This window comes from Novosphingobium sp. AAP83, assembly GCF_001295795.1.
GTDB lineage: Bacteria > Pseudomonadota > Alphaproteobacteria > Sphingomonadales > Sphingomonadaceae > Novosphingobium.
In genome coordinates, this window is the sequence record NZ_LJHY01000008.1 from 1 (window position 1) to 57671 (window position 57671).

General features: G+C 60.0%; 52 protein-coding genes (1 of these 52 running past the window's edge). 42 read left to right on the forward strand and 10 right to left on the reverse strand.

The window, feature by feature from the left end; translation table 11 throughout:
- Window positions 1–35 precede the first annotated feature (35 nt).
- Window positions 36–2165 carry an FAD-dependent oxidoreductase gene (locus IP81_RS04490; protein WP_054106793.1) on the reverse strand — a complete coding sequence of 710 codons (2130 nt, stop codon included), beginning with the start codon at window positions 2163–2165 and terminating at the stop codon, window positions 36–38.
- Window positions 2166–2312: 147 nt separating this feature from the next.
- Between IP81_RS04490 and IP81_RS04495 the strand changes: the two genes are divergently transcribed.
- The 4 genes from IP81_RS04495 to IP81_RS04510 all read left to right on the forward strand — a co-directional run bounded on the left by IP81_RS04495 (window position 2313) and on the right by IP81_RS04510 (window position 7705).
- Window positions 2313–3167 carry an SDR family oxidoreductase gene (locus tag IP81_RS04495; RefSeq protein WP_054106794.1) on the forward strand — a complete coding sequence of 285 codons (855 nt, stop codon included), beginning with the start codon at window positions 2313–2315 and terminating at the stop codon, window positions 3165–3167.
- A 172-nt stretch (window positions 3168–3339) separates the two neighbouring features.
- The gene (locus IP81_RS04500) at window positions 3340–5025 is read left to right on the forward strand and encodes an FAD-binding protein (protein ID WP_054106795.1); all 1686 of its coding nucleotides are present in this window, start codon (window positions 3340–3342) and stop codon (window positions 5023–5025) included.
- A gap of 20 nt (window positions 5026–5045) precedes the next feature.
- Window positions 5046–6878, forward strand: coding sequence for an acyclic terpene utilization AtuA family protein (locus IP81_RS04505; RefSeq protein ID WP_054106892.1), 1833 nt, complete (start codon window positions 5046–5048; stop codon window positions 6876–6878).
- A 5-nt stretch (window positions 6879–6883) separates the two neighbouring features.
- Complete coding sequence (locus tag IP81_RS04510) at window positions 6884–7705, forward strand: Coq4 family protein (protein ID WP_054106796.1); 822 nt, start codon at window positions 6884–6886, stop codon at window positions 7703–7705.
- A 40-nt stretch (window positions 7706–7745) separates the two neighbouring features.
- On the opposite strand, the gene IP81_RS04515 is transcribed toward IP81_RS04510, so the two are convergent.
- From IP81_RS04515 to IP81_RS04525, 3 genes are all read right to left on the reverse strand, one after another.
- Window positions 7746–10175: a TonB-dependent receptor gene (locus IP81_RS04515; RefSeq protein WP_157573080.1), complete on the reverse strand. Its 2430-nt coding sequence runs from the start codon at window positions 10173–10175 to the stop codon at window positions 7746–7748.
- Window positions 10176–10422: 247 nt separating this feature from the next.
- Complete coding sequence (locus tag IP81_RS04520; protein WP_054106797.1) at window positions 10423–11301, reverse strand: Coq4 family protein; 879 nt, start codon at window positions 11299–11301, stop codon at window positions 10423–10425.
- A 108-nt stretch (window positions 11302–11409) separates the two neighbouring features.
- Window positions 11410–13152, reverse strand: a complete 1743-nt coding sequence (locus tag IP81_RS04525) for a D-aminoacylase (RefSeq protein WP_054106894.1) — start codon at window positions 13150–13152, stop codon at window positions 11410–11412.
- A 227-nt stretch (window positions 13153–13379) separates the two neighbouring features.
- Between IP81_RS04525 and IP81_RS04530 the strand changes: the two genes are divergently transcribed.
- The 4 genes from IP81_RS04530 to IP81_RS04545 all read left to right on the forward strand — a co-directional run bounded on the left by IP81_RS04530 (window position 13380) and on the right by IP81_RS04545 (window position 17118).
- Window positions 13380–14066: a hypothetical protein gene (locus IP81_RS04530; protein ID WP_054106895.1), complete on the forward strand. Its 687-nt coding sequence runs from the start codon at window positions 13380–13382 to the stop codon at window positions 14064–14066.
- A 145-nt stretch (window positions 14067–14211) separates the two neighbouring features.
- On the forward strand, window positions 14212–14982 hold the full coding sequence (locus tag IP81_RS04535) for an SDR family NAD(P)-dependent oxidoreductase (RefSeq protein WP_054106798.1): 771 nt from the start codon (window positions 14212–14214) through the stop codon (window positions 14980–14982).
- A complete protein-coding gene (locus IP81_RS04540) occupies window positions 14975–15529 on the forward strand; it encodes a nuclear transport factor 2 family protein (protein ID WP_231626232.1) in 555 nt (184 codons plus the stop codon). The genes IP81_RS04535 and IP81_RS04540 overlap by 8 nt, the downstream gene beginning before the upstream one ends.
- 113 nt (window positions 15530–15642) lie before the next feature.
- Window positions 15643–17118, forward strand: a complete 1476-nt coding sequence (locus IP81_RS04545) for an NAD(P)/FAD-dependent oxidoreductase (RefSeq protein ID WP_054106800.1) — start codon at window positions 15643–15645, stop codon at window positions 17116–17118.
- 32 nt (window positions 17119–17150) lie between these two features.
- Here the strand turns inward: IP81_RS04545 and IP81_RS04550 are convergent, their stop codons facing one another.
- Both IP81_RS04550 and IP81_RS04555 read right to left on the reverse strand, forming a co-directional pair.
- A complete protein-coding gene (locus IP81_RS04550) occupies window positions 17151–18455 on the reverse strand; it encodes an MFS transporter (protein WP_082355972.1) in 1305 nt (434 codons plus the stop codon).
- A 4-nt stretch (window positions 18456–18459) separates the two neighbouring features.
- Complete coding sequence (locus tag IP81_RS04555; protein WP_082355973.1) at window positions 18460–19218, reverse strand: SDR family NAD(P)-dependent oxidoreductase; 759 nt, start codon at window positions 19216–19218, stop codon at window positions 18460–18462.
- A gap of 364 nt (window positions 19219–19582) precedes the next feature.
- On the opposite strand from IP81_RS04555, the gene IP81_RS04560 reads away from it, so the two are divergent.
- Window positions 19583–22093 carry a TonB-dependent receptor gene (locus IP81_RS04560; RefSeq protein WP_231626233.1) on the forward strand — a complete coding sequence of 837 codons (2511 nt, stop codon included), beginning with the start codon at window positions 19583–19585 and terminating at the stop codon, window positions 22091–22093.
- A gap of 143 nt (window positions 22094–22236) precedes the next feature.
- On the opposite strand, the gene IP81_RS04565 is transcribed toward IP81_RS04560, so the two are convergent.
- On the reverse strand, window positions 22237–23691 hold the full coding sequence (locus IP81_RS04565; protein WP_054106803.1) for an FAD-dependent oxidoreductase: 1455 nt from the start codon (window positions 23689–23691) through the stop codon (window positions 22237–22239).
- A gap of 251 nt (window positions 23692–23942) precedes the next feature.
- Here IP81_RS04565 and IP81_RS04570 point away from each other — a divergent pair, with 251 nt between their 5' ends.
- Genes IP81_RS04570 through IP81_RS04670 form a run of 21 tightly spaced genes read left to right on the forward strand, consistent with a single transcriptional unit; the run spans window position 23943 to window position 43355 of the window.
- Window positions 23943–24710: an SDR family oxidoreductase gene (locus IP81_RS04570; protein WP_082355975.1), complete on the forward strand. Its 768-nt coding sequence runs from the start codon at window positions 23943–23945 to the stop codon at window positions 24708–24710.
- A 5-nt stretch (window positions 24711–24715) separates the two neighbouring features.
- Window positions 24716–25654, forward strand: a complete 939-nt coding sequence (locus tag IP81_RS04575; RefSeq protein ID WP_054106805.1) for a VOC family protein — start codon at window positions 24716–24718, stop codon at window positions 25652–25654.
- The gene (locus IP81_RS04580) at window positions 25651–26541 is read left to right on the forward strand and encodes a CoA transferase subunit A (protein ID WP_369800703.1); all 891 of its coding nucleotides are present in this window, start codon (window positions 25651–25653) and stop codon (window positions 26539–26541) included. The genes IP81_RS04575 and IP81_RS04580 overlap by 4 nt, the downstream gene beginning before the upstream one ends.
- The gene (locus IP81_RS04585) at window positions 26541–27332 is read left to right on the forward strand and encodes a CoA-transferase subunit beta (protein WP_054106807.1); all 792 of its coding nucleotides are present in this window, start codon (window positions 26541–26543) and stop codon (window positions 27330–27332) included. Before IP81_RS04580 ends, IP81_RS04585 begins: the two co-directional genes overlap by 1 nt.
- 12 nt (window positions 27333–27344) lie before the next feature.
- Entirely contained in the window at window positions 27345–28238 is an 894-nt protein-coding gene (locus IP81_RS04590; RefSeq protein WP_054106808.1) for an enoyl-CoA hydratase, read from the forward strand.
- Window positions 28238–29305: a nitronate monooxygenase family protein gene (locus tag IP81_RS04595; protein WP_054106809.1), complete on the forward strand. Its 1068-nt coding sequence runs from the start codon at window positions 28238–28240 to the stop codon at window positions 29303–29305. The genes IP81_RS04590 and IP81_RS04595 overlap by 1 nt, the downstream gene beginning before the upstream one ends.
- A gap of 3 nt (window positions 29306–29308) precedes the next feature.
- The gene (locus IP81_RS04600) at window positions 29309–30064 is read left to right on the forward strand and encodes an enoyl-CoA hydratase family protein (RefSeq protein ID WP_054106810.1); all 756 of its coding nucleotides are present in this window, start codon (window positions 29309–29311) and stop codon (window positions 30062–30064) included.
- The gene (locus IP81_RS04605; RefSeq protein WP_054106811.1) at window positions 30064–31227 is read left to right on the forward strand and encodes an acyl-CoA dehydrogenase family protein; all 1164 of its coding nucleotides are present in this window, start codon (window positions 30064–30066) and stop codon (window positions 31225–31227) included. The genes IP81_RS04600 and IP81_RS04605 overlap by 1 nt, the downstream gene beginning before the upstream one ends.
- Window positions 31228–31241: 14 nt before the next feature.
- Window positions 31242–32174: an acyl-CoA dehydrogenase family protein gene (locus tag IP81_RS04610; protein WP_054106812.1), complete on the forward strand. Its 933-nt coding sequence runs from the start codon at window positions 31242–31244 to the stop codon at window positions 32172–32174.
- A 13-nt stretch (window positions 32175–32187) separates the two neighbouring features.
- Complete coding sequence (locus IP81_RS04615) at window positions 32188–33339, forward strand: acetyl-CoA C-acetyltransferase (RefSeq protein WP_054106897.1); 1152 nt, start codon at window positions 32188–32190, stop codon at window positions 33337–33339.
- 4 nt (window positions 33340–33343) lie between these two features.
- Window positions 33344–33808: a nuclear transport factor 2 family protein gene (locus tag IP81_RS04620; RefSeq protein WP_054106813.1), complete on the forward strand. Its 465-nt coding sequence runs from the start codon at window positions 33344–33346 to the stop codon at window positions 33806–33808.
- A gap of 3 nt (window positions 33809–33811) precedes the next feature.
- Window positions 33812–34717: an SDR family oxidoreductase gene (locus tag IP81_RS04625; protein WP_197274515.1), complete on the forward strand. Its 906-nt coding sequence runs from the start codon at window positions 33812–33814 to the stop codon at window positions 34715–34717.
- Window positions 34718–34745: 28 nt separating this feature from the next.
- Window positions 34746–35801: an acyl-CoA dehydrogenase family protein gene (locus tag IP81_RS04630; protein WP_054106815.1), complete on the forward strand. Its 1056-nt coding sequence runs from the start codon at window positions 34746–34748 to the stop codon at window positions 35799–35801.
- Window positions 35798–36976: an acyl-CoA dehydrogenase family protein gene (locus tag IP81_RS04635; protein WP_054106816.1), complete on the forward strand. Its 1179-nt coding sequence runs from the start codon at window positions 35798–35800 to the stop codon at window positions 36974–36976. Before IP81_RS04630 ends, IP81_RS04635 begins: the two co-directional genes overlap by 4 nt.
- Complete coding sequence (locus IP81_RS04640; protein ID WP_054106817.1) at window positions 36973–37758, forward strand: SDR family oxidoreductase; 786 nt, start codon at window positions 36973–36975, stop codon at window positions 37756–37758. Before IP81_RS04635 ends, IP81_RS04640 begins: the two co-directional genes overlap by 4 nt.
- Window positions 37759–37760: 2 nt before the next feature.
- Complete coding sequence (locus tag IP81_RS04645) at window positions 37761–38231, forward strand: MaoC family dehydratase (protein ID WP_157573081.1); 471 nt, start codon at window positions 37761–37763, stop codon at window positions 38229–38231.
- Window positions 38224–38601 (forward strand): steroid Delta-isomerase, encoded by a 378-nt coding sequence (locus IP81_RS04650; protein ID WP_054106818.1) that lies wholly within the window; start codon window positions 38224–38226, stop codon window positions 38599–38601. The genes IP81_RS04645 and IP81_RS04650 overlap by 8 nt, the downstream gene beginning before the upstream one ends.
- 26 nt (window positions 38602–38627) lie before the next feature.
- Window positions 38628–39830: an acetyl-CoA C-acyltransferase gene (locus IP81_RS04655; RefSeq protein ID WP_054106819.1), complete on the forward strand. Its 1203-nt coding sequence runs from the start codon at window positions 38628–38630 to the stop codon at window positions 39828–39830.
- An 11-nt stretch (window positions 39831–39841) separates the two neighbouring features.
- Complete coding sequence (locus IP81_RS04660; protein WP_054106820.1) at window positions 39842–41386, forward strand: FadD3 family acyl-CoA ligase; 1545 nt, start codon at window positions 39842–39844, stop codon at window positions 41384–41386.
- 18 nt (window positions 41387–41404) lie between these two features.
- Window positions 41405–42175, forward strand: coding sequence for an SDR family NAD(P)-dependent oxidoreductase (locus tag IP81_RS04665; protein ID WP_054106821.1), 771 nt, complete (start codon window positions 41405–41407; stop codon window positions 42173–42175).
- 58 nt (window positions 42176–42233) lie between these two features.
- Entirely contained in the window at window positions 42234–43355 is a 1122-nt protein-coding gene (locus tag IP81_RS04670) for a helix-turn-helix transcriptional regulator (RefSeq protein WP_054106822.1), read from the forward strand.
- A gap of 8 nt (window positions 43356–43363) precedes the next feature.
- Here IP81_RS04670 and IP81_RS04675 read toward each other — a convergent pair whose 3' ends face one another.
- Both IP81_RS04675 and IP81_RS04680 read right to left on the reverse strand, forming a co-directional pair.
- Window positions 43364–44143 (reverse strand): SDR family NAD(P)-dependent oxidoreductase, encoded by a 780-nt coding sequence (locus IP81_RS04675; RefSeq protein ID WP_054106899.1) that lies wholly within the window; start codon window positions 44141–44143, stop codon window positions 43364–43366.
- Window positions 44144–44209: 66 nt separating this feature from the next.
- Complete coding sequence (locus IP81_RS04680) at window positions 44210–45289, reverse strand: Rieske 2Fe-2S domain-containing protein (protein ID WP_054106823.1); 1080 nt, start codon at window positions 45287–45289, stop codon at window positions 44210–44212.
- 135 nt (window positions 45290–45424) lie between these two features.
- On the opposite strand from IP81_RS04680, the gene IP81_RS04685 reads away from it, so the two are divergent.
- The 11 genes from IP81_RS04685 (at window position 45425) to estDL136 (ending at window position 55601) form a co-directional block, all read left to right on the forward strand.
- Window positions 45425–46306 (forward strand): LysR family transcriptional regulator, encoded by an 882-nt coding sequence (locus IP81_RS04685; RefSeq protein WP_197274516.1) that lies wholly within the window; start codon window positions 45425–45427, stop codon window positions 46304–46306.
- 112 nt (window positions 46307–46418) lie between these two features.
- Window positions 46419–47585, forward strand: coding sequence for a sulfotransferase (locus IP81_RS04690; protein ID WP_054106825.1), 1167 nt, complete (start codon window positions 46419–46421; stop codon window positions 47583–47585).
- A 37-nt stretch (window positions 47586–47622) separates the two neighbouring features.
- Window positions 47623–48384, forward strand: a complete 762-nt coding sequence (locus IP81_RS04695; protein ID WP_054106826.1) for an SDR family NAD(P)-dependent oxidoreductase — start codon at window positions 47623–47625, stop codon at window positions 48382–48384.
- A gap of 90 nt (window positions 48385–48474) precedes the next feature.
- Window positions 48475–49209: an EthD domain-containing protein gene (locus IP81_RS04700; RefSeq protein ID WP_054106827.1), complete on the forward strand. Its 735-nt coding sequence runs from the start codon at window positions 48475–48477 to the stop codon at window positions 49207–49209.
- Between the two features lie 16 nt (window positions 49210–49225).
- On the forward strand, window positions 49226–50098 hold the full coding sequence (locus IP81_RS04705; RefSeq protein WP_054106828.1) for an SDR family NAD(P)-dependent oxidoreductase: 873 nt from the start codon (window positions 49226–49228) through the stop codon (window positions 50096–50098).
- A 326-nt stretch (window positions 50099–50424) separates the two neighbouring features.
- The gene (locus IP81_RS04710; protein WP_054106829.1) at window positions 50425–51843 is read left to right on the forward strand and encodes a cytochrome P450; all 1419 of its coding nucleotides are present in this window, start codon (window positions 50425–50427) and stop codon (window positions 51841–51843) included.
- A gap of 139 nt (window positions 51844–51982) precedes the next feature.
- Window positions 51983–52315, forward strand: coding sequence for a 2Fe-2S iron-sulfur cluster-binding protein (locus IP81_RS04715; RefSeq protein WP_054106830.1), 333 nt, complete (start codon window positions 51983–51985; stop codon window positions 52313–52315).
- A gap of 127 nt (window positions 52316–52442) precedes the next feature.
- Window positions 52443–53315, forward strand: a complete 873-nt coding sequence (locus IP81_RS04720; RefSeq protein ID WP_054106831.1) for an SDR family NAD(P)-dependent oxidoreductase — start codon at window positions 52443–52445, stop codon at window positions 53313–53315.
- Complete coding sequence (locus tag IP81_RS04725; RefSeq protein ID WP_054106832.1) at window positions 53312–53740, forward strand: nuclear transport factor 2 family protein; 429 nt, start codon at window positions 53312–53314, stop codon at window positions 53738–53740. The genes IP81_RS04720 and IP81_RS04725 overlap by 4 nt, the downstream gene beginning before the upstream one ends.
- 12 nt (window positions 53741–53752) lie before the next feature.
- On the forward strand, window positions 53753–54655 hold the full coding sequence (locus IP81_RS04730) for an NAD(P)-dependent oxidoreductase (protein WP_054106833.1): 903 nt from the start codon (window positions 53753–53755) through the stop codon (window positions 54653–54655).
- A 19-nt stretch (window positions 54656–54674) separates the two neighbouring features.
- Window positions 54675–55601, forward strand: a complete 927-nt coding sequence (gene estDL136, locus IP81_RS04735) for a chloramphenicol hydrolase (RefSeq protein ID WP_054106834.1) — start codon at window positions 54675–54677, stop codon at window positions 55599–55601.
- 47 nt (window positions 55602–55648) lie between these two features.
- Here the strand turns inward: estDL136 and IP81_RS04740 are convergent, their stop codons facing one another.
- Window positions 55649–56404 carry an SDR family NAD(P)-dependent oxidoreductase gene (locus tag IP81_RS04740; protein WP_054106835.1) on the reverse strand — a complete coding sequence of 252 codons (756 nt, stop codon included), beginning with the start codon at window positions 56402–56404 and terminating at the stop codon, window positions 55649–55651.
- 166 nt (window positions 56405–56570) lie between these two features.
- Here IP81_RS04740 and IP81_RS04745 point away from each other — a divergent pair, with 166 nt between their 5' ends.
- A protein-coding gene (locus tag IP81_RS04745) for an amidohydrolase family protein (RefSeq protein WP_054106836.1) crosses the window boundary here: on the forward strand, window positions 56571–57671 show its 5' portion. Its footprint extends 648 nt past the window's final position; 1101 of the gene's 1749 nt are visible here — the first part of the coding sequence; it begins with the start codon at window positions 56571–56573; the stop codon falls past the right edge of the window.

A 57671-nucleotide genomic window follows, 5' to 3' on the forward strand; every position in this document is an offset into this window, starting at 1 on the left:
GGCTCGGGCGTTGTTTGCCCGAGCCGCCAGTATCTTCAGGCGGCTATGGCGCTGACCGCCGCGCGAGCATCGCGCATCGCGCCTTCGATATAACCAACGCCATTCGCATCGCCGATCGCGTGCACCGTGAAACCTGCATCCCGCAAGGCTTCTGCAAGCGAGAGGTCACCTTGCGCGCCTTGGGCAACGATCACGTTGCCGCCCGGTACGCTCTGGCTTTCGCCCGCAAGGTTGGTGAAGCTGACGCTGTCAGCGCCGATCACAATATCGGAAACGCCGGCGTGGAGGCCGACGCCGTGATCGGCCAGTTCGCTCATCAAGCGCATGCGGCGGACCAGCGTCAAGCCTTTGCCCATGCGCGGAGCCTCGTCGATCACATTGACCGTGCGTCCGCGTTCGGACAGGAATTCGGCAAGCTCCAAACCCACCAGTTCGCCGCCGATGATCGTGACGGTATCGGCCAGTGGCATCCACGTATGCGTGGCTTTCCGGACCAACGCGAGGTTTGCCGTGGCACCGGTTGCCGCGCCGACCTTGGTGGCAAGGCGCGTGAACAGGCCGGTCTTGCGCTTCAATTCGTCCGAGCTTTCGCCCAGCATCATCTTGCGCATGTCATCGCCCGAATAGACGTGATCCTGTTCGCCTCCGGCGATCTGGGGCATGTTGCGGAGCGCGCCGGTGGCCACGATCACGGCATCGACGTTGAGCGAGCCCAGCAGTTCCGGTGTGGCGGGTGTGGATAGACGCACCTCGACACCGGCTTCCTTCACCTCGCGCCGCAGCCATTCAAGGATGCGTTCGTTGGGTTCATAAGCCAGGCTGGCAAACCGCAAAGTGCCGCCAAGACGATCAGACTTCTCAAGGAGGGTGACTTTGTGGCCGAGCGCACTGAGGCGGCGCGCGGATTCCATGCCGCCGGGGCCGCCACCAACAACGGCAATGTGTTTGGGACTGGCCCCGGCGGGCGCGGGCTCGCCTTCAAATTCAAGGCCAAGCCCCGCATTGACTGCACAACGCGTCGGCTGGCCCATGTAAATGGCGGAAACGCAGGTGTAGCAATAGACGCAAGGGCGGACCTTCTCGGTCAGGCCCTCGGTCAATTTGCGCGGAAGGTGCGGATCGGCCAGCAATTTGCGGCCCATGGCGATGAAATCGGAATCGCCTTTGGCGATAGTGGCTTCAGCGCTGTCCACCTCGATCCGGCCCGAACCGATCACGGGGATATTCACCGCTTTGCGGATTTCTGCCGTAGCGGGCAGGTTCCAGTTTTCGAGGTGGGGGATGTTCGATTCCGAATGGAGTTTGCCAATGCCGGTATCGTGGTACGATGTGATCGTGATCGCATCGACGCCTGCGGCTTCCACCATTTTGGCATTTGCGATGGCATCTTCCATCGTGATGCCGCCTTCTTTGCCCACTTCGCGTGAATCGAGCTTGATCCAGAGCGGGTAATCGCGGCCCACTTCGGCGCGGATTGCGGCGATCACTTCCAGAGTCAACCGCAGGCGGTTTTCGCGGCTGCCGCCATATTGGTCAGTGCGGTTGTTGATATAGGGTGAGGTGAACGAGGATAGCAGATAGCCATGGCCGCCGTGGATTTCGACACCATCGAACCCGGCTTCCTTGGCGCGGCGCGCGCCTTGGGCAAACTGCTGCACGGCAATGTCGATATCGGTTTGCTCAAGGATTTTGAGTTGGGGTATCCCGCCACCGCCGACTCCGCCCATTTCCTCGGCGAGGAAGAAGTTCATGAAATCGCCCTTGAACGGCTTTGGGTAGGCCGGTCCCCAGAGCGGATGGCCCCAGCGTGCTGCCGAATAGCCTGCAACAAACCCGCCGTGATGCAATTGCGCGGCAATTTTTGCGCCATGGGCATGGACGCGGTCGGTCATCTCCTTGAGCGCAGGGATGAAGCGGTCATCCGAAATCGCGGTCTGCTGCATCGCCACAGCACCCACCGGCCACGCCACCCCGGCCACGCCCGAAATGATCAGTCCTGCACCACCGCGCGCCTGCTCTTCGTGATAGGCCATCATGCGTTCGCCAACAGTGCCATCATCTTCTGACAAGCTGACGCCCATTGCGGTTACGGCAATGCGGTTCTTCAGTTCCAGTGAGCCGATGCGGCCGGGCGAGAGCAGGTGGGGGTAAAGATTGGAAGACACGAGGTTTGGCTTTCCCAAAAGATCGATGCAGAATACCCATCTTATGCGATTGGTCTATTCATTGCACTTGGCTGGTTTTTTCGCCTTATGGCTTGTTATTGCGTAATGCATGATCGATAAAACTACGAAAATCAAGGGTGACTGACCATGGCTATCGATAGCGACGTTTTTGGGCAAGGTGTAGCGGTTATCACAGGCGCAGCATCGGGAATTGGCGCAGGGCTTGCGCGGCGGGCCGGGGCCTTGGGGATGACCGTAGTCGTAACCGATGTAAATGCCGAAGGGGCCGAGGCAACCGCCGCTGCGATTGAGGCCAAAGGTGGCAAGGCCCACGCCGAGCAGGTGGACGTTTCGATCCCGGAGGAGCTTGACCGTCTGGCCGAGCTAGTTTTTAGCCGTCATGGCGAAGTGCGACTGTTGATCAACAATGCCGGGATCGAGACTGTCGGCAATAGCTGGGAAATCCCCACAGCGCGCTGGGAAGCGACGCTGAATATCAATCTGCATGGCGTGGTCCATGGTGTGCGCGCCTTTGCTCCGCGCATGATTGCCAGCGGCCAAGAGGCCTGGATCGGCAACCTTTCCTCCGTGGGTGCCTTTGGCCAGATGCCCGGGCAAAGCGCCTATACTGTGACTAAACATGCGGTGCAGGCTTTTAGCGAATGCCTTTATCTGGAAATGGAATTGAAGGGCCTGCCCATCCATGTTTCAGCCATCGTGCCGGGCATGGTGCGAACCGCCATCTTCGATCCGGAAACAGGCGCGGGCGAACCCGATAACGCCGCCGGACATCGCAGCGCGATGCGCGAGATGATACGCCAATATGGCATGGATACCGATAGGGCGGCTGCAATATTCCTTGAACAGATGGCGCAAAAGCAGTTCTGGGTGCACAGTGATCCTGCCACGGCAGCCCAGATTATCGCCGGGCGTATCGCGTTTTTGAAAGACCAGATTCCGCCGATCATGCCCGATATTGCGCGCGCGATAGCCGTGGATTGAAGGGCATTTGCCCTCCGAATGCGTCCTGTCGCCAAGATCGGCCATGTTTACGTAAAATAATAAGCTGAATTTTACGCATGGTGTTGACACGATAGGGCTTATAGCGGCACTTTCGTTGTAAATGAGATAGAACGGCCCGGTACGGGGTGGCGCTTTGCAGGATAAGACTAGCATGAGCTGGGATAGGGAAGTCGACATCGTCGTGGTCGGATCAGGCGCTGGCGGGATGCTCTCGGCGCTGATCGCGGCGAAGAACCGTGCCGAAGTGCTGATCATCGAGAAGGACAAGCTGTGGGGCGGCTCAAGCGCTACCTCGGGCGGCGGTATCTGGATTCCCGGTAGCGATCAGGCCAAGGCTGCCGGGTTTGACGACAATCTGGATGATGCTTTCAAGTATGTCCGCGCGCTATCGGCAGATAACGTGCCCGATGAAAACATCCGCGCGTTTGTAGATAATGCTGCGCCGATGCTGCGCTGGGTCACGGCCAATACGGGCGTGATCTATACCGCGCAGCCTTATCCCGATTATCATGCCGAAAATCCCGGCGGGTCGGTCACCGGGTATCGCACGCATCTGCCTGAAATGTTCGATGGCACCCTGCTGGGCGATGATCTGAAAACGCAGCGTTTGCCATCGCCTGCCGCCAGCCTGTTCGGCTATCTCAATTGGACTTTCGCCGAGACCTACCAGCTCTTGTATCGTAGCAAAGGCTGGCTGACCGGGCTGGGGCGCAATCTGGCGAAGTACTGGCTCGATTGGCCGCTGCGCTTCACCTCGCGCAAGGACCGGCGTTTGACGCTGGGCAATGCCCTGACCGGCGGGTTGCGTGTGGCGCTGAACGAGGCAGGCGTTCCGCTGTGGCTAAAGACGCCGATGCGAGAACTGGTGACAGAAGGCGGCAAAGTTACCGGTGTGGTCGTTGAAAAGGACGGCAAGCCCTATCGCATCGGCACGCGCAAGGGTGTGGTGCTGGCCGCTGGCGGATTTGATAAGAACCAGCAAATGCGCGATGCCAACGCGCCGCTTTATCGCAATGCGCAGTATTCGGGCGGTGTCACCAGCAATACGGGCGATGCGATCCGGGCGGGGGCCGCGGCAGGTGCTGGTACGATGAATATGCAATCGGCATGGGCAGCGCCGGTGTTCTATGTTCCGGGCGAAGATCGCGGGCGACTGTGCACGATCGAGCGGGCGTTGCCAGGCTGCATCATGGTCAACCAGAAAGGCCAGCGCTACCTCAACGAAGCGGCGTCTTATCATATCGTTGGTCAGCAAATGGCGCGGCGGCATCTGGAATATGGTGATGCATCGCCAAGCTGGATGGTGTTCGATCACCGCTATCGCCACCAATTCCCGGTAGGGCCGCTGCTGCCGCTGGTTCCCGATTGGCTGCAATCGGGCGCAGTAAAGACCATCCTGAAAAAGGGGCGCACACTGGGCGAACTGGCGCGCGAAATGGGTGTTGATGTGGCCGCATTGGAAGCAAATGTTGCCCGTTTCAACACGTATGCCGCCAAGGGCGAAGACCCTGATTTCCAGCGCGGTGTTGCAGCTTATGACAAGATGTACGGCGATTACCGCCATCAGCCCAACCCTTGCCTGCGCCCACTCACCGAAGGGCCGTTCTATGCCATGCCGATCTATCCCGGCGATATCGGAACCAATGGCGGATTGCGTACCAATGCCCGCGCGCAAGTGGTTGATGAAGCAGGCGTGGCGATCCCCGGCCTTTATGCGGTGGGCAATAACGCGGCCTCGTCCATGGGGGAAAGCTATCCCGGCGCAGGCGTCACCATCGGCCCGGCCATGACCTTCGGCTATATCGCTGCGCGTGATCTGACCGGCGCAAACGACTGAATACCACTGGAGAGATGACAATGCCGCAAGTTGCAACCGGCAAGGCCCGGACCGGGAAAGTCGTGCGCATTGGGGGGGCGAGCGGCGCGCTGAATGACAGCGTTATTGCCGTGCCGGGGCTTTTGGGGGTTGAGGATCTCAATTATCTGGCGTTCGATTATCTGGGAGAAGGGGCGATGGGCCTGTTCCGCCGGATGAAGCAAGCCGATCCGGCATCGGGATTTCTCACCGATTTTGTCGATCTGCATGTGGGGTCATACCTTGGCGAATTGAAAGCGCGCGGCATCCGCGTGATCGCCAATGCGGGAGGAATGAACCCCGAAGGCCTCGCCGAACTGATCCGCCAGCGCGGGCGCGATCAGGGGCTGGACCTGAAAATCGCGACGGTTACGGGCGATGACGTCGAGCATTTGTTGCCGCAACTGCGCGCCGAAGATTTACGCGATATGTATAGCGGAGCGCCGCTTCCCGAAGGCGACATCGGTATTCAGGCTTATCTGGGGGCATTCCCGATTGCCCGCGCGCTGGCTGCGGGGGCGGATATGGTGATTACCGGACGGGTGGTGGATTCCGCGCTGATCCTGGGGCCGCTGATCCATGAATTCGGTTGGGGGCCGGACGATTATGATCTGCTGGCCGCAGGGACGGTCGCAGGGCATTTGCTGGAATGCGGCGCGCAGGCAACCGGCGGCACTTTTACCGATTGGCGCGACGTGCCCGATTGGGCCAACATCGGCTTTCCGGTGGGCGAATGCCACGCCGATGGCAGTGTTGTGATGACCAAGCCCGATGGCACCGGCGGCCTGGTTTCCGTGGGCACAATTTCCGAACAACTGCTTTACGAGGTTAGCGATCCACAGGCCTATATTGTGCCCGATGTCGTCTGCGATTTCAGCAGCATAACCGTCGAGCAGATCGGCCCGAACCGCGTGCGTGTGGCGGGTGCAAAGGGCTACCCGCCGACTGGCTCGCTCAAAGTGTGCGGCACATATGATGATGGCTGGCGGTCTGTTGCGTTGATCCCGATCACCGGAATTGATGCGGTGGCCAAAGCGGAACGTACTGCGGCGGCGCTGCTGGAGCGCACCGGCACTCTGCTGGAGCAGCGCGGCTCGCCCGGATGGATGCGCAGCCATGTCGAGGTCATTGGCACCGAAACCGCCTATGGCCCGCGTGCGCGCGATCTGGCTCCGCGCGAGGTGCTGTTGAAGATCGTGGTGGACCATGTGCAACCGGCTGCGGCGATGCTGTTTGGTCGCGAACAGACGACGGCAATCATGAACATGGCGGTGGGTACATCCATCGCACCGATCATTGCTGCGCCGCGTGCTTTTCCACTGACCGGCATGTTCTTCGGACTGATCGGGCGGGATCGTGCGCATGCACAAGTCCGGCTTGACGGGCAGGCGCTGGACTTCATCGACCCGGTCAAAGCGGGCTTCGATCCAGCGGTGATCGTGCACCCGCCTGTGCCAATGTATGAAGCGGTCGGAGAGATGACCGAAGTCCCGCTGATCGCACTGGCTTGGGCACGCAGCGGTGACAAGGGGCGGCTGTTTAATGTTGCCGCTATTGCCCGCAACCCGGCTTTCCTGCCGTTCATCCGCGCAAGCTTGTCTATCGCGGCGGTGACCGAATGGTATCGGCATCTGTTTGATGATCCGGCCCGCGCACGTGTCGAGATTTTTGACGTGCCTGGCACTCATGCGATCAATATTGTGGCGCACGATGCCCAGGGTGGCGGGATCAACCTTTCGCCGCGATTTGATGCGGCGGCCAAGAGCATGGCGCAGCATTTGTTGGAAATGCCGGTGCGCTTGCCGCTTGCCTTGCTTGAAACTCCAAGAGGATAACCGCAATGGTCGATGATCTTCCCTATCTTGCCCGTGGCGCAAAGCCGATCCCCACAGACAGCAGCGTGTTGGTGAGCAGCTCGCGCTATTTGAACGAGCCGCGCCTGCGTGATTGGCTGGCAGGCGCGTTCTTGCGCAAGAGCGGAAAGGATTCGCCCACGGCGCTGGATGCGCACAAACTCTATGGCATTCTGGCCGAGGTTTTCGACATTGACCGGATCGAGGCGCTGTTCACGCAAGAGCGTGCGCGCTGGCCCGAATTGGACCGCTGGTTTTCGGAAGGGTTTTCATCGAACTTCACGGTGGACGAATTGCTGGGCCATCCCGAAGGATCGCTTGGCCACATCTTTGGCCGCTACTTGCGCGATAACGGCTTCGAGATTGATATTGTGCCCCGCTTCGAGCCTAAGAACCAGTTCCAGTATTTCTCGCTGCGGAGCGGGCAGACGCACGATCTGGAGCATATCGTGTGCGGCGGCGGCTTCGATATCATTGGCGAGCTTGTCCCCTATTTCGGACGGCTCAGCAATATTCCGCGCTTCCTTGATGCAGAACTGGTCGGCCTGATCCATCCGGGGCAGTTGCTGGGGGCATTGCGGTTGGTATCACGCACCGGGCTGCATTATCCGGCAGCCTTTCCGACGGCCTTGCGCGCGATCCGTTGCGGGATGGATGTGGGGGAGCAATCTGCCCCCTATTTCATGGCCAAATATGAGGATGTGTTTCATTTGCCGCTAGCAGAAGCGCGCGCCGCGTTGGGCATTGTGGGCGCTGTAGACCTTGATAGCCAGGAAGCTTCGGCGTGCTGGGATGAATATCAATCGTAAATGAATGGCCCCGCAGCAATATGCAGCGGGGCCATAATCATCAAAACGCTATGCTGGCTTCCACTCCATAGGTGCGGCCGCGTTCAAACGTACCGGTGAACAACAGGACCGGTGCGCCAAAGCTGATATAGCGTTCGTTCAGCAGGTTTTCGCCAAAGGCGGAAATCGAAACCGAAGCTCCGCCAATCGGCATTTCTGCAAGGCCAAGGCGCCCGTTAAGCAGCCAGTAGCTCGGCTGCTTGTTGAAGTTTTCAAGTGCCGGCTGGCCGGTCATGATATTGCGCAGCGGGGTTGAGGTTAGGAAATAAGAGCTGCGATACCGGCCTTCGAGCAGAGCCATGACATGGCCGCCACCCTTGAATTCAGGCGAATTGTAGACGGCTGCGGCACGTCCGGTCCAAGGCGAGAAGTAGGTTGGCCGTGCAAAGGCGGCAACTTCCTGCCCGTTGAGGATGAAGGTATCATAGTCGAAGTGCGTGTAAGATGCGCTGCCCGACAGCGTCAGGCCTTGCACTGGCACGATATCAAGCTCGGCTTCAAAGCCTTTGATCTTGGCCTTGCCAGCGTTATCGAAAAATTGCCGACCGTTGATGAAGTTCTGGGTCTGGAGGTCAGTGTAGTCGTTGTAATAGGCCGATACGTTGAGCCGGACCTTGTTATCCAGGAACTGGGTTTTGGCACCCACTTCGTAAGACTTGAGGCTTTCCGGCCTATAGGGAATGCCGCTGAGGATACCGCCCGAAACATAACCGGTCGCGATCTTGGCAAAGATCATAGTTTGGTCGGTCGGACGCCATGTGGCGATGCCGGTGTAAGTCAGCTTTTTGTATTCGGCCTTGTATTTGCCGACGCCCAGCGAACCACCTTGTGCGCCTGAAATGACCCCGATATCCAGCTCGCGATCGTCAATCGTGCCGCGCAGGCCGGCTGTAATGTCAAACGTATCGGTAACATGCCACGTCAATTGGCCATAACCGGCCATCGAATCATTGACGCCGACCGTGCGGGTTATGCCACTGCCGAAGGCCGCATCCAGTGGGCTGGGCACAATCGTCGCCGAAGGTGTCGGGGCCAGGATGCTGAGCACTTCTGTGCCGGGTGAGCGCTCATGGAAATAGAACACACCCGCAGTCAGATCGAACTTGTCGTTGGTGACCTGGAATTGCAGTTCTTGGCTGAACTGGCTTTGATTGGTGGCACGTGCGGACAGGAGCGGGAAGAAGTAATCATTCGCGCCGGGCGCGGAGGCCGGGTTGAACAACGCCCCCTGGATTTGTTGCGGCGTAAGGCCGGGGGTAATCAACGCACCCAACTGGTTGAACGTAAAGCGTAAGCCGCCCGCTGCACCCAGATCGAATACTACCGGATCCTGACGGAACTTGCGGTATGCCGTGATGGATTTGACTGTAAAATTGTCATTCGCTTGCAAGGTCAAGGTCAGGCTGTGGCCTTGGGTTACAGTGTGTTCGTTGCTGGTGGCAGCCGCAACGGAATTGAGTGGGCCGTTAACACCAAGGTTTGTCTGCCCGCCGAAGAACGATTGCAACCCGATGATCGGAGCAAGCAATTGGCCCGAGGCATCGGGAATAACGCCAAAGCTTTGCATCGCGCGGCCCGAGGCGTTGGAATCGGTATAATCGAACCGATAGTCTGCCGTCAGGTTGCCAAAATCTGCGTGAATGGCGACTTGTCCGGCATCGACGTTGCGATAACCCAGCCGGTCAACATAGCGCTGCGTGCCAAATTCGGGCGCGCGCAACGCAATGTTCAGGCTGCGCCCGGCTTGCGTATTGGCAACATCACCCGCGATCTGATCGTGCAGGTAGGAAAGCTTGATGAAAAACGGGCCGATTTGCGGAAGATCAAGTGATACCTTGCCGCGCCATGCATCATAATTGCCGTAAGATCCGGTTGCACGCACGCCCCACTCGCCCTTGGGCTTTGCGGTGACTACGCTGATTGCGCCCGATGTGGCGTTGCGGCCAAACAATGTTCCTTGCGGTCCGCGCAGCACTTCGATGCGCTGGATATCGCTGAAATCCAGCAGGGAGCCAACCGCGCGACCAATGTAGACGCCGTCGATGTAGATGCCGACTTTCGGATCGACCGAGTTGCTTGATGTTCCCGACGAGACCCCGCGAATAATGATGGTGGGATTGGATTGCTGGCCCTGGGTGTTGAGCTGAAGGCTGGGCGCAAGGCCGGCAAGATTGCGAACGCTGTTGACGCGCAAGGCTTCCAACTGTTCGCTGCCAATCGCGGTAACCGCAACGGGAACCTTTTGGAGGCTTTCTTCGCGGCGCTGCGCGGTCACGATGATTTCCTGAATCGAAGTTTGCGATCCCGCGGGGGACGCCTGCTGGTCTTCGGCGGGTGCTTCGTTAGCCCAAGCCGCCGGAGCAAATCCGATCGCTCCCAAGGCAAGAATTGACCCGCGCAAAAGCCGCGCGCGCTGTATCGCTTTGATCATCGTTCTCTCTCCCGTCGCATTTTTGCGGTTGCTTTGTTTCTTTTTTATTGCGTCAAATGTCTCACAAAAATTTACGCAAAACTACAATAATCTGCATGCCAGTAAACAGAAAGAGGCGATCAATGCGTGATACGCTTCGATCGCCTCTATGGCTTGTCAGTCTGTGCTTGAACTGTTCACGCTGGCGCGTGGTTTGCCGCCCGTCATCGTGCATTCCGGCCGATCGTGTGGCGGGGCGGCATTGTGATCACTCCGCCGCTTCCATCAGCGGTACACCGTAATTGGGGTCATCCTCGTTGCACAGGCGGTTGGTTTCATCCCAGCGCGCATCGATTACCGGCGTGATGTTCAATTCGCGGCGGATGTCTTCGATTTGGACGTTCACATATTCGCGCCAGTCGACCAGCATCAGCGGATACTTCCAGTTGCGCCCTTGCTGCGCGCCGATGAATTCGGCTTCAAGATTGACGACCATGGCTTCGGGGTAGAACAACCCGTCCTTCATGATGGTCTTGGCCTTGAGATAATAGGCGATCCGGCTGAAGAAGTTGCTGAGTTCAGGCACAAAATAGCGCGCCTTGGAATGCATGTTGGCGCTGATGAGCGCCACTTCGCCGCCATGGTTCGGGCCAAAGCCGGTTACCATGTGTTCGATATCATGCGTCAGCGCGGTTTGGCGCAAATAGAAGGTAAAGTCGTTTACGACCTGTATTTCCTGGAAAAACAGATCGAGCTGGTAGCCTGAATTGGCCATGAAATCGTGGATTGCAGCGCCTAACGTTCCCGGAGCGCAGTCCTTGGTTTCAGCCAAGGTAAAGTTTGCAAGGCTGCGCTTTTCGAGCCAGCGACCGAATTCGGGCAAACGGCGCTTTTCCATTTCGAAAAGCGTTATGATCTGCTGCATGTCTTCAAGATCGTGCAGGATCTGCGCCACTTCAGGGATGAAAGCGGTGTTGGGTAGATCAGGACCGTTGCGGCGCAGCATTTCCTGCGCAATCAACGAGCGCAGCATGGGGTGGTTGAGGTACTTCGATGAACTGACGAGGACGGAGCTTTCCGTCTCGACCTTGCGGATATTGCCATTGAAATAGGCCCGATCGGCATCGCCGATTTGCGCTTCGCTCATGGTCGGCATCCTTTCTGAACATTGCTTTTCTAAAGGTAGGGGCACCCGGGAGGGTTGGGTGCCCCTCTAAGCCGGAACCCTTTTGGACCCCGGCCTAGCGTTGCATGATTATTCGGCAGCGACCGCCAGAGCGGCGTCTTCGTTGGCCGGTGACAAGAATTTGCCGGGCATTGCCCCGGTAAATGCGCCATTTTCAAAGGTGGGTTCGCCATTCACCAGCGTCAGGCGGGTTGGCATGGCCGCGCGGGTGAAGCGCCATGTCGTGCCACCCTTGCCATCTGGAACGTCATGCGCCTTGACCATTTCGCGGCGCTGGATTTCATCCATGTTGAACACCGCGATATCGGCGCGCTTGCCCACAGCAATGACGCCGCGATCATTCAGGTTGAAGTGGCCGGCCAGCTTGCCGGTCATCACGTGAATGGCCTGCTCCAGCGAGAGCTTCTTTTCTTCGCGGACATATTGCGTGAGCAGCAAGGCATTTTCACCGCCGCCGCACAACATCTGCAAGTGCGCGCCAGCGTCCGAGATGTTGCCCACCGTGCGGGGATCATTCATCAATTCGAGCGTCAGCTCCTCGTCCTTGGGGAACGGGGCCATGTGGACGGTGGATTTGACGCCGTTGCGGATGATCCATTCCGCCATCGCATCGGACCGGTGCAGACCAAGGCTATCGGCATAGTCCTTCAGCGTAATGCCGACCGGCCCCGTACCGTTTTCGCTGTCGAGCAGGAACAGTTCCTGCGGGTTCTTCAGCGGCGAGTGATCCCACGCCTGCGTATCCCAGCTTTCGCGGGCGCGGGCGCGCCAGGCAGGGTCGGCAAGCAGTGCGGCCTTCTTGTGGTGATCGTCTTCGAGCACGACTTCGTGCCACACGTAATCGTTGGACTGCGCAAAAATCAAAGACTTGATCAGGCTCAGCGTGGAGGTTGGCGAAACGTGCGCGAACCCGGGCCAGACATCGACACCGGCTTCGCGCATCTTGCGCACCGATTCCTGCATTGCGGGCAGAATCGGCTTCTGGAATTCCAGCGTGGGGATAGCGCCTGCGATTTGCACCTTGATCGGACGGCCAGCCAGCAGCTTTGACAAGCGCTCAAGGTTTGCAGGGCCGGTCATCCGCATGAACGTGTCGACGATGACCTGATAGCAGCAGTTGGGATAACGCTCCATCACATCGAACAACGCCTCGAATTCAGCGTCATTGGCCTTTAGCGATGGCACGGGGCGGTTCTGCCCATCGTGGTCATGCATGTTGTCCGACATGCCGAGCGCGCCAGCGGCCAGCGCATCATCGAGCAATTCGGCCATCTTGGCGATTTCTTCCGGGGTCGCTTCGCGGTCCCACGCTTCGACGCCCATGGCGGCAAGGCGGATCGCGATGTGGCCGACATATGCTGCAAAGTTCAAGGGTGATTTGACGTTGCGTTCCACCGAAGCGCGATATTCGCTCCACGTGTTCCAATCCCATGGCAGATTGTCCATGAACGGACCTTCGGGGATGTCTTCGAAGAAAGAGAAAATGCCGATCATTTCGCGCTGTGCAGGCATATATCTATGCAATGGCGCGGGCGAAAAACCGCAGTTGCCCATGATCATCGTGGTTGCGCCATAACCGGGCAAGGGATCGAGATCGGGCTGCCACCACATTGTGCCATCATAATGGGTGTGGCTTTCAATGAAGCCTGGCGTCACCTGGCAACCGGTTGCGTCAAAGATGCGTTCGCCATCAGGGCTAAGGTTAGGGCCGACTTCAGCGATTAGACCGCCGCGCAGGCGGACGTCTGCTGCATATGCAGGTGCGCCAGTGCCGTCCACGACAGTGCCGTTCTTGATGAGGATGTCAGACATGTTTTTCTCCCAAGTCACTTGTCCCGGCGGAGCCATTTTTGCTGCACTTTGTGCATTGGCCTGCCAGCGGGTTGGGTGCAGCATATGCCTATGTTCGATTCGTTCTATCTAGGGCCTTGTCAAACGGATCACTTCGTTATCTTATGCGGATCATGACGCGATACGATTCAAGCGCATCTGCAATGTTATCCGCTCTGCGTATTCATTTGCGCAAAGACGGGTGGACCATGTTACGACTTTCGAACCAGCTTGGGGTGGGCGAGGCAACCGTAAAGCGGTGGCTTGCGGGCAAGGGGCTCACGATAGATCGCCTCGAAGCCATGGCGCAGCTATGCGGGTTGGGATTAGGCGATCTGGCGCGAGAAGCAGAGGAAACACCGGGCGATCTGGCCCACGAAATGACATTGGCGCAGGAAAAGGCGCTGTCGAGCAACATATTCCTCTCGTTCCTTTTCATGACGATTCTGAATGGTGTTCCGCCAACCGAGACGGCTGCAGACTTTGCCGTTCCGGCGCGCACTATGGAGGCCGCGCTGGCAAGGCTTGAGCGTTTGGCGTTAATTGACCGGCTGCGCAGCGGTAAAGTGCGACCCTTGATTGATCGCACAATGGTGTTTCGTAAACTGCCACTTCGATCCTTGTTCGAACAGCATATGAAGCACGTGTTCTTTGAGCTGGATTATAGCGCGCCCGAGACTCTCTATACATCCGAGGTCATCAAGCTTTCCGGCAAGGGTGTTGCCCAATTGGGCGAGGCGATGGAGCGGTTTCGCGCAGAGGTGCAGGCCTTAGCAGATCGTGACGCTGAAGGTGCAGGGGCGGACCGGCGCTGGGTGGGAGTTCTGTCGGTCATGCGTGAACTGGACATGACCCCGCTTCGGGAAGCTGGGGGTGATCTGGCTGTGTGGCAATAAACCGATTCTTCACGTCAAGGAATCTACGCAAAATTACAATATTGCCCGACGAATATTCCAATTCACGTAAGTTCATTGACATTTGAACAGCATTTTTGGGAAAAGGTAGGCCGTCATCTGCAATCCGCAGCGAAAGGATGAGTTTATGTCTGCCAATTTCCCGGATGGAGCGACGGTTGTTTTTGGCGGCAGTGGCGGGATCGGGCGTGGGGTCGCGCTGGAATTTGCACACGAGGGCAGCGATGTTGCGGTGGTCTATCGCACGAAGCGCGATGTTGCTGAAGCTTTGGCGGCACAGATCCGTGCGCTTGGCCGCAACGCATCGACGCACCACGCCGATGTTCGAGAGCGCGCTCAAGTTCAAGCAGCGTTGGATGCCGCCGTGGCCGAACATGGCAGAGTGCACAGCGTGGTGTGGGGGGCAGGGCCAATCGTGCCGCAAGTAGCTATTGCCGATTGGACCGAAGAGATGTTCCGCAACTCCATGGAAATCGAGGCATTTGGCTTCAACAATGCGGTACACGCCGCGTTGCCGCACATGCGGGCAAACGGCGGTGGCAACTTTGTGCATTTGGGTTCGGCGGGCCATGATTGGTGGCCAAAACTGGATGGGCTGTCGGTTGTGCCCAAGGCCTGCAATGAAGCGCTGGTCAAGGGGATCGCCAAGGAAGAGGGCATTCACGAAATTCGCGCCAATTCGATCCTTGTAGGTGTGATTGATGCCGGACAATTCCAGGTCGGTAAGGATGCAGGGACGTTCACCCCGGAATGGGAAGCTGCAGTCAAGGCGATGCTGCCGTTGAAACGCTGGGGCACGCCGCGCGATATCGGGCAGGCAGCGGTATTCTTCGCCTCTGCGCGTGCCAATTATGTCACCGGGCAGACGATCTCGGTGGGCGGAGGCTTTGGTGTCTGACCATAGTGCGCTTGCGCCGCGCCCCATAGGCTTGGAAGAGTTGCAATCGCGTGAGGCGCTGCGGCATCTGGTGGCCACTTATGGCCACGCGATTGACCGGCGCAATTGGGATTTGCTGCGAACGCTTTATCACCATGATGCAATCGACGATCATACGCCTTATTACTGCGGGTCGGTAGACGGTTACATTGCTTGGTTGCCCGGAATGATGGCCAACTGGCGTGCGACCATCCACACGGCGCTTTCGGCTGTTTTTGCGTTTGACGGGGATCATGCGCAGAGCGAGATTGCAGCAAGGGCTTGGCATCTGACGCTTGATGGGGCGCGGCAATTCGTGGCATGGGGCCGCTATGCCGATCATTATGAGCGCCGCGACGGAATCTGGCGCTTTGCCAGACGATCCTTCATTCTCGATTATTCAGAAGACTTGCCAGCGCTTGGTGGCGATGATTTTGGCAGTTCCGGGGTGGCTACCGGATGCGCAGGTGCAGGCGATCCCATCCACTCACGCCTTTCCCTTTTTTCCACCAGGGGCGGTAATGCGTAATTTATATTGACTTTATGTACGCTATCCTTGGTATTAGGCCTGAAATTTAAACTATCACGTTCCAAAAGTGGATTTTGGATACGAATCGGTGGTGTCAGGGCAAGGGTGCGAAAATGCGTGAGACTGGTGATACTTCTTTGACCTACGCGATTATCGGGGCGGGCATGGCGGGGATCATGGCCGGCGCCAAGCTGCTGAAACGCGGTGAAAGCAATTTTGCCGTGTTTGAAAAAGGCAGCGAAATCGGCGGAACATGGCGCGACAACCGCTATCCCGGTCTGACCTGCGATACGCCATCGCACACCTATAGCTACAGCTTCGCACTCAATCCCGAATGGAGCGCCTATTACGCGACCGGCCCCGAAATTCATGCTTATTTCAAGCGTGTTGCGGCCGAAAGTGGGATCATGGAACATGTGCGCTTCAACAGCGAGGTGTGCGCCTGTGTCTTCGATGACGAGACGTCGCGTTGGACGCTGACGCTGTCCGATGGCAGCACCTATAAAGCCGATGTCGTGATCGCGGCATCGGGCGTCTTGCATAATCCCAAGGTGCCAGAACTCGCCGGACTGGAAAGCTTTGCAGGCAAGGCGTTTCACAGCGCAAGGTGGGACGATGAGGCTCTGCTCGACGGTGCCCGCGTGGGCGTCATCGGGTGCGGATCCACCGGCATCCAACTGGTCAATGCCTTGTCGAGCCGCGCGGTCCGTCTGGTCCATTTCCAGCGCTCGCCACAGTGGATCATGCCGGTTGTGCAATTTGAGTATACGGCCGAGCAGCGTGCGGCCTTTGCCGCCAATCCGCAGCTGATCGAAGATATCCGCACCAATGCCGAATACTGGGAAGCGGTCTATCGTTTCACCGAAGGGGTGACCGATTTCACCAGCCCGCAAATGCAGGAAATCGAGGATATCTGCCGCCGCAATCTTGAAGAGAATGTGCGCGATCCCGAGCTTCGCGAAAAGCTGCGTCCCAATTATCATGCCGCGTGCAAGCGGTTGATTTACAGCTGGGAATACTATGACTGCGTGCAGCGCCCCGGCGTGTTTGTGGAAACCGGCGGGATCGAACGGATCGAACCTGCCGGTGTCCGGATGAAAGACGGAACACTGCACGAACTGGATACGCTGATTTTGGCGACCGGATTTGATGCCAGCCGCTTTATCCGCCCTGCTGTGGTTTCAGGCCGCAACGGCCAATTGCTCGACGATTTCTGGGAAGAGCGGCCCCGCGCGCATTATGCCATTTCGATGCCGGGCTTTCCCAACCTGTTCATGCTGAACGGTCCGGGCGCGCCTGTCGGCAATTTTCCTTTGATCGATATTGCCGAACGCCAGTGGGATTATATCGAACAGGTCATCGCGCCGTTGCGCAAGGGCGAGGGGCGCGCTGTCGAGCCCAAGGCAGAAGCGTTTGATGCTTACGAGGAGCGCCGCATTGCCGCCGCGCGCAAGACCATCTTCGGATCGGGCTGTACCAGCTGGTATCTGGATAAGACGGGCGTTCCGGCAACATGGCCGTGGGGTTACCACGATTTTGCCAAGGCCATGGAACGCCCCGTGGAATCGGAATTTGTTGTCTCGGCTTAGCAGGCGGTTTACCTGAGTGACCCGAGGGTCACTCAGGTATCTGCCAAGGCTTCCTTGTCGTTCTCAAGCCTGCGCACCGCACGCAAGGCTGCCCAGACCCCGATGTAACCCATTGGAATGGCAACGCTTAGCCCGATGCGCAAACCGTTGGGGCCGGTGCCTGCGATCCAGTCGCTCAATTGTCCGGCCAAGACTGGGCCGATGACGGTTGCGAACATGTTGGAGATCAGCAGGACCAGCGCCGTTCCGGTGGCACGATGCGCGTTGGGTAGCAGATATTGCAGCCCCGCCAGTACGCCAACCGACCAGCCGCCACCCAGCAAGCCTGCCGGAATAGCGAGCATTTGGGCGATGTGCATGTTGTTGGTCCAGGTGACGCCAAGGATCATCGTCGTCGCCCCGCCAAGCGCCAGCGCGGTCAGGCGCAATTGCATCGTTGCATCGTTCTTGCCGATCTTGTCGGCCACAAAGCCGAAGCCCAGAACGCCGAGCAAGCCGGGCAGCCCGAACGAGAGCGCGAACGTCGTGCCTGCGGCTTGCGTGCTCAGGCCATAGGCCCGTTCGAACAAGGCTGGCCCCCACATGCCGAATGTAACGCCGGAAAGCGATCCGAGCGCCATGATCGTGGCGAGCAAGCGCACCGATGGAGTGCCCATCAGCAGGCGTATGGTTGATGCGAGTGGCAGCACCGGTGCGGCATGGGCAACCGCATCGCGCGATGGTTCGCGAATAATGATGAAGCTTGCCATAGCCAGCACGATGCCGACGACACCCAGCGCGTGAAACGCGGTTTGCCAGGTAGTGGCGGCTGAAATCGCGGGCCCTCCGGCAAGCCCGGTCATTTGTCCGATGTAGATGGCGGTGCCGAGCAGGGCAAAGGCGCGGCCGCGTTCGTTTATCGGAAAATATGCGGCAATCAGCGCCGCGGCTGGCGCTTGAAAGGCCGCTTCGCCAATACCGACGCCGATACGCGCCAAGGCCAGCATGACCGGACTGCTGGCCATGCCCGACATGAGCGTGAAGAAGCTCCAGAATGCGCAGCCCGCGGCAATGATCGCAATGCGCGAGTGCCGGTCTGCCGCGCGGGCAATCGGCAGGGTGAAGACAGTATAGAGCAGAGCAAAGGCAGGGCCCATCAACGCGCCCATCATCGCATCGCCTATGTTGAAATAGGCTTTGATGGGTTGGGCAAGGCCCGCAATCAGAAAGCGATCGGCGTAATTGACGATGGCAACCATGACCAACAGCGCCAAGGCCAGCCAGCGGTTGGTGAGGGGTTTGCCCGATGCTGTCATCGTGGCCATGGCTGGTGGTGAAGGCGTTGTTGTGGTTGTCATGTCATCAATCCCGCATCTGCCCGCCGCCGTTGACATGCCAGACCTGTCCGTTGACCCACGCGCCATCGTCCGAGGCGAGGAAGGTGACGGCGGCAGCAATGTCTTCAGGCTGGCCAAGGCGGACATGTGGCACGGCTTTCAGGCCGCGTTCGACATATTCGTCCGTAAGGTGCTGTTTGACAGCTTCGGTCAGAACCAGACCGGGGCAGATCACGTTCGCGCGGATGCCCTGTTTGCCGTGGCGGGAGGCCACGTGGCGGGCCAGCGCGTGGATAGCGTTCTTGGTCATCGGGTAGGCAACTTGCCATGCCGCACCGCCTGATGCTGCACCCGACGAGGTGTAGATCATGGCCCCGCCACCGCGTTCGATCAGTTTCGGCAGGGCAGCTTGCGATGCCAGAAAATGGCTCTTGGTGTTGATCGCAAAGCTGTTGTCGAGCACTTCGACCGGGCAATCGAGAATGTCGATATCGCCACCGGTGCCGCCGGCAAGGTTTGAATGGTAGAAGTCCAGACCGCCGTATGTTTCGACGGCACAGGCGACAATGGCTGCCTGGGAGTCCGCATTCGTGCCGTCCAGTGTGATGCCTGTAGCGGTGCCACCATCGCTGCGGATACTTTCGGCAACCTCGTTCGCCCAATCCCCCATCAGGTCGCCGATGATGACATGCGCCCCTTCTTGGGCAAGGCGTCTTGCGGTTGCTGCGCCAATTCCGCGTCCGCCGCCTGCCACGATGCCGACTTTGCCTTTCAGGCCCCTCATTCCGAATCTCCCGTCAGTATGGTATTTGCGGAGGCGATTGCCTTTCAAATTATGCAAACATTGCTATCATCTCGAATCTATCAGTGCAATACGGTTCGAAATATGGGAGATTTTTCCGCATAGATAGTCGGCGTGATTCGCCCTCATCTTCCAGCACGGCGATTTGTCCGGCCAGAATTTTTATACCAATTGCGCTAAGTTTTCCGCTATTTGCTATGCTCCCGCTGCGTTTTTTGCACCTATATGCCCGTTTGCGTATTCTATCTTGCAGAAATCTACGCATTAGGTATGCTGAGGAATAACAAGTTTTAGGGGAGTGGAGATGAAGGCTGTGGTTTGCACACGTGTGGCAATGAAATTGCTGGTGAGCGTAAGCGCTCTGTCGTTGGGTGGCGCTGCATTTGCTGCGGACGATGCTGCACAAGAAGCAACAAATGACCAAGGTCAGTTGGAGCAGATCGTCGTCACGGCGCAAAAGGTCTCGCAAAATTTGCAGGATGTGCCGCTTGCCGTCAGCGCGATCAGCGCTGAAAAAGTTAACCAGCTTGGCATTCGCGATGCCAAGGATCTGACCGGCCTGGCGCCGAACGTGACCATCGTTCAGGGCACGACCAATGCCAATGCTGCGGTGATCTCTATTCGCGGTATCCCAACGCCCGCGACTGAAACCTTCGGTCTAGACACTGCCAACGGTCTGTACATCGATGGCGTGTTTATCGCCCGTTCGGGCGGTAGCGCGATTGATGTTACCGATATCGAGCGCATCGAAGTGTTGCGCGGGCCACAGGGAACCCTGTTTGGCCGCAACACCACGGGTGGCGGTATCGCGTTCATCTCGCGTGCCCCATCGAAGGAGTTTCGTCTGGCGGCTGAAGGCGGCTACGGCAATTTCAATGCTTTCAATGGTCGCATCACGCTCGATCCGGGTGAATTTGCCGGGATTTCCACCAGCTTTACCTACAGCCATCGTCAGCGCAACGGCACGGTCGACAATCTGAACGAGCCTGATGATTCACGCGATCCTGGCGCCATCAACACCGATTCATTCCGTGTTGCGGCCAAGGCTGATCTGGGTGGCACCGGCTCGATCCAGTACATCTTTGACTGGAGCCGCACCGATTCATCGCCGATCAACTTCCAGTTGACAAACACGGCAAGCGGCGCTGCCAATCCGCCCGTCACCATTGGCGGCGTGCCTGTGCGTACGACGCAGCAGGCTCCGGTTGCGCCATTTCTGGCAGGTGTAAACTTCCTTGATCCGCGTTGTGCGGCTCTGGCTGCTCCGACACGGGTGTGGCGCCAGCAGGTTTGCAACGACATCAACAGCCGTTCGACGGATAAATCATGGGGCCACAATCTTCAGGTCCAGAACGATTTCGACGCGTTCCATATCAAGTCCACGACCGGCTATCGCCAGTGGAACAACGACAGCGTTACCGATCTTGATGGTATCGGCGCCTTCACGGCAAAGGCGTTCAGCAACGCTTCGCTGTTCAATGGCATGCCAACCGGGTTGTTGCAGTTCATTCCAAGCATTCCCGAAGCGTTCCGCCCTTTCATTGCGGCATCGCCAGTGCCTAATGTCCAGCAGAACCTGTTTGATACCAATAACAAGCGTCGCCATAAGCAGTTCAGCCAGGAAGTTGAAATCGGCAATGAAACCGATACGCTCGACTGGGTCGTCGGCGGGTTTTACTTCTGGGAAAAGGGTTCGGAAGACAATCCGCAGAACAGCGGTTTTGTGCTGGATACGAACACGATCTTCACTGGAAACTTCGGTCCGCTAGGCCCGGGCTTTGTAGCCGCAAACCCTGCGCGTTATCGTCTGGTGCAGACCCAGTCGGTACTGCGCTATACCGCCAGTGCCGAGAGCACTGCGGTTTATGGCCAGGCGACTTTCTATCCCGGTGGTCGCGATAGCGGCCTGCGCCTGACCGCAGGTGGACGTTACACTTGGGACACCAAGTCGATGATCCGTGTGCAGAACGGTGCGGCACCGCTTGCGACACCGGAGCAGGGCAGGGCCAAGTACAGCCGCTTCACCTGGAACCTGATGGTTGGCTATGATGTGTCAGACGACGTCAACGTCTATGGCCGCATTGCCACCGGCTATCGTTCAGGGGGTTTCAATGCACAGGATCCGGCAGTTGCGGGCGTCTTGCCTTCGTTCCGTCCGGAAAACGTGACTTCCTATGAACTGGGTCTGAAGTCCGAATTGTTTGACCGTCGCCTACGTTTCAACCTTGCCGGATATCACAACGTATACAACGATCTGGCGCTTGCTGTTCCCGTTACCACGGGTCAGCCGGGTACTTTTGCAACGGCCGTTACAAACGCTGGCAAGGTGACATATACCGGCGTTGAAGCCGAACTGCTGGCCGTGCTGAGCGACAACTTCACGCTTGAAGGCAACATCGGTTATGTTGACATCAAGTTTAAGGAGTTTCTTGCAGGCAATCCGGTGGCTTTGGGGCAACCGCTTGTAAACACGGCTGAATTTGCAACGCCGGGCTACACCTCGCCATTGACCGCCAATGTTGCGATGAACGCGCAATTCCCGCTGAGCGACAATGGCATGCGTCTGACCAGCCGGGTCAGTTTTGCATACGAAGATGGCAAGTACAGCTTCTCCAACACCTTGGCTTCGCCGCTCAACGAAGTGTTGCGCGGTGAGAACCGCAACATCGTTGATGCACAAGTTGCGATTGACCGCATTCCATTGGCGGGTGGCGAAGGCTTTATCCGCGCTTGGGTGAAGAACCTGACTGACGAAAACAATCTCGTTCGCGCCATTGATTTTGGTCAGCTTGGCTATGGCGGTGGTTACTTCGCCGACCCGCGCACGTATGGTCTGACCGTCGGTGTGAAGTTCTGATCGGAGTTATCCGTTAGCGTCCTCTTCCTCTGTTGCAGGGGAAGGGGAGGCCAATAAAAAACCCCTTCCGCACATTGCGGAAGGGGTTTTTTGTGTGTTGCTATTCAACGATCCTGCATGTTTCGTGCTGGATAAGCGGCAGATCAGCCAGCTGCGGCGCTGCGACCGGCCTGGCGTCCGAAGAACGTGCAATCGGCAAGACTTAGGCCTGATGAATAGCCGTGGCCCCAAGCCGGTAGGCCGGATGTGCAACGCCCGGCAGCATAAAGCCCGGCTATGGCATTGCCGGAACGGTTGAGCACGTGCGCTTGCGCCGTTGTTTTCAGGCCGCCTAATGTGAAGAAGCTGAAATAGCTGGTTTCAAAATTGAGCTCGAGAGCAACAAATGGTGATTTGTCGAGCGACTTCAGGATGGGCAACTGCTTGTCAAACAGCGGATCGCGTCCCTCGCGGGCATGGGCGTTGTAGAGGGCCATGGTGGCTGCCAGCGTGCCTGCGGGCATTTCGAGTTCGGCCTCGACTTCTTCCCATGTCTCGCCCGTGGCGGCGATGGAAATTCCCGCAAAATCGGGTGGTTGCTGGAAGTTATCGAGATCGAGCAAGAGATAGACTTTGCCGCCGGGTTGATCCACTGCGCACCGGCTGACCCGGCCATGGTAGCAATCTTCGTTGATGAAGCGCTGGCCCTGGATGTTTACGAACACCCCGTACGCATGGGTTTCGGGCATGGTCCAAGGGCAAGTTGTGAAGAATTGGTCCATGTGGATGGCATCGCCGCCCACTGAGACGCCAAGTTCTATGCCGATGCCATCGTCTTTATCGCCAATCGGGCTGTTTACGCGGAAGCTTTCGGGGCAATACTTGCGGCGCATGGCATCGTTGAAGACGAAACCGCCGGTTGCCAGCACTACGCCTTTACGCGCACGCACGAAGCGATCCTGATTGTCGATGCGGATTACGGCACCCGCAATGTGGCTTTTGTGGGTGATTAGAGCCACTGCGCGGGCATCGACGTGTATTTCTGTTCCCAATGCGCGCGCGCGTGCTTCGAGAACATCGACAAGGGGCCGACCGCCGCCCCAACCCATGTGCTGGATAACGTGACCACGCGGTGCAGGCTTTGCGTTTTTGTAAAAAGGGGCTGCGGCTTCGCTGCCCGACCAGATCAGCGTGGAATCGTCAGTCGGTTCAATCAGCTTGCCGGGCAGGAAGTTGCCGCGATAGGGCACGCCCTGATCCTTGAGCCATTGGTAATGCGCAAGCGCGCCTTGGCCGTAGGCTTCGCATTTGGCATCGTCTACGCAGGGGCCGCCCGCGAGCTTGAGGTAGGCAGTGAAATCCTCGACCGTATCGGTAAAGCCTGCGGCAATCTGGGCGTCGGTGCCGCCACCGATATAAATCTCGCCGCCCGACAGAGCTGATGCGCCGCCGCTTCCTGAACTGCGTTCAAACAGCATGACTTGTGCGCCCGCCTCACGCGCTTCGATTGCTGCACAAGCGCCGGTTGCGCCAAAGCCGATGATGACAACATCGGTTTCGAAATCCCAATGCGGCACATCGGCCAAATCGAGTGGCTGATACTGCGAATAAGCGGTCATCTTTGCCTTCCCATTTCTTGGCCAATCCCTCGGCCGGGCGGCAGGTCGTCGGTGCCTGCGTTGCCCGCATTGTGAGCGATAGCCCCAGATCAATGCAACTGGCGCATTTCTGCGCTGCATTCGTAAATTGTAATTGCATTGGGTACGCAAATGGTCAATTGAAAACGCTATAGCCTTTCGATAACGGCAATTTTGATTCAGGCACGGCGAACAGTTCGCAAGTGATGAAACGACAAGGGAGAGCAGGCCCAGTGCAGGGAGCCGATCACATCGACCTGAGCGGGCAAGCAGCGATCGTTACCGGCGGTACGCGCGGGCTCGGGCGGCAGATTGCCGCGGTTCTGGCGCAAGCTGGCGCTGCTGTGACCGTGTGTGGCAGGACCGTGCCGGATGACCTGCCCGATGGCGTTGCGTTCCACGCCGCAGACATCCGCGATCCCGAACAGGCCAAGGCGCTGGTTGATGCCGTCGCGCAAAAACATGGGCGGCTGGATATTCTGGTCAACAATGCGGGCGGATCACCACAAGCTGCAGCGGCCACGGCCAGTGCGCGCTTTTTCGATGCGATCCTGAAGCTTAACCTGCATGCAGCGATGTATATGTCGCAAGCAGCCTTTGCGCATATGCAACCCGCCGGGCGCGGCAGCATCATCAATATCGCCAGCGTATCGGGCATCCGCCCATCGCCAATGACGGCGGCCTATGGCGCGGCCAAGGCGGGGTTGCTGAGCCTGACGCAGAGCCTTGCGCAGGAATGGGGGCCGGACGGGGTTCGCGTAAATGCGATCATCGCAGGCCTGATGCAGACGGAAACTGCCGAAGAAACATACGGCGACGAACAGGCGCAAGCCGCCGTTGCCAGATCGATGCCGCTGCAACGCATGGGGACGGGCGACGATGTTGCCGGTGCGGTGCTCTGGCTTAGCTCCAGTCTGGCCTCTTGGGTTAGCGGCGCGCGTATCAATGTCGATGGAGGGGGCGAGCGTCCCTATTTCCTCGACCTCGTGAAAGGAAATTGACGGCCATGGGCATAAAGGCACTGGGCTATGTCAGAATAGCGACCGCCAAGGTCGAGGCGTGGGACCACTTCATGACGCAAGTGGTGGGCACGATGCGCGGGCAAAGCCCTGCGCCGGATGTTGCAACCTATCGCATCGACGACCGGCCCTTCCGCTTCTGGGTGGAGAAAGCCGATGCCGACCGTTTGCTGGTTGCCGCCTACGAAGTGGGTGATGCGGCGGAACTGGCCGATTTGCGTGAGACGATTGCAGGGCTGGGGCGCGAGATTGTTGATGGCGATGCCGCGCAAGCAGCGGCGCGGGGCGTAGCGGCGTTCTTTGCCACCAGCGATCCGGCTGGCAATGGCCTCGAATTCTTTTGCGGCGATACGCGCGATGATGTTGCGTTCGTCTCTCCAGCAGGCGTCAGCGGTTTTGTGACCGGCGATATGGGCATGGGCCACGCGGTGTTTGCCACGCCGAACTTTGAGGAAGCACACAGCTTCTACAAGGCGATCGGCTTTGCTGATACCGACATTCCGCGCTTCCGCTTTTCGGATGATCCGGCTGATCCCGGCATGGGCTTTGCGTTCATGCATGCCGCCAATGGCCGCCATCATTCGGTTGCCATCGCCGAAATGCCGGTGCCGCCATCGGCCTGCATCCACCTGATGCTGGAGATGAAAACGCAAAGCGACGTGGGCAAATGCCATGATCGCATGCGCCTGAACAAAGTGCCGGAAAGCGCTTCTATCGGGCGGCATGTGAATGACCAGACCTTTGGTTTTTATATGCAAACGCCATCGGGCTTTGACATCGAGATCGGTTCTGATCCCTTGGTGATTGACCCTGCCAATTGGACGCCGACCGCGCACTTGCAACCCAGTGAATGGGGCCATGTCTGGGCGTGGCAAAAAGCGCTTGAAGAACAGAAGCTTGAAGAACAGCAGGGAGAGTCTGCGTGACCGCCAGAATGCTCGACAAACGGATGAGCGCGGCCGAGATCGTCGCGCAATTGTCCGACGGGATGACTTTGGGCATTGGTGGCTGGGGTCCGCGCCGCAAGCCTATGGCGCTGGTGCGCGAGATTTTGCGGTCCGATCTCAAGGACCTGACCGTGGTGGCTTATGGCGGGGCCGATGTCGGCATGCTGTGCGCGGCGGGTAAAGTGCGCAAACTGGTGTTCGCCTTCGTCAGCCTTGATGCGATCCCGCTGGAGCCGTGGTTCCGCAAAGCCCGCGAGAGCGGCACGCTGGAAGTGCTGGAACTGGACGAGGGCATGTTCCAATGGGGCCTGAAGGCCGCAGCCTTCGGCTTGCCCTTCCTGCCCACGCGCGTGGGCCTTGGCACCGATCTTGCCGAACTGGGCGGATTGAAGACCGTGCAATCGCCTTATGACGATGCCGAAACGCTGATCGCGATGCCTGCGCTGAAGCTGGACGCGGCGCTAATCCATGTGAACCGCAGCGATTGGCGCGGCAATGTGCAAGTGTTCGGCCCCGATGCCTATTACGACGAATGGTTCGCCAAGGCTGCGGCCAAGGCCTATGTTTCGTGCGAGGAACTGGTCGACAAGATGGAGGACCATTACCCCGAAGGCGCGCAGGACAATTTGTTCGAACGCTGCTTTGTTTCGGGCGTGGTGGAAATGCCGTGCGGAGCGCACCCAAGCTCGATGCCACCGCACTACGGCTGGGATATGAAGGCGTTCAAGGCTTACGCCGATAGCGCGCGCGTTCCGGGAGATTGGGATGCGGTAAAGGACCGCTTTGTTGGCGCATCCGAAGCCGAATATCTTGCAAATATTGGCGGAAAGGAGGCGGTGACGGGCTTGCCCTTGCCGATTTTCTGATGAGCGACATTACCCTTGTAGATTTGTGCATCTTCGCCTGTTCCGAGGCATTCCGCGACAATGGCGAGATCGTGGCAACCGGGGTTGGCCCTGTGCCGCGTCTGGCTGCGGGGCTGGCCAAGCTGACGCATACGCCCGAACTGATGATGACCGATGGCGAGGCCTATCTGGTGGAGCAGCCTGTGCCGCTGGGGCCGCGCGCCTATGATGCGCGCAAGCCTGCGGGCCATCTGCCGTTCTCGCGCTTTTTCGATAGTGCGGTATGGTCTGGCCGCCGCCATGCGATGGTGACGCCAACCCAGCTTGACCGCTTTGGCCAGATCAACCTTTCGTACATGGGCGGCACTTACGACAAGCCCAAGACGCAAATGCTGGGCGTGCGCGGTTTTCCCGGCAACACGATCTATCACCCCAACTCGTTCTTCTTCCCCGCACATGGCCCGCGCGTGTTTGTGCCGCAGGTCGATATGATTTCGGGCGTGGGCTACAATCCGGCCAAGCGCACCGCTGGCGGCAATTTCTCGGCGGTGGACTTGCGCGTGATCGTGACGAACTTGTGCGTGATGGACTTTGCCGGGCCAGACAACGCGATCCGCGTGGTGTCTTTGCACCCCGGCGTTACGTTTGACGAAGTGCAGGCGGCCACCGGATTTGAACTCGCTCAGGCCGAGACCATGGTTGAGACGGCGATGCCAAGCGCGGAGGCGCTGGACGTGATCGCCGCGCTTGATCCGCACAATATTCGCGCCGGCGTAATCAAAGATAACCCGCCCGCCGTGCGGGCCGCCTGAGGAGATGACACGATGACGGATCTGGTCGAACCCAAACAGGTGGATATCGTTTACGAGACGGAGGAACCCGTCCGCTACGAAGTGATCGACAATGTCGCGTGGATCACGATGAACCGGCCAAAGTTCAACAATGCCCAGAACGGGCAGATGACGTATGCGCTGGACGATGCGTTCAATCGCGCCACGCAGGATGATGGCGTGCGCGCAATTGTGCTGGCGGGCGAGGGTAAGCACTTTTCCGCAGGCCATGACATCGGCACGCCGGGGCGCGATCTGCATCACGAGTTCGACAAGCGGCTGATGTTTGCCCCGCATACCAACAAGCCGGGCGCAGAATTGCTCTATACGCGTGAGCAGGAGCAGTACCTTGGCATGTGTCGCCGCTGGCGCGAAATTCCCAAGCCTACCATCGCGATGGTGCAGGGGGCATGCATCGCCGGTGGGCTGATGCTGGCGTGGGTGTGCGATCTGATCGTGGCATCGGACGATGCGTTTTTCCAGGATCCGGTCAACCCGTTGATGGGCATTCCGGGGGTGGAATACTTCGCCCATGCCTATGAGTTGCCGCCGCGCGTGGCCAAGGAATTCCTGCTGCTGGGCGAACGTATGCCTGCTGCCCGTGCTTATGATTTCGGTATGGTCAATAAAGTGGTGCCGCGCGAACAATTGCGCGAGGCCACCGCAGCATGGGCCGCGAAACTCGCTGGGCAGAACCGGCTGGGCAACTGGTTGACCAAGCAGGCGGTGAACCACGTTGAGGAACTGCGGGGCAAGCGCGCGGCGATGGATGCGGTCTATCACATGCATCACTTTGCCCATGCGCAAAACGATCTGGTGACCGGCAATTCGATTGCGGGCGTTAGCGGCAAATCGGCAGCGGCGGCCAATAAGGCTGATCAATCCTGATGGGCGATACACTTGCCACGGTTTTGACGCAGCGCCTCGGGTGTCGTTTGCCGGTGATCCAGACCGCGATGGGCTGGGTTGCCAAGCCCGAACTGGTCGCCGCCTCAAGCAATGCAGGGGCCTTCGGGTTTCTGGCCTGTGCTGTGATGCAGCCTGCCGAAGCGCGTGAAGAAATCGCGCGGTTGCGTGATCTGACGCCGCACAATTTCGGGGTCAATTTTCACAGCTTCCAACCCGGCGCGGAACAGATTGTCGAAGCTATTTTGGCCAACAAGGATCGGGTGCGGGCGGTCAGCTTCGGGCGAGGGCCTGATGCGAAAATGATCGGTGCGTTTCGGGATGCCGGTATCTTGTGCATCCCCACGGTCGGCGCAGTGAAGCACGCGCAAAAGATGGTGCAACTGGGCTGCGAGATGGTGACCGTGCAGGGCGGCGAAGGCGGCGGCCACACCGGCGCTGTGCCGACAACTGTGCTGTTGCCGCAAGTGCTGGATGCGGTGGATGTGCCGGTCGTGGCCGCAGGCGGCTTTGGCGACGGGCGCGGTCTTGCCGCAGCACTGGCGTTTGGCGCTGTGGGCGTGGCGATGGGCACCCGCTTTTTGATGACGGCGGAAAGCCCGGTTCCGGGCGCACCCAAGGCTGCTTATGTGAAAGCCGGGACCGGCGACATCGCGGTTTCGACCAAAGTTGATGGCATGCCGCAACGCATGATCCTGAACCCGCTGCTGCGCCGCATTGAAGCTTCGGGCAAGTTGGCGATGTGGGCGCGGGCGATGGAAGCGGGCCTTGCGATGAAGCGCCAGAATGGCTGGAGCGTGGCGCAAGTGATTGCCAGCGCCCGCGCGATGACCGCGCATGGCGAAATGCCGCTGGCGCAAGCCATCATGGCAGCGGCGGCGCCAATGATGATCATGCGCGCGGTTGTTTCTGGCGATGCCGAACAGGGCTTGATGGCCACAGGCGTTGTTGCGGGCCGGTTGGGCGATTTGCCCACATGCGCCGATCTTATGCAATCCATCGAAGCACAGGCGCGGGCGAGCATCGCCGCGCTTTGTTACGGGAACTGACCCATGCCAATTACTACCGAAATCCGCGACCGCATTGCCGAGATCGTGTTCGATGTGCCGCCGGTCAACGCGTTCGATAGCGAAACGTGGATGTCCTTGCCTGCCATCATCACGGCGGCGGCGAGCAATCCGGAAGTCAACTGCGTGTTGATCCGCGCGGCTGAAACGGCGCGCGGGTTCTGCGGCGGGGTGGATATCAAGGAGATGCAGGCGCATCCCGAACGGATCACCGTGCTCAATCGCGGCAATTACCTGACGTTCAAGGCCATTCGCGATGCCGAAGTGCCGGTGGTTGTGGCGGCGCACAAGTTTGTGATCGGCGGCGGCATCGGCATTTGCGGGGCTTCTGACACGATCATCGCGGCGGATGATGCGTTCTTCTCGCTGCCCGAGGTGGATCGCGGTGCGATGGGCGGGGCCAGCCACCTTTCGCGAATGCTGCCGCTGCACAAAGTGCGTGCTGCGTTCTTTACCGGCGGCAATATCCCGGCAGAGGAAGCCTATCGTCTGGGCGCGGTCGAGAAAGTGGTGCCGCGCGCCGATCTGGTGGCCGAGGCGCATGCATTCTGCGCCGTGATTGCCTCCAAGAGCCGCAAGGCGCTGGTCATCGCGAAAGAGGCGCTGAACGGGCTGGAGCCGCGCGATGTGGATCGCGGCTATCGCTGGGAGCAGGGCTTCACGCTCGAAATGTATATGCACGAAGACAGCCAGAAAGCGCGCGACGCTTTTGTGGAAACCGGCAAGGTGGCCAAGTTCTGATGAACCTTACCTATACTCCTGAACAACAGGCTTTTCGCGCCGAAGTGCGCGGCTGGATGGAGGCCAATGTCCCCAAAGAGCCGCTGGTGACGCTGGAATGCCGCGAAGGCTATGACGCCCACGTCGAGTGGGAACGCAAGCTGGCGAGCGGGAACTGGGGCATGGTGACATGGCCCGAGGAATTCGGCGGGCGCGGGCTGGACCTGATCGAATGGCTGATCTTCGAAGAGGAATACTTCCGCGCCGGTGGCCCCAACCGGGCAAACCAGAACGGCATCTTCCTGCTTGGCCCCACGATCATGGAATTCGGTACGCCTGAACAGAAGGCGCGGTTCTTGCCGCCGATGGCGCGCGGAGAAGAGATCTGGGCACAGGCGTGGTCTGAACCGGGCGCGGGCAGCGATATGGCCGCGATCCAGTCAAAAGCGGTGCGGGATGGCGATCATTATGTGATCACAGGCCAGAAGACATGGTCAAGCCGCGCGGCCTTTGCCGACTGGGGCTTCGGCATTTTCCGGACAGACCCCGAAAGCAAGCGTCACAAGGGGCTGACGTTTATCCTGTTCGATATCAATTCGCCCGGTATCACGCGCCGTCCGATCCGTCAGTTGCATGGCGATACCGGCTTTGCCGAACTGTTCTTTGATGAAGTGCGCGTGCCGGTGGAGAATTGCCTTGCCGGTGAAGGGCAGGGCTGGAACGTGGCGATGGCGACGGCAGGGTTTGAACGCGGGCTGATGCTGCGTTCGCCGGGCCGGTTTCAGGCCACCGCCAAGCGACTGGTCGAACTTTACCGCGAGCATGCAGACAGGGCTTCGCCTGCTGCGCGCGAGGCGGTGGTGCAGGCGTGGGGCGCGGCGCAGGCCTATGCCTACAACACATATGCTGTGGCATCGAAGATCATGGCGGGCGGCAAAATCGGTGCAGAGGCCAGCCTGAACAAGATCTTCTGGTCCGAACTCGACCGCACGATGCACCGCACGGCGATGCAATTGCTGGGGGCGGCAGCCGAACTCAAACGGTTTGACGACGGGCGCATCAACCAATGGCTGGAGGGCTATATGTTCTCGCTTTCCGGCCCGATCTATGCCGGATCAAACGAGGTCCAGCGCAACATCATCGCGGAACGCCTGCTCGGCCTGCCGCGTATCGGCAACGGTTGAAGAGGGGCCAAGCGATGGATTTCCGTTTCACCGACGATCAATTGACACTGGCGAGCAGTGTGCGTGATTACCTTGAGGGCACACACGGTCCGCAAGTGCTGCGCCGCCTTGATCAGGAAGGCAACCGCGATCCCGCGATCTGGCAGGGACTGGTCGAGATGGGGCTGACCGGACTGCTGGTGCCCGAAGAGCAGGGCGGGCTGGGGCTGGGACTTGTAGAAGCTGCGCTGATTGCGGCCGAATGTGGCCGCGCCTGCCTTGCCGAACCGCTGGTGGATACCGCGTTTGTGGGTGTGCCATGGGCCGTTGCGCGGGGTGATCTTACCGGGCTGGAGCAGGTGGTTTCGGGCGAGAAGACACTGGCGCCTGCCCATGTGATCAACCCGTGGTTGGCCGATGGCCATGGCGATCATGTGCAAAGCGTTGATCCGCTGCGCAATCTGGCAAAGGTAGAAAGCGCCGCCAGTGATGATCCGCACCTGCTCAATCTTGGCGCGCTGATGTGTGCGGCGCAGTTGACCGGGATCGCCGATGCGATGCTGGCCCAAGCGGTCGAATATGCCAAAATCCGGACCCAGTTTGGCCAACCGGTCGGCGCGTTTCAGGGATTGAAGCATCAATTGGCGTCGTGTTCGGTTGCAGTCGAATTTGCCAAGCCGGTGGTCTGGCGCGCGGCTTCGGCGCTTCAGGATGGTCTGGCATCGGCGTCGCTGCACGTCAGCCACGCCAAGCTGGCGGCAACCGATGCCGCGATGCTGACGGCAGAAACCGCGATCCAGGTGCATGGCGCGATGGGTTATACTTACGAGGTTGACCTGCATTTCTGGATGAAGCGCGCTTGGGCGCTGGCAGGCGCGTGGGGCGACCGCGCATTCCATTATGCCCGCGTTGATGACGCGGTGCTTGGCGGCACTTTTGCCATCGGCCCTGAAAACACATTTGCCTGAAGGACGGATGACGATGCCTGAAGCCTATATCATCGATGCGGTTCGCGCGCCGGTTGGCCGCAAGAAGGGCAGCCTTGCCGCCGTGCATCCGGCAGACCTTGGCGCGCATCCGATCAAGGCCCTGATCGCCCGGACTGGCATTGACGCAGGGCTGGTGGATGACGTGGTCTGGGGGTGCTGCGATACGATCGGGCCACAAGCGGGCGATATCGGACGTACCGCATGGCTGGTAGCAGGCCTGCCGCAACACGTGCCGGGCACAACGATTGACCGCCAGTGCGGTTCATCGCAGCAGGCCCTGCACTTTGCTGCGCAAGGCGTGATGAGCGGGACGCAGGATCTGGTCGTGGCAGGCGGCAGTCAGGCCATGAACGCAATTCCCATTTCCGCCGCGATGTATGCAGGCGAGGCCTATGGCTTTGGCGATCCGTTTACCGGTTCGGCAGGATGGCGCGAGCGCTATGGCGACGGGCTGCTTAACCAGATCAATTCAGCCGAAATGATTGCCGCCAAGTGGGGCATCACCCGCGCTGCGATGGAGGCCTTTGCCGTGGCCAGCCATGCACGGGCGCAAGCGGCCACCGACAATGGCTGGTTTGCCAACGAAATCGCCCCGCTTGAAGGGCTGGCCCATGACGAGACAATCCGCGCAGGCACGACTCCTGAAGGGCTTGCCGGATTGCGCACGGTGCAAGAGGGCGGGGTGATCACTGCAGGCGTCGCCAGCCAGAACTGCGATGGCGCAGCCGCCTTGCTGGTGGCAAGTGAACGCGCGGTCAAAGAGCATGGATGGAAGCCGCGCGCGCGCATTCACCATATCTCGGTGCGGGCCGATGATCCGGTCTGGATGCTCACCGCGCCGATCCCGGCGACGCAACATGCCTTGGCCAAGGCCGGGATGACGGTTGCCGATATCGATCTGTTCGAATGCAACGAAGCTTTTGCATCGGTGCCGATGGCGTGGATGCAGGAACTGGGCATTCCGCACGAGAAAGTGAACATTCATGGCGGCGCGATTGCGCTGGGCCATCCGCTGGGCGCTTCGGGCGCGCGGCTGATGACCACGCTGCTGAATGCGCTGGAGCGCACCGGTGGCCGTTATGGCTTGCAGACCATGTGCGAAGGTGGGGGCCAAGCCAACGTCACCATCATCGAACGGCTGTGATGCGATGAGCGCCAATCCGGCCATTGCCATCCCGAACTTGCTCTATCGCTATGCCGAGGCATTTGACGATGGCGATTTCGAAGGTGCCGCGCGGCTTTTTGACGGAGGCTATCTGCTTGCGCAGGATGAGCGCATTGAGGGCGTTCCGGCCATTCTGGCAATGTGGCAATCGTGGGTGCATGTCTATGATGGTAGCCCGCGCACGCGGCATATCACGACCAATCCAATCATCGAACTTGCCCCCGACGGGCAGAGCGCCACGTGCCGATCGCAGTGGACGGTTTTGCAGCAGACCGAAGGCTATGCACTGCAGATCGTTGGCAGTGGCCGATATGTTGACCGCTTCGCCGTGACCGATGGCGAATGGCATTTCACCGAACGCAATTATGCCAAGATCGATTTTCTGGGGGACACCAGCGCACATATGCGGCGCACCCCAGCCGATACCCAAGCGAGCAAGGACGACTGAATCATGGGGCTATGCGATAACCGGACCGTCATCATTACCGGAGCCGCAGGCGGGCTTGGCCGCGCCTATGCACTGGCGTTTGGGGCGCAGGGCGCGAATGTGGTGGTCAATGACATCGGCACATCGCTGGGCGGTGAAGGCCGCGATACCAGCGCCGCCGATGCCGTTGTGGCTGAAATCGTGGCAGCAGGCGGCAAGGCCATCGCCAACTACGAGGACATTACCGATTGGGACGCAGCGGGGCGGATTGTCGAGGCGGCCTTGGCGGCGTTTGGTGATCTGCACGTGATCGTGAACAACGCCGGCATCGTGCGGGACCGTATGTTTGTTTCGGCAACGCTCGATGAATGGGACGCCACCATGTATGTGCATCTGCGCGGGCATTTTTGCCTTGCGCGCCATGCGGTGAATTACTGGCGGGCCAAGCAAAAGGAAGGCCGTGATCCCGATGCGCGGATCATCAACACATCAAGCGGGGCGGGCCTGCAAGGATCGATCGCGCAAGCCGCCTATTCCACCGCAAAGGGCGGCATTGCAGCGCTGACTTTGGTGCAGGCGGCGGAGCTTGGCCGCTATGGCATCACGGCCAATGCATTGGCCCCATCGGCGCGCACACGGATGACCGAAGGCGCTTTTGCCGACAAGATGAAGGCCGTGGACGACGGCTTCGATGTGATGGACCCGGCCAATGTCGCGCCCACCGTGGTGTGGCTGGGCAGCGCTGCTGCGGCGCACGTCACAGGCTGCGTGTTCGAACTCGAAGGCGGCAAGATCATGCTGGAAGATGGCTGGCGTGAAGGCCCGTTCGTCAACCAGGATGCGCGCTGGGAGCCTGCGCAAGTGGGTGATGTGGTGGACAAATTGCTGGCAGACCGCGTGCCGCCTCGCAAGGTCTGGGGCACCGCGTAAAGTTTACCGTTTTCAAGGATCCGGATTGATGGAATTCGCTTTTACGCAAGAACAGGCCATGATCGCCGAAACCGCGCGCGGCTTTTTCGCTGAAAACGCGACGAGCGCGCGGACGCGCAAAGCCATGGCGGCAGACGGGATCGACCGTGATCTTTGGGCCAGCTTCTGCACGGAGCTGGGCCTTGCGGGCATCGGTGTGCCCGAAGAGCTTGGCGGGGTTGGCCTTGGCATGGTGGAATTTGCGCTGATCGCTGAGGCCGCAGGCGCACAAGTTGCCGCGTTGCCACTGCTGGGCAATGCGCGCGTGGCCCATGCGCTGGTGGCAGGGGGCAGCCCGGATCAACAGGCCAAGTGGTTGCCTGCGCTGGTTTCTGGCGAAGTGATTGCAACTTCGGCAAGCGGCGCAGACGCGGTGATTGGCAACGGTACGCTGTCGGGCACATTCCGTTTCGCCCCGCATGGCGGCTGCGCCAACCTGTTGGTGCTGACCGCTGGCGACAAGGCCTTTCTGGTTGAAGCAACCGCGCCGGGCGTAAGCGTGACGCAGCATGTGACGATGGACCAGACCCGGCCCTTGGCAACGGTTGTGCTGGACAATGCTGCGGCGGAAAGCTTTGCGGACAATGCCGCTGCCATCCGCGCGCTGGACGTCACGGGATGGATTTGCCTTGCTGCCGAGGCGTTGGGTGGCGCGCAGGCGGCGCTTGACCGCACGGTGGCCTATTCCAAGGAACGCGTGCAGTTCGGACGGCAGATCGGATCGTTTCAGGCCTACAAGCACCGGCTTGCCGATATGATGATCGAGATCGAGCAGGCCCGTTCGGCGGTTTACTGGGCGGCCTGTGCGGTGGATGAAGGCAGCGATGAAGCGCAGATCGCGCTGCATTCGGCCAAGGCGTTTTGCGCCGATACATTCCACATGTGTGCTGGCAACATGATCCAGTTGCACGGCGGCATCGGCTTTACGTGGGAGCATGACGCGCACTTGTTCTTCAAGCGGGCGCGTTCGGTTTCATCCATGCTGGGTGACAGCCAGTGGCACCGCGAACAGATTGCCGCCCTGGTGCTGGATCAGGCTGCATGAAACTGGGCTTTTCGCCTGAGGATGAAGCCTTCCGCGCCGAATGTGCGGATTGGTTGCAAGCGCAAATGGCAGGGCCATTTGCCGACATTCGCGGCATTCCCAATCTGTGCGATGCCATCCCCCGCCGCAAGGAGTGGGAGCAGCAATTGGCGGCGCACCGCTGGTCGTGCATTGGTTGGCCCGAGGCATGGGGCGGGCGCGATGCGACGCTGGCGCAGCAGGTTATCTTTGCCGAAGAATATGCCCGTGCCGGTGCGCCCAACCGCATCAATCACATTGGCGTGGAATTGACCGGACCCACGGTTCTGGCCTTCGGTTCCGAGGAGCAAAAGGCGCGCTATCTGCCCGGGATCGCTGCGGGAACGCAGATATGGTGTCAGGGCTATTCAGAACCGAATGCCGGATCAGACCTTGCCAACGTGAAGACCAAGGCGCGGTTGGATGGTGGCGATTGGGTGGTGAATGGCCAGAAAGTGTGGACCAGTCTGGCCCATTATTCCGACATGATCTTTGTCGTGGCGCGCAGCGAGGAAGGCTCGAAGGGGCCCAAGGGCTTGTCGTTCCTGCTGATGGACATGGAGCAGCCCGGCATTGAGGTGCGGCCCATCCGCCAGATCAACGGCGAGGCCGAGTTCAACGAGACGTTCCTGACCGATGCGCGCTGTCCGGCTGATGCTATGCTGGGCGCGGCGGGCGAGGGGTGGAAAGTGGCGATGGCGCTGCTGGCGTTTGAACGCGGCGTTTCCACGTTGGGCCAGCAAATGCAATTCCGCAACGAACTGGACGCGGTGATCGCAGCGGCAAAGGCCAATGGCCGGATGGTTGACGCTATGATCCGCCAGCGCATTGCCAAAGCGGAAATCGGCCTGCGTCTGATGCGTTATGGCGCGCTGCGCATGCTTTCCGGCACGGATCTGGCCGCGATTGATGGTGCGGCACTGACCTACAAGATCCAGTGGGCCACGTGGCGGCGCAATCTGGGCGAACTGGCGATGGACGTTCTGGGGCAAGCTGCCGAAGTGGCTGACGGCGATGACTATGCCTGGGGCGCCCTGCCCAACCTCTATCTCTATAGCCGCGCCGATACGATTTACGGCGGCACAAACCAGATCCAGCGCAACCAGATCGCCGAGCGCGGTTTGGGTTTACCGCGCGAACCACGAGGAAACGCATGACTGTCCCCGTTCCCGCCTATCCGACACCGCTGGGCATGCTGAAAGGCAAGACCGTGGTCGTGACCGCCGCTGCAGGCACCGGCATCGGCTATGCCGTGGCCAAGCGCGCTGCCGAAGAGGGCGCGCGCGTGCTGATCAGCGATTTCCACGAACGCCGCCTTGGTGAAGCGGCAGACCGGATCGCGGCGGAAGTGGGCTGCGCGCGGCCGCTGACGGCGGTTTGTGATGTGACGAGCGAAGACGCCGTTCAGGCTTTGCGCGATGCAGCGCTGGCGGCGTTCGGCAAAGTGGATGTCCTGATCAATAACGCAGGATTGGGCGGCGAGGCCAATGTCGTTGACATGACCGATGATCAGTGGAGCCGCGTGCTCGACGTGACGCTGACCAGCTTGTTCCGCATGACGCGCGCGTTCCTGCCCTCGATGTATGCCAACCGGTCAGGCGTGATGGTCAACAATGCGTCGGTGCTGGGATGGCGTGCGCAGCGCGGGCAGGCACATTATGCGGCGGCCAAGGCGGGCGTGATGGCATTCACCCGCTGCACCGCGCTGGAAGCGGCCGATCACGGCGTGCGGATCAATGCGGTCGCTCCCAGCCTTGCGATGCATCCTTTCCTTGCCAAAGTGACGACCGAGGAAATGCTGGAGCAATTGGTTAAGACAGAAGCCTATGGTCGCCCGGCCGAAGTGTGGGAAGTGGCCAATGTGATGCTGTTTCTGGCGTCCGATCTATCATCCTACATGACCGGAGAAATCGTCCCGGTATCAAGCCAGAAGGCCTGATCATGGCCAAAATCTTTGAAAAACCGGCTGATTTGATGGGGGCTGAAGGAACTGTTCTGGCACCGACAGAATGGCTTGAGATCGATCAGGACCGGGTCAACGGTTTTGCCGATGTGACCGGCGACCACCAATGGATTCATGTTGATGTGGAACGCGCCAAAGAGGGGCCGTTTGGCGGCACGATTGTGCATGGCTATCTGACGATGAGCCTTGTCAATTATTTCCTGCCGCAATTGATCGAAGTGCGCGGCTTTGCCCATGCGGTGAACGTCGGCGCTGACCGGTTGCGGTTCCTTTCGCCGGTAAAAGTCGGCAGCCGCATTCGCGGAGCGGGTGAAATCGTCTCGGTCGAAGAGGTGAAGGGCGGCATTCAATCGGTCGTCCGCGTCACCATCGAAATTGAAGGGCAAGATAAGCCCGCCTGTGTGCTTGATACCATAAGCCGTTATTTTCCGGAGGTGAGCGATGCCTGATCCAACGACAATGGAAGCTGCTGTCCACGAATATGTTGCCGCCTTCGATGCGGGAAGTTCCGATCGCGTCGCTGCGCTTTATGCCGAAGATGCAACCTGCGAAGACCCGGTTGGCAGCCCGATCCATCATGGCCGCGAAGCCATCCGCGCGTTCTATGCCGGATCGATGGCAACCGGTGCCAAGCTGAAGCTGGAAGGCCCCATCCGTGTTGTGGGTGATTATGCGGTCTTTGCGTTTTCGGTGAACCTGCACTGGGAAGGATCGGACAAGCGGATCGATGTGATCGATACGTTCCGCTTTAACGAGGCCGGTGAAGTGATCGAAATGCGTGCCTTCTGGGGCCCGACAAACATGCACGGCTTTGCCTGACTGCCAAGCTTTCAAGAGGATTTGACATGCGCGAAGCTGCTATCGTTTCCACCGCCCGTACCGGCGTTGGCAAAGCCTATCGGGGTGCCTTCAATGATACCGAGGCACCGGTCCTTTCCGCGCATGTTGTGAATGCCGCGATTGCGCGCGCGGGCATTGATCCGGCGCGGGTGGATGATGTCTATCTGGGCGTGGGCAACCACTGGAACACGCAAAGCTACAATCTCGCACGGTTGACCGTCCACACCTCGGGCCTGCCTGACAGCACGTGCGGCTTCACGCTGGACCGCAAGTGTTCATCAGGGCTGAACGCCATCGCTTTGGCTGCGCGCGGGATCATGTGCAACGAGATCGACGTGGCCGTGGCAGGCGGGATGGAGAGCATCTCGCTGACGCTGAACAAGCACATGCCAACGTTCCGCAACCGTTCAGAAGCGGTGAATGCGGCTGACCCTTATGCCTATATGGCGATGATCGAGACCGCCGAAATCGTTGCCGAGCGCTATGGGGTGAGCCGCGAGGAGCAGGACCAGTTCGCTGCACTGTCGCAGCAGCGTGCTGCCGCAGGGCAGGCTGCGGACAAGTTTGATGACGAGATCGTGCCGATCACTGTCACACGTGCGCTGTTCGACAAAGAGGGCAACGAGACCGGCAAAGAGCAAGTCACGCTGACCAAAGACGAAGGCGTGCGAGCGGGCACGACCTATGAGGCGCTCGCAGGCCTGAAGCCGGTGTTCAAGAACGGGCAGGTCATAACCGAGGGCAAACACGTGACGGCGGGCAACGCCAGCCAGCTTTCCGATGGTGCATCGGCGCAAGTGCTGATGGACCTGACCACGGCCAAGGCGGAAGGCCGCCCGGTACTGGGCATCTATCGCGGTTTTCAGGTGGCAGGCTGCGGCGCGGATGAAATGGGTATCGGCCCCGTTTTCGCGATCCCCAAGCTGCTGGATCGGGCAGGGCTGAAACTGGATGATATCGGCCTGTTCGAAATTAACGAAGCGTTCGCCTCCCAAGCCGTCTATTGCCAGCAAAAGCTGGGCATTGATCCTGAAAAGCTTAACGTCAACGGCGGCGGCATTGCCATCGGGCACCCGTTCGGGATGACGGGATCGCGCCTTGTCGGGCACGCCCTGATCGAAGGCAAGCGGCGCGGCGTGAAGTACGTTATCGTCTCGATGTGCGTGGCAGGCGGCATGGGCGCAGCCGGTCTGTTTGAAGTGGCCTGACGAACGCTGCAATGGCCACTTTGCATCCCCTTCCCCAAACCATCCCGCACGCTGCGCAAGCTGCCGCAGCGCAGTGGGGCGATGCACCTGCTGTTATTGACCGGGGCGAGGTGTGGAGCTTTGCGCAATTGTGGCAACACAGCCGCGCGGTTGCTTCCGCGCTGTTGGCACATGGCATAGGCGCGGGGGATCGGGTGGCGGTCTGGGCACCCAATTCGCGCGAATGGATTGTTGCGGCGATTGCGGCGATGACTTGCGGGGCCAGCGTTGTTACCTTGAACACCCGGCTGAAAGGCCGCGAGGCAGGCGATATCCTGCGCCGCACCCGGGCGCGGGTCCTGTTTACGGTCGATAGCTTCCTTGGCATCGACTATCGCGCGCTGATTGCAGGCGAGGCTCTGCCCGCGCTGGAACAGATTGTGCTGATCGGTGACGGGTTTGGCGCTTTTGCAGCCTTGGGCAAAGGTGCAGATGATCCGGCGGTGGACGCTGCATTGGCGACGATTGATGGCGATACCGTATCGGATATCCTGTTTACCAGCGGCACCACCGGAAGCCCCAAGGGCGTCTTGATGACCTATGGGCAGGTTTTGCCGCAAGCGGCAGTATGGATTGCCAATACGCGTTTGGTGACGGGGGATCGCTATCTGATCGTCAATCCGTTCTTCCATTCGTTCGGGATGAAAGTGGGCTGGGTGGCGTGCATTCTGGCTGGCGCGGTGGCGGTGCCGATGCCGCAGTTCGATGTGGCGCAGGCCATTGATCTGATCGAGCGTGAACGCATCACGTTCATGCCGGGGCCGCCCACGATCTTCCAGATGCTGCTGGCAGAACTGGACAAGCGCCCGTGGGATTGCTCATCCCTGCGCGGCGGCACAACCGGCGCTGCCACGGTGCCGCCATCGCTGGTCGAACGCATCCGGCGCGATCTGGGCATGACCGATCTGATCACCGCCTATGGCATGACCGAATGCGTGAACATCACCACATGCGTTCCAGGCGATGATGCAGAAACCATTGCGCGCACCTGCGGCGCAGCATTCCCCGGCAATGAAGTGCGCGTGGCCGATGACGATGGCAACGAAGTGCCGCGCGGTCAAACCGGCGAAGTGCTGGTGCGCGGGCAGGGGGTCATGCTGGGGTATCTTGATGATCCAGAGGCCACCGCAGAGGCGATTGACGCACAAGGCTGGTTGCACACCGGTGATATCGGCACGATGGACGAACGAGGCTATTTGCGCATCACCGATCGCAAGAAGGACTTGTACATCTCGGGTGGCTTCAACGTCTATCCTGCCGAAGTGGAAAAGCTGCTGGCCGAACATCCTGCGATTGGCATGGTGGCCGTAGTGGGCGTGCCCGATGAACGCTTGGGCGAAGTGGGCCGCGCCTTTGTGGTGCTCCGCTCTGGTGCGTCGGTTGCCGAGGCCGATCTGCTTGCGTGGTCGCGCGAGAATATGGCCAATTACAAAGTGCCCCGCCAGTTCGTGTTCGTCGATGATCTGCCGCGCAACGCCGCCGGCAAGGTGCTCAAAACCGAACTGCGTGTGGCGTAACATAAAAGGGACAAGAGGATGACCGCACGTTTTGCCGGCAAAGTTGCCCTGATTACCGGTGCTGCATCGGGCATAGGCCGGGCCGCCGCGATCCGCTTTGCCCAAGATGGTGCGCGGGTGTTCTGCGCTGATCTTAATCTGGCAGGGGCGCAGGCTGTGGCGGCAGAAATCGGAGCAGGCGCTGCTGCCGTGCCTGTGGATGTGGCCGATTATGCCAGCAACCAGGCGATGGTCGCGCATGTGATCGAACAGGCAGGGCGGCTTGACATCGCCTTCCTCAATGCCGGTTTCTATGGCGCTGCCGAAGGACTCGGCACGGTGGACGAGGCTTTCTTTGATCGGGTTGTGGCGATCAATCTGAAGGGCGCCTTTAACGGGATCAAGGCGGTGGAACCGGTGATCGCGCAAGGCGGTGCGGTGGTTGTCACGGCATCGGCCGCAGGCGTTATCGGGCATCCTGCCAACCCGGCCTATAGCGCGGCCAAACACGGCATAGTCGGCCTCGTCAAATCCTGCGTGGATGCCTTTGCTGCGCGCGGTGCGCGGATCAATGCCTTGTGCCCGGGCGGTGTGGAAACGCCGCTGATCGGTGCGGCAGATGTGGCCATGGTTGATCCGGCAAGCCTGCCGCGCGTGCCTTTGCGCGGCATGGGCAGCGCGCAGCATGTTGCCGAAGTGGCGCTGTGGCTTGCAAGCCCGGCGGCAGGCTTTATCACCGGCCAAGCGCAGTTGCTGGATGCCGCGCTCTTGTCGACATTCGCGCCGGTTGTGCTTCCTGTCGGCCCTTGAACCAAGGGATGCGCAAACTTCCTTGGCCGGGCCGCTTCTACCGGCCTATAGGATAGCAATGTCTGGCGTGGTTGATCCTGAATTTTCCGGTTTGCTGGCCACGCTCTATGCCGGAATAGCAGAAGAGCGGCCCTGGCATCGCTTTCTGGAAGCGCTGGCAAGCTGGCTGAAGTCAACGCATGCGACGCTGATCATCACGGCTCCCGGTAAGCGTCAGCCCGCCACCTTCCTGACGCCGGGCAGCAGTCCCGATTTCGATGCCAATTATATGCAAAGCCTGTTTGCCGATGACCCGTTTCAGGGGCTGGGCGATGGCGTGGTCACTTCTTATGCGGAATTCATGGGTTTGCTGCCGGACGGGGCCTATCCTGAATACCGCAAAGTCATGGCCGAAACGGGGTTCGATCAGGTCTTGGGGCTGGACCTGCATTTTGGCCAGGCGGGCATGGGTGCTGGGCGGATTGATGATGGCCGGTATGAAGCGCGTTTCCGCCTAACCCGGCACCGATCTTTGCCCAACTTCACAAGCGATGATCGCGCCCGCTTTCAAGCCTTGACGGCCCATCTCAAGAGTGCGGTGCGGCTTTATGAAAAGCTAGAGTTTGCAGGGGCAGAGCATGGCGTGTTTCACGCCGCAACCCAAGGGCTGGGGTTGGCGCTGATCATTCTGGACCGCAATCACCGGATCGTCAGCGCCAATGCGCTGGCTGATGAACTGCTGGGACAGGCAGAGGGACTTCTCAGGCGCGGAGATGCCTTGGTATTGACCGATCCGGTGAACCAGCGCCGGGTAACAGGCTTGCTTGCCGGTGAAGGTGCTGGCGGCTTGACGCGTTTCCGGATTGACCGTGCACAGTGCGGTGATCTGGTCGCCACCGCGCGCCCTCTGGATGTCAGCACAATCCACGCGGGGGCAGGTGCCTTGGCGCTGTTCCTTGCCAGACCGGGGGCAGATCAGCGCGCTGATCCGCAGACTTTGCGCGATTTTCTGGGGCTGACAATTGCAGAGGCGCGGTTGACGGCAGTGCTGGCCGAAGGGCTGAGCCTTGTTGAGGCAGCCAAACGGCTTGGCATCGCGCACAACACTGCCAAAGTGCAGCTACGTTCGGTCTTTGCCAAAACGGGCGTTCACCGCCAAGCGCAACTCATGGCTTTGCTCGGGTCGCTTGGCGGCAGTTAACCCGAAAGCTACATTCCCGGCGCGCCCGGCATGCCCATGTAAAAGGTGCCCACTGTCATCCCGCCATCCACGACGATTTCCGCGCCGTGAATGTAGGATGCAGCGTCGCTAACGAGAAAGGCGCTGGCCGCCGCCACTTCTTCCGGCCCGCCAATACGCTGCAAGGGCACGTTGCCATAAGCTTTATCAAGCTCGTCGCGTGCGGCGTTGTTGTGGTTGGACATGATCGTATCAACGCCGCCCGGATGCACGGAATTGATGCGGATGCCTTTATGGCCCAGTTCCATTGCCGCCACTTTGGTCAGCCCGCGAACGCCCCATTTGGACGAGGCATAAGCGACAAGTCCGTTCGCGCCCTTCATCCCGTCAACCGATGAGATGTTGACAATGGCCCCTTTGCCACGCGCGATCATGCCTGGTGCCACAGCTTTCACACCCAGGAATTCGCCCACCAGATTGACGCCAAGCACGCGTTCGTAATCGGCTTTGGTGGTTTCCAGAATGCTCTTGAACATCAAGATGCCGGCGTTGTTGACCAGCGCATCAACCGGCCCGAACGTGCCTTCGACATCGGCCACCACTTGCGCCCAGCTTTCTTCACTGGTCACATCCAGCTTGAAGAAGCGCGCGCTGTCACCCAATTCAAGCGCCAAGGCTTCGCCCGCTTCGTCCAGCACATCGGCAATCGCCACTTTGGCACCGTGCTGCACGAACAGGCGGCTTGTCGCAGCGCCCATGCCGCGTGCGCCGCCTGTAATGATAGCAACTTTGCCTGACAGCATGGACATCCGGTATTCTCCCGTGGCGCGTTGCGCTTGTTGTTTTTTCAAGGTTTTTGGAATGGCACAGCGAAATTACGCCACCTTTTGGCCCGGTCGCTTGTCGAGCGTGACATGCAGACCGTTTACGCGGCCCTGAATGTCGGGGGCCATGTCGCGCGGGTTGTAGAACTGGCGATACCACAGCCGGACTTTGCCATAAGGGCCATCCGAAGGCAGTGCCAAGGGGTTGATGCACGCCCGCTTGTTTGCCCAGATTTCAACGTCTTGGGCAAAAGCCAGACAGCTGCCTTCCTGATAGGCCAGCGCATGGGCGCGGTCCTCGTCCGTGGTTTCGCGGCTGCCGTCGTGGACTTTGACCATCAGTGCATGCCAGCTGCGGGTAACGCCATCTTCGACCGGCGTGTTGGCGATCATGATGAAGCTGTCAAACGTGCCCGCCATCGCAGATTGCAGGAAGCCCGGGCCTTCGTACCATGTGTCCAGCACAAGGAAGTCATCCGGGTTGGCGGTTAAAGTGCGGTGCCCTGCGCTGTAGTACTGGTGCAGGTGCGCGCCCATGAATTCGTTGGCAAAATATTGCCAATCGGTCGCACCGTGGATGGGTACGAAGTGGCCGAAATCCGCCATGTTATCGATGATTTCAATGCCGTGGCTGTTAAGATCGCCCATATAGTCGATCTTCCATTCGACCCAGCCCGGCTGTCCGTAATGGCCGCCAAAATCCGGCAGATCCACATCAGGGGCAAGGCCTTCGGGATCGTTCCACATCCACAGGATGCCTGCCCGCTCTACCACCGGATAGGTACCAAGCTTGGCCGCTTTGGGGATGAAATCGGAATAGGGGATGTGATTGCAGGCACCATCGGTGCCGAAGCGCCAGCCGTGGAACGGGCAGCGGATCGATTCGCCTTCGACATGCTCGCCATCACGCACGATATAGGAGGTGGTGTTCTTGGCAAGGTGCGCGCCCATGTGCGGGCAGTAAGCGTCGACCACATAAGGTGTGCCGCTCTCTCCGCGATAGAGCACCAGATCCTTGCCGAAATAGCGGATGGGCGCAGGTGTGCGCGTGGCATCACTGGCCGGGCCGATCATGAACCAACCCCGCGCAAAATCGAATTCGCCGAGGCTGTAATCCTTGGAAGTCGCCATCAGGGTATTCCCTCTCTTAGGTTTCCGCTTCTGATTACGATCAGTGCGGCGCAATTGCCATACGATTAGCACTTCTGATGAAGATTTGCGAAGTATCTTGCGCTGCACAGCTATTGTGCAAGGATGCACGCGCTTATGGGAAGAGGGGAATTCGAGCGAATGCAATGGGGCGATCTGGAAGTGTTCCTGGCGGCGGTGCGCACAGGTTCTTACACGGCTGCCGGGCGGCAACTGGGTGTCAATCGCACCACTATCGGCCGCCGGGTTGATGCGTTGGAGCAAGCGCTGGGTACGCCGCTGTTTGAACAGACCCCGCTTGGCTATGCCCCGACAGTGGCGGGTGCGCGGCTTTTGGCGGGCGCAGAGGCGATGGAGCGCGAGGCGGCGGCGATGCTGCTGGATATCAGCCACATCGGCTTGCGTTCTGCCCCGATCCGCATTGCCGGAAGTGGCGGAATTGCGAGCGAGTTTTTGCCTGAGCTAGCCCGCTTCCGGCGCGAAAATCCCGATGTGCCCATTGAATTGCTGGGTGAACTTGATCCTTTGGAAGCCGTGACACAGCGCCGTGCCGATCTGGGCATCGCGCTCGTGCGAACCTTGCCGCTGCGCCTCGCCGGAGTGCAGGTGACAACGCTTCGGCAGGCGATCTACAGCGTTGCCGATGGCTTGCCGCCGCTGGGTTGGGGGTATGAATTTGACGCCGTCCTGCCCGGCGGTGCGTGGAGTTCAAACCCGGCAGGCGAAGTGGCACAAGCTGCTGGCCTTGCCACGGTCAATAGCTGGCCGCAGCTTAAGCAGGCGGTGCTGGCAGGCATCGGTCAGGCTTGTCTGTGGTGCTTTTCGGCGGATGAGGAGCCTGCGCTTGCCCGTCTCGCTCCGCCGGAACCGCGCCACGATTGCCCGCTATGGCTGGTGCATCGCGCGAAAGCCCCGCCAGGGCCGAGCCTGTCACGCCTGATTGCGTTTCTGCAAGATGCCATTGCTGCGCGTTGCAACAAGGATTGTGGTGGCGCATAGACAATTCGCGTTTGCAAACCCTGCACATTGATGACAGAAAAGCGCAACTTGCGAACAATATGGTGCTGCGATCTACGCAAGATGGTAAAAGCACCCGGAGAGAGGCATCGCCATGTCCACAACCCACCCTGCGCCGGTGTTTGACCGCGCAACCCTGCTTGATGCGGCGCGGGAGCGCACGGGTCTGGTAGACTTTGGCGATACCTGGTTCTTCGAGCCGATGGACCAGTACATCGCTGCGGCCAATGCCGAGGGCAAGCTGACGCCTGCCGGGTTTGGCGGGCAGACAGAGTCGATCCTCAAAGGTCTCGCCAGCCGTCTGCGCATGGTGGAGGATATCAAGCGCTACCCTGAGATACTGGATGAGAGCGTGGAAGTGGCCGCGATCATCCTTGGCTTGCCGCGCACCGGCAGCACGATCTTCCACCGCCTGCTGGCATCGGCGCCGGGGATGACCGCGATCCGCTGGTATGAGGCGCAGAACTATGCGCCGCTGCCCGGTGACGAACCCGGCAATCCGGTGGCAAGGCATGGCTATGCCGCAGCGATGATCGAGGGCTGGCTGAACCTTTCGCCCGAACTGGCCTCTATCCATCCGCTTGATCCCGAAGCGCCGGATGAGGAGATTATCATCCTTGGCCAGTTGTTCATCACGACGATGGTCGAGGCGATGACGTTTATCCCCTCGTTCGCCAAGTGGCTGGATACTTATGATCAGGCCAAGGGTTTTGAGGATCTCAAGACGATCCTGAAGTATCTGCAATGGCAGGACCCGGCGCGGCGGGGGCGCAAGTGGGTGCTGAAAAGCCCGTCGCATCTGCCTTATACCGATGCTGTGGCCAATGCCTTTCCCGAGGCGGTACTGGTTATGACGCATCGTGATCCGGTGGAGGTCGTGCCAAGCTATGTCAGCATGGAGGCCGCGCTCTACAAGCTGAACTCTGAGCATTCCGACAGGGACGTGGGGGCGTTCTGGTTTCCGCGACTGGCCGGATGGATGAAGCGCTTTGAAGAGGCGCGCGCGCGGATTGGCGAGGACCGGTTTATCGACATCGATTACCGCGAAGTGGCGCGCGAGCCGTTGAAGCAGGCCGAGCGGGTGCTGGCGCATATCGGCGTGCCGCTGGACGACAAGATCGAGGCCGCGCTGGCCGAGTTCATGGCGGGCAACAAGCGCGAGCAGCGGCCGATGCATGATTATTCGCTCGAACGCTTTGGCCTGAATGAAGATGCGGTGCGCGAGGCTTTTGCTTCTTATCGTGCGCGCTTCATCGTTTGATTTTGGTTTAGGTGATTTGGATTCAGGGAATTTTGGAATGACGGACCTTTCGGGAAAGAGCGTGCTGATTACCGGTGCGGGGCAGGGCATCGGGCAGGGCGTGGCCTTGGCGATGGCGGGGGCAGGCGCCTGCGTGGCGGTGACCGGGCGCACGCTTTCGAAGGTGGAGGCGACCGCGCAAATGGTGCGTGAGCGCGGTGGCACGGCGCTGGCGCTGGCGTGCGATGTGAAGTCTGCTGCCGATCTGGCCGCGACGGTAGCGGCGACGGTGGCAGCGTTTGGCGGGCTGGATATCCTGGTGAACAATGCGCAGGAAGTGCCGCTGGGCAAGCTTGAGGATGTGAGCGACGAGGCCTTTATCGCAGGGTTCGAGTCTGGTCCGCTGGCCACGCTGCGCCTAATGAAGCTGGCGCGTCCGCATCTGGTGGCACGGGGCGGGGGCACGATCTTCAACTTCTGTTCGTCGGCGGGCATCCGTTGGGACATGACCGGCTATGGCGCTTATGCCGCGGTGAAGCAGGGCATCCGTTCGCTGACCCGCGCGGCAGCGGCGGAATGGGGCGGCGAGGCTATTCGCGTGCTGACTATTGCGCCGCATGCGGAATCGCCGGGGCTGAAGTGGTGGATCGAGAACAATCCGGAGGAAGCGCAGGCGTTTTTCCGCACGATCCCGCTGGGCCGCGTCGGATCGCTGGAGGGCGATATCGGGCGGGCGCTGGTGGCGCTGGCGGGGCAGGACCTGTCCTATCTGACCGGCGCGACGATCCCGCTGGATGGCGGGCAGGCCAACTTCGACTGACGGGATGGAGCGACAGCTTGCGCAGGCCCACCCCCGACCCCTCCCGCAGGCGGGAGGGGGGAAGAGGCCAGAGATTGAGAGGGACGCCTGATGGAAAAAGTGATTGTCGCGCTTTGGGCGTTTGTTGATGAAACACATGCGCAGTGCGGTGCCCGGTTATTGCAAAGCCTGCCTGCGGCCTTGGCGCAAGTGGGTATAAAATCTTTGCGAATCAATGTTCGGGACGAGGATGTGGCGGCGGGCGCGGGATTGGTGCAGCGCTGGCAGGAACCGCAGCAGGCGGCCATCGTGCAGTTCTGGATGCCATCGGCCAATGCCATGTTCCGGAGCGGGGTGGACGCGGTGCTGACGGCGCATGGGGCGAAGTTTGCGGCATGGCTGGTGTGTGAATCCACGGTGATTGCCAATACCGATCATCCGGCGGTGCCGGTTTCCCCCGGGCAACAATCCAACATTGCTGGAATTACAAGAACTTGGGGGTTCGCCCAGGCGAGCTTAATAGCGTTCCGGCCCGATCTGCCGCGCAGCCATGCGATGGCCCATTGGCATTCGCACCACACCCGCGTGGCGATAGAGACACAATCGAATTTCGAATATGTGCAGAACATCATCGTGCGCCCGCTGACCGATGATGCGCCCGCCTATGACGCCTTTGTGGAAGAATGCTTTCCGATCGAGGCGCTGGACCAGCCCGAAGTGTTCTTTGATGCGGCAGGCCAGCCTGAAAAGTTTTCCGCCAATCTGGCCACGATGATGGACAGTTGCGCAGGGTTTATCGACTTCACCCGGATCGATGTGATCCCGACTTCGCAATACGATTTTTAAGACAAGGATTTTCGCGATGACACAATCAAAGGTCGCCGTTGTAACCGGTGCCAGCCGTGGCGCAGGTGCCGGTATTGCCCGTGGCTTTGGCGAGTTGGGCTATACCGTTTACGTGACGGGCCGCACGGTGACGCCCGGTGACGCCAAGGGCTGGGACGGCACCGTGCTGCCCGGAACCGTGGCAGAAACTGCACAGCGCGTGACCGACAATGGCGGCAAGGGCATTCCTGTGGTGTGCGACCACGGCGATGATGCATCGGTTGCGCGCTTGTTTGAACAAGTGATGGCAGAGCAGGGACGGCTGGATGTGCTGGTGAACAACGCGGCCTATATGCACCACCAGCTTATTGAAAAGATGCCGTTCTGGGAAAAGGAACTGGATGCGCAAAAGATCCTCGATGTGGGTTTGCGCAGTGCCTATGTGGCAAGCTGGCATGCCGCCAAGATCATGGTGCCCCAAGGTTCAGGCATCATTGCGATGACATCATCGTTTGGCGCAACATGCTATATGCACGGGCCAGCCTATGGCGCGCAGAAGGCAGGGCTGGACAAGCTGGCGCACGATATGGAGCATGATTTCCGGGGTACGGGGGTTGCTGCGGTATCGCTGTGGCTTGGCCCGCAATTGACCGAGCGGGCGCAAATCGCGGCCCAGACCAACCCCGAGCAATACGAAGGCTTTTTGGCGATGGCCGAAAATCCGGAGTTTTCGGCCCATGTGCTTGCCGCGATTGACGCTGCGCCAAACCGTGACGCGCTTTCGGGCCAGACACTGATCGTGGCCGAGATCGCCAAGGAACTGGGCGTTACCGATCGCGGGCACGAGCGGCCATCGCACCGCGCGATGCTGGGCAATCCGCGTGAGAAGAACGCGGCGGCGGTTTATTGATTGTTGCGGCGTGTGTTGGGGCTGGTGTTGTTGTCCCACCTCTGGTCACACCCTTCTGCGACAAGTTCAGGGTGAGCGGGAAGGGTGAGGCAGGGTAGGCCCACCCCCGACCCCTCCCGTAAACGGGAGGGGGGAAGAATAAAGAAGCCCACCCCCGACCCCTCCTGTAAACGGGAGGGGAAAAGAAGGGTGTTGCTTGCTATCTGGTGATCCGGTGTAGATCATGAGGTGATCTGCTTTGGTGTCACCCTCTTGCGTGTCGTTTGGCCCACCATACCATTGACCTCTTAAGCCGGATCAACCGGCGATTATTCGGGAGAAATGGCATGGCAAGTGCAGCGAGCGCCGCTGGCGGTCTTCCCCTTCTTGATGGCGGTGCACCCTTGTTGGGGCATATCGCGCAGTTTTTCCGTGATCCGGTAAGCGTGCTGAAGCGCGGTTATAAAACCAAAGGCCGGATGTTCGCGATGAACTTCATGGGCCAGCGCATGAATGTGATGCTGGGGCCTGAGCATAACCGGTTCTTCTTTGAAGAGACGGACAAGCTGCTTTCGATCCGTGAATCGATGCCGTTTTTCCTCAAGATGTTTTCGCCAGACTTTTATTCGTTTGCCGAGATGGACGAGTATCTGCGCCAGCGCGCGATCATTATGCCGCGCTTCAAAGCGGCATCAATGAAGCAATATGTGCCGGTGATGGTCGAGGAATCGCTGAATCTGGTTGCGCAGTTGGGCGAGGAGGGCGAGTTTGACCTGATCCAGACGCTGGGTCCGGTGGTGATGGATATTGCCGCTCACAGTTTTATGGGCCGCGAATTCCACGAAAAGCTGGGGCACGAATTCTTCGATCTGTTCCGCGATTTTTCAGGCGGGATGGAGATTGTGCTGCCGTTGTGGCTGCCCACGCCCAAGATGATCAAATCGCAGCGCGCCAAGAAGAAGCTGCACGGCATCTTGCAATCGTGGATCGAAAAGCGCCGCGCCATGCCGCTTGATCCGCCTGACTTTTTCCAGACGATGGTGGAAACCAAATATCCCGATGGCCGCCCCGTTGCGGACGAGATCATCCGCCATCTTATTCTGCTGCTGGTATGGGCAGGGCATGAAACGACCGCCGGACAGGTGAGCTGGGCGCTGGCCGATTTGTTGCAGAACCCGGCCTATGCGCAAGTGCTGCGCGATGAACTTGCCGCCAATCTGGGCGGCGGCGATGGCGGCAACCTGAGCTGGGAACATGCCATCGCGATGGAAAAGATGGACCTTGCCCTGCGCGAGACCGAGCGGCTGCATCCGGTAGCCTATATGCTTTCACGCAAGGCCAATGCCGATATCGAGCGCGAGGGCTACACCATCAAAAAGGGCGAATTCGTGCTGTTGGCGCCTTCTGTCAGCCACCGCATGGAAGAGACGTTCCGCAATCCCGATGCTTATGATCCCGAGCGCTTCAATCCGGCCAATCCTGATGCGCAGATTGAAAGCAATTCGCTGATCGGTTTTGGCGGCGGGGTGCATCGCTGTGCCGGCGTGAACTTTGCGCGCATGGAAATGAAGGCACTGGTGGCGATCCTGTTGCAAAACTTCGATATGGAACTGATCGACGAAGTGAAGCCGGTGGCGGGCGCAACGACATATTGGCCCGCACAGCCATGCCGCGTGCGGTACAAGCGGCGCAAGGTTGAGGGCGCGGCGGCTGCGGTTGACGCCGTTGCGCTGGCCAAGGCGGCTGGCTGTCCGGCGCACGCTTGAGGTTGGTTCCTGTCGTTTCGTCATTGCGAGCGTAGCGAAGCAATCCAGAGGCGGTGCGCGCTACGCTCTGGATTGCTTCGTCTGCTTTGCCTCCTCGCAATGACGAAGGTTTTGGGGGTACAAGGTTGAGGGATATTCAATGGCCAAAGTGACGTTCGTTCAGCCTGATGGATCATCGCGCACGGTGGTGAACTTTGAGGGCATGACGCTGATGCAACTGGCGGTCGGCAATCTGATCGACGGGATTGACGCACTGTGCGGGGGGATGATGCAGTGCGCGACGTGCCACTGCTATATTGCGCCCGAATGGCTGGACCGGACGGGTGCGGCGCGGCCCGATGAGCGTGATATGCTGGACGCGATCGAGGGGGCGGAGATACGGCCCAACAGCCGCTTGTCGTGCCAGGTGCAATTGGGTGAGGAACTGGACGGATTGATCGTTCATGTGCCGGCCGATCAACCGGGGGTATAGTGGCCGAATTGCCAATTTCTTGCGCATTTCATTGACTTGCTCTGAAACCAAACGCACCTTGCGTAAAAATGGCGGCATCGATTATCGAATCGGGTGATTGCCAGAATAACGTGAGAGGAACTTTGGCATGACCGGTGGACTTCCGCCCGCGCAGCTTTCGCAGGGTCTCGATTTTGGTGGCAAGACAGTATTGGTAACCGGCGGCGGTGTGGGCATTGGCCGCGCGATTGCCGAGGCGTTTGCAGGGGCGGGCGCGCAAGTGGTGATCGCCGAGATTGATCCGGCCAATGCCGATGCGGCAGAGCAGGCGATGCCCACAGCGCGGGTGATCCGCTGCGATGTGCGCCAGCGCGGGGTGGGTGCGATGCTGGCAGAACGGATTGCCGCAGAAAGCGGCAAGCTGGATGTGCTGGTCAACAATGTCGGCCACTTTGTCCACGCGCGGCCCTTTGCGATGCTGGCCGATGAGGAGGCCGAGGAAATCCTCGACACCAATCTGGGGCAATTGCTGCGGATGACGCGGGCGATGATCCCGTTGCTGCGGACGGCTGGAGCAGGATCGAGCATCATCAACGTGACGTCGATCGAGGCGCATCGCGGGATTCCCTATTGCAGTGTTTATGCGGCGGCCAAATGGGCGGTGACGGGCTTTACCAAGAGCCTGGCGCTGGAACTGGGGCCGGAAGGCATCCGCGTGAACGATATTGCGCCCGAAACGACTGATACGCCGCAACTGGCGCTGGACTATATGATCCCGCAGGCGAACCGCGCGCATGAAGAGCGCTGGATTCCGCTTGGCCGGTTTGGCCAGCCTGCCGATTGCGCGGGTGCGGCGCTCTATCTGGCCAGTCCGCTGGCATCATGGGTGACGGGGACGACGCTGCATGTCGATGGCGGGGCGCTGGCGGCATCGGGCTGGTATCGCACGCCGCAAGGGGAATGGACCAACGTGCCGCTGATTTCGGGCAATGGCATGGTCGTGCCCGGAACAGTGGCGTGAGCGATGAGGCGGCGCTGCGGCGCGCGGCAGAGCTCTATGCGCTGGGGGCGGACCGGCGTGACAAGGACCTGTGGCGGCAAGTGCTGGCCGATGATGTGGAAATGACGGGGCCGGGCTTTGCGATTGCGGGGCTGGAGGGCAACCTTGGTTCGATCGATGTGTTGGGGCAGATGTTCAAGGCCACGCGCCATGTGGTGCACGATCAGACGGTTCTGATTGATGGGGACAGAGCACAGGGCGAAACCCGCTCTACTGCCGAACACCGGATGGCCGGGGCAGGCGGCGGCGATGTGCTGCTGGTCTGGGCGATCCGCTATCAGGACGCATGGCTGCGCGAGGCGGGCGCATGGAAATTCACGAAGCGGACGCTGATCGTTGACTGGGAAGAAGTGCGCCCGGTGCACGATGTGGGCGGCGGCAATTAAAGGACTATGCGGATGAAAGTGCTTGTTGTTGGCGGGACCGGTGCGTTGGGTGGCCATGCCGCCTTGCATCTGGCGGCGCAGGGCCATGATGTGACGATCACCGGGCGCGGAACGGGTGCGTTTGCGGGCACGCCTTTGACCGCGCTGGGTTTCATGCAGGGCGATTATGTGGCGGGCGACTTTACGCCAGAGCGGTTGCGCGGGTTTGAATGGGTGGTGTTTGCTGCCGGAAACGACCCGCGCCATGTGCCCGAGGGCGAGGACTTTGGCGCATGGTTGCACAAGGCCAATCATGTGGCGCTACCGGCGTTCTTTGCTGCTGCGCGCGAGGCGGGCGTGAAACGTGCGGTCCAGTTGGGTAGCTTCTATCCGCAGGCCGCGCCCGAACTGGTTGCGGGCAATGTCTATATCGAGTCGCGGTTGGCAGCGTGCGAAGGTGCGCGGGCGCAAGGGCGGGCAGGGTTTGATGTTGTGAGCGTGAACGCGCCGTTCATGGTGGGCACGGTGCCGGGGCTGCCGTCGGCGATATTCGATCCCTATGTACAGTGGGCCAAAGGGCTGATCCCGATTGCGCATTATGCGCCGACGGGGGGCACGAATTTCATGTCGTTCCGGTCATTGTCCGAGGCCATTGAGGGCGCGTTGGTACGGGGCGAGCCGGGCAAGGCTTATCTGGTGGGGGATGAGAATCTTTCATTCCGCGAATATTTCCAGTTGTTTTTCAAAGCGGTGGGAAGTGGCGTGGTGTTGGAGGAGCGTGACGAGGAACTGCCGCTGCTGCCCGATATTGCCATCCCGCAAGGGCGCGGCAATACGATTGCTTATGAGCCCGATGCGGCGGAAACAGCGCTGCTGGGCTATCGTAGGCATGATGTGGGGGCTGCCGTGGCGGAAATCGCCGCGCAATTTGGTTGAGAACCGGGAGAGATGGACTATGACGCTTAACCCTCAGGTCGAAGCGCTGCTTGGCTTTATGGCGCAGATGCCGGCGGTGGATTATGCCACGATCACGCCCGAAGCGTTGCGGGCGGCCAATGCGCCGATGGCGATGGGGCCGCCGCTTGCGGTGGCGCAGGTGCGCGATCTGGTGCTGGATCTGGCCGGGCGGGATATTGCGGCGCGGCTTTATGTGCCTGAAGGTGCAGGAGATACTCCGCCGTTGGTGGTGTTCTACCATGGCGGGGGCTGGGTGATCGGCGATCTGGAATCGCATGATGCCACATCGCGCGCGCTGGCCCGTGCAAGCAGCGCGGCGGTGCTGTCGGTGGGTTATCGCCTTGCGCCCGAAGCGCCGTTCCCTGCGCCGCTGGACGATTGCTATGATGCGCTGGTGTGGGCGGTGGCCCATGCGGGAGAGCTTGGCGTTGATGCGACGCGGCTTGCGGTTGCGGGTGATAGCGCGGGCGGTAATCTGGCGGCTGCCGTGGCGATCCGGGCGCGGGATGAGGGCGGGCCGAAGCTGGCGCACCAATTGCTGATTTATCCGGTGGCCGATGCCGATTTCGAGCGCGCGTCCTATGTGGAAAATGGCGGCGGGGAATACTTTCTTTCAACCGCAATGATGCAGTGGTTCTGGGCGCATTATGTGGGCGATCATGCCAATGCGCCGACGCTGGCGGCGGTGTTGCGGCATGATGATCTGGGCGGATTGCCATCGGCCACGGTGCTGGTGGCGCAATACGATCCGCTGCGCGATGAAGGCCGCGCTTATGCCGGGGCGCTGCAAGCGGCGGGCGTGGCGGTGGATATGGAAGAAGCGCCGGGCATGATCCACGGCTTTGTTTCGATGTTTGAAGCGGTGCCCGATGCGATGCCGTTTATCGAGCGGGCAGGGGCCAAATTGAAAGCTGCGCTGGGGTGAAAGGCGCGCTGCCCTCCCGCCGTTGGTGTGGCGGGAGGGCGCGGTGATCAGACGGCGGTTGCGCCGCCATCGATGACCATGGCGTGGCCGGTGACGAAGCTGGCGGCAGGCGAGCACAGCCAGACGACGGCCTCGGCGATTTCATCGGCGGTGCCCATGCGGCCCATCGGGGTCATGGAATCGATCATCTTTTTCATCTCGGGGTTGGCGACGAGAGGCGCGGTCATCGGCGTTTCGATGACGCCGGGGCAGACCGCATTAACGCGGATGCCGCCCTTGGCCCAGCGCAGCGCGCCGTGGCGTGCGAGGCCGACAACGCCGTGCTTTGCCGCGACATAGGCGGGCTGTGCGCCATTGCCGACGATGCCGTTGATCGAGGCAGTGTTGACGATCGCCCCGCCGCCGCGCGCCAGCATGACTTCGGCTTCTTCGCGCATGCAGCGCATTACGCCCGACAGGTTGATGCCGATGTTGCGTTCCCAAATGGCATCATCATATTCATCATCGCCCAAACGGTTGAGCCCGGCGTTGTTGAAGGCGCAATCGAGCCCGCCGAAGGTAGATACGGCTGCGGCGACCATCGCCTTGACCTCGTCAGACTTGCTGACATCGCAACGCTGGAAGGCGGCTTTGCCACCGGCGGCTTCGATCATGGCGACGGTTTGTGCGCCGCCCTCTTCGTTGACATCGCTGACCAGCACGCTGGCGCCGGAGCGGGCGAAGACGAGCGCCGCAGCACGTCCGATTCCGCCGCTTGCGCCGGTAACCAGCGCCACTTTGCCGTGAAGGCCATAATCGATCATCTTGCGAATCCTCTCACACGTTTTCGTAGTTTAGTGGGTATTACATCACGCAAAGATAGGTCAATGACGCATTTTAAATGCACGATGCGGAGTTTTGAGGCTCTATCGCCACTTGCGACATGCCGCGCGGCCAAGTATCAAGCCTGAAACGCATGGGAGAGACACGATGACGGCGCAAGGCCTTGCTGCCGATTTGCTGATCCGGGGCGGATTGATCGTTGATGGATCGGGCGCTGCGCCGTTTGTGGGCGATGTGGCCGTGCGCGGGGACCGAATCATCTATGCTGGCAACAGCTTTGCCGGAGAGGCACGCGAGGCGATTGACGCGAAGGGCCGCATCGTAACCCCGGGCTTTGTGGATATTCACACGCATTATGACGGGCAGGCGGTGTGGTCTGAAACGCTTTCGCCGAGCAGTTCGCACGGGGTGACAACCGCCGTGCTGGGCAATTGCGGGGTGGGCTTTGCACCCTGCCGCAAGGACGATCATCAGGCGCTGATCCGGTTGATGGAGGGCGTGGAGGATATTCCGGGTGTGGTCATGGCCGAGGGTTTGCCATGGGACTGGGAGACTTTTCCGCAATATCTGGATGCCCTGGCGGCGCGGCCGCGCGATATCGATGTGGCGTGCCTGCTGCCGCACAGCCCCTTGCGCGTGTGGGTGATGGGCGAGCGCGCGCTGGCACGCGAAGTGGCGACCGAGGATGATCTGGCGCAGATGAAGGCGATTGCGCGTGAAGCGCTGGATGCAGGGGCGATCGGCTTTGCCACATCGCGGTTGAACATTCACCGGACCAAGACAGGGGAATTGATCCCGACATATGGGGCCGATACGCGCGAACTGGTGGCGATTACGCAAGCCATGGCGGAAGCGCAGACCGGCGTGTTCCAGGCCGTACTGGATGCGCCATTTGAATCGTGGGAAGCAGAACTGGGGCGTCTGGTGGCTGTGGCCGAGGCATCGGGCAGGCCGGCCACGTTTACATTTGCACTTGCCAATACCGGTTCGCCCAATTGGGACGAGGCGATGGCGGTGGTGGATGAAGCTTATGCGCGCGGCCTGGATCTAGCCCCGCAGATATTGCCGCGCCCGGTGGGGCTGGTTTCAGGCTGGGCGCTTTCGACCCATCCGTTCTGTTTGTGCCCATCGTATCAGCCTTTGGCGGATTTGCCGCTGGAAGAGCAATTGCCGAAATTACGCGATCCGGCTTTCCGTGCGCAAGTGTTGTCAGAGATTCCGCAGCCGGGCCATCCGCTGGCGATGCTG

Excerpts from the sequence above, each read along its gene's own strand:
- IP81_RS04635 (WP_054106816.1), top strand. The coding sequence starts at position 35,798 with ATGAAACTGGGCTTTTCGCCTGAGGATGAAGCCTTCCGCGCCGAATGT.
- IP81_RS04610 (WP_054106812.1), top strand. The coding sequence starts at position 31,242 with ATGGATTTCCGTTTCACCGACGATCAATTGACACTGGCGAGCAGTGTG.
- IP81_RS04590 (WP_054106808.1), top strand. The coding sequence starts at position 27,345 with ATGACGGATCTGGTCGAACCCAAACAGGTGGATATCGTTTACGAGACG.
- IP81_RS04680 (WP_054106823.1), bottom strand. The coding sequence starts at position 45,289 with ATGGCGACTTCCAAGGATTACAGCCTCGGCGAATTCGATTTTGCGCGG.
- IP81_RS04685 (WP_197274516.1), top strand. The coding sequence starts at position 45,425 with ATGGGAAGAGGGGAATTCGAGCGAATGCAATGGGGCGATCTGGAAGTG.
- IP81_RS04535 (WP_054106798.1), top strand. The coding sequence starts at position 14,212 with ATGTCTGCCAATTTCCCGGATGGAGCGACGGTTGTTTTTGGCGGCAGT.
- IP81_RS04700 (WP_054106827.1), top strand. The coding sequence starts at position 48,475 with ATGGAAAAAGTGATTGTCGCGCTTTGGGCGTTTGTTGATGAAACACAT.
- IP81_RS04595 (WP_054106809.1), top strand. The coding sequence starts at position 28,238 with ATGGGCGATACACTTGCCACGGTTTTGACGCAGCGCCTCGGGTGTCGT.
- IP81_RS04655 (WP_054106819.1), top strand. The coding sequence starts at position 38,628 with ATGCGCGAAGCTGCTATCGTTTCCACCGCCCGTACCGGCGTTGGCAAA.
- IP81_RS04720 (WP_054106831.1), top strand. The coding sequence starts at position 52,443 with ATGACCGGTGGACTTCCGCCCGCGCAGCTTTCGCAGGGTCTCGATTTT.
- IP81_RS04585 (WP_054106807.1), top strand. The coding sequence starts at position 26,541 with ATGAGCGACATTACCCTTGTAGATTTGTGCATCTTCGCCTGTTCCGAG.
- IP81_RS04605 (WP_054106811.1), top strand. The coding sequence starts at position 30,064 with ATGAACCTTACCTATACTCCTGAACAACAGGCTTTTCGCGCCGAAGTG.
- IP81_RS04555 (WP_082355973.1), bottom strand. The coding sequence starts at position 19,218 with ATGAGGGGCCTGAAAGGCAAAGTCGGCATCGTGGCAGGCGGCGGACGC.
- IP81_RS04530 (WP_054106895.1), top strand. The coding sequence starts at position 13,380 with ATGTTACGACTTTCGAACCAGCTTGGGGTGGGCGAGGCAACCGTAAAG.
- IP81_RS04625 (WP_197274515.1), top strand. The coding sequence starts at position 33,812 with ATGGGGCTATGCGATAACCGGACCGTCATCATTACCGGAGCCGCAGGC.
- IP81_RS04515 (WP_157573080.1), bottom strand. The coding sequence starts at position 10,175 with ATGATCAAAGCGATACAGCGCGCGCGGCTTTTGCGCGGGTCAATTCTT.
- IP81_RS04510 (WP_054106796.1), top strand. The coding sequence starts at position 6,884 with ATGGTCGATGATCTTCCCTATCTTGCCCGTGGCGCAAAGCCGATCCCC.
- IP81_RS04645 (WP_157573081.1), top strand. The coding sequence starts at position 37,761 with ATGGCCAAAATCTTTGAAAAACCGGCTGATTTGATGGGGGCTGAAGGA.
- IP81_RS04695 (WP_054106826.1), top strand. The coding sequence starts at position 47,623 with ATGACGGACCTTTCGGGAAAGAGCGTGCTGATTACCGGTGCGGGGCAG.
- IP81_RS04520 (WP_054106797.1), bottom strand. The coding sequence starts at position 11,301 with ATGAGCGAAGCGCAAATCGGCGATGCCGATCGGGCCTATTTCAATGGC.
- IP81_RS04730 (WP_054106833.1), top strand. The coding sequence starts at position 53,753 with ATGAAAGTGCTTGTTGTTGGCGGGACCGGTGCGTTGGGTGGCCATGCC.
- IP81_RS04650 (WP_054106818.1), top strand. The coding sequence starts at position 38,224 with ATGCCTGATCCAACGACAATGGAAGCTGCTGTCCACGAATATGTTGCC.
- IP81_RS04670 (WP_054106822.1), top strand. The coding sequence starts at position 42,234 with ATGTCTGGCGTGGTTGATCCTGAATTTTCCGGTTTGCTGGCCACGCTC.
- IP81_RS04740 (WP_054106835.1), bottom strand. The coding sequence starts at position 56,404 with ATGATCGATTATGGCCTTCACGGCAAAGTGGCGCTGGTTACCGGCGCA.
- IP81_RS04495 (WP_054106794.1), top strand. The coding sequence starts at position 2,313 with ATGGCTATCGATAGCGACGTTTTTGGGCAAGGTGTAGCGGTTATCACA.
- IP81_RS04500 (WP_054106795.1), top strand. The coding sequence starts at position 3,340 with ATGAGCTGGGATAGGGAAGTCGACATCGTCGTGGTCGGATCAGGCGCT.
- IP81_RS04630 (WP_054106815.1), top strand. The coding sequence starts at position 34,746 with ATGGAATTCGCTTTTACGCAAGAACAGGCCATGATCGCCGAAACCGCG.
- IP81_RS04620 (WP_054106813.1), top strand. The coding sequence starts at position 33,344 with ATGAGCGCCAATCCGGCCATTGCCATCCCGAACTTGCTCTATCGCTAT.
- IP81_RS04640 (WP_054106817.1), top strand. The coding sequence starts at position 36,973 with ATGACTGTCCCCGTTCCCGCCTATCCGACACCGCTGGGCATGCTGAAA.
- IP81_RS04710 (WP_054106829.1), top strand. The coding sequence starts at position 50,425 with ATGGCAAGTGCAGCGAGCGCCGCTGGCGGTCTTCCCCTTCTTGATGGC.
- estDL136 (WP_054106834.1), top strand. The coding sequence starts at position 54,675 with ATGACGCTTAACCCTCAGGTCGAAGCGCTGCTTGGCTTTATGGCGCAG.
- IP81_RS04705 (WP_054106828.1), top strand. The coding sequence starts at position 49,226 with ATGACACAATCAAAGGTCGCCGTTGTAACCGGTGCCAGCCGTGGCGCA.
- IP81_RS04615 (WP_054106897.1), top strand. The coding sequence starts at position 32,188 with ATGCCTGAAGCCTATATCATCGATGCGGTTCGCGCGCCGGTTGGCCGC.
- IP81_RS04715 (WP_054106830.1), top strand. The coding sequence starts at position 51,983 with ATGGCCAAAGTGACGTTCGTTCAGCCTGATGGATCATCGCGCACGGTG.
- IP81_RS04675 (WP_054106899.1), bottom strand. The coding sequence starts at position 44,143 with ATGTCCATGCTGTCAGGCAAAGTTGCTATCATTACAGGCGGCGCACGC.
- IP81_RS04660 (WP_054106820.1), top strand. The coding sequence starts at position 39,842 with ATGGCCACTTTGCATCCCCTTCCCCAAACCATCCCGCACGCTGCGCAA.
- IP81_RS04565 (WP_054106803.1), bottom strand. The coding sequence starts at position 23,691 with ATGACCGCTTATTCGCAGTATCAGCCACTCGATTTGGCCGATGTGCCG.
- IP81_RS04665 (WP_054106821.1), top strand. The coding sequence starts at position 41,405 with ATGACCGCACGTTTTGCCGGCAAAGTTGCCCTGATTACCGGTGCTGCA.
- IP81_RS04545 (WP_054106800.1), top strand. The coding sequence starts at position 15,643 with ATGCGTGAGACTGGTGATACTTCTTTGACCTACGCGATTATCGGGGCG.
- IP81_RS04690 (WP_054106825.1), top strand. The coding sequence starts at position 46,419 with ATGTCCACAACCCACCCTGCGCCGGTGTTTGACCGCGCAACCCTGCTT.
- IP81_RS04600 (WP_054106810.1), top strand. The coding sequence starts at position 29,309 with ATGCCAATTACTACCGAAATCCGCGACCGCATTGCCGAGATCGTGTTC.
- IP81_RS04525 (WP_054106894.1), bottom strand. The coding sequence starts at position 13,152 with ATGTCTGACATCCTCATCAAGAACGGCACTGTCGTGGACGGCACTGGC.
- IP81_RS04575 (WP_054106805.1), top strand. The coding sequence starts at position 24,716 with ATGGGCATAAAGGCACTGGGCTATGTCAGAATAGCGACCGCCAAGGTC.
- IP81_RS04505 (WP_054106892.1), top strand. The coding sequence starts at position 5,046 with ATGCCGCAAGTTGCAACCGGCAAGGCCCGGACCGGGAAAGTCGTGCGC.
- IP81_RS04550 (WP_082355972.1), bottom strand. The coding sequence starts at position 18,455 with ATGACAACCACAACAACGCCTTCACCACCAGCCATGGCCACGATGACA.